This is a genomic window from Pseudoalteromonas sp. MSK9-3 (genome assembly GCF_003590335.1).
Classification (GTDB): Bacteria; Pseudomonadota; Gammaproteobacteria; order Enterobacterales; family Alteromonadaceae; genus Pseudoalteromonas.
The window spans coordinates 1-45,287 of sequence record NZ_MIET01000017.1 but is presented as its reverse complement, the minus strand read 5'-3'; the positions used below and the strand labels follow the sequence as shown (position 1 = coordinate 45,287).

41 protein-coding genes and 1 tRNA gene are annotated in these 45,287 nt (G+C 42.3%); 12 read left to right on the top strand and 30 right to left on the bottom strand.

The window, feature by feature from the left end; translation table 11 throughout:
* The 5 genes from BGP78_RS06765 to BGP78_RS06745 all read right to left on the bottom strand — a co-directional run.
* A partial coding sequence (locus tag BGP78_RS06765; RefSeq protein WP_259386210.1) for a GTP-binding protein occupies positions 1-270 on the bottom strand: 270 nt, incomplete at its 3' end.
* 59 nt (positions 271-329) lie between these two features.
* On the bottom strand, positions 330-2,444 hold the full coding sequence (fusA, locus tag BGP78_RS06760; protein ID WP_119860684.1) for an elongation factor G: 2,115 nt from the start codon (positions 2,442-2,444) through the stop codon (positions 330-332).
* A gap of 27 nt (positions 2,445-2,471) precedes the next feature.
* Positions 2,472-2,942, bottom strand: coding sequence for a 30S ribosomal protein S7 (rpsG, locus tag BGP78_RS06755; RefSeq protein ID WP_010367661.1), 471 nt, complete (start codon positions 2,940-2,942; stop codon positions 2,472-2,474).
* Between the two features lie 103 nt (positions 2,943-3,045).
* Positions 3,046-3,420 carry a 30S ribosomal protein S12 gene (gene rpsL / locus BGP78_RS06750; RefSeq protein ID WP_010367657.1) on the bottom strand — a complete coding sequence of 125 codons (375 nt, stop codon included), beginning with the start codon at positions 3,418-3,420 and terminating at the stop codon, positions 3,046-3,048.
* A 308-nt stretch (positions 3,421-3,728) separates the two neighbouring features.
* Positions 3,729-4,367 (bottom strand): NAD(P)-dependent oxidoreductase, encoded by a 639-nt coding sequence (locus BGP78_RS06745; protein WP_119860683.1) that lies wholly within the window; start codon positions 4,365-4,367, stop codon positions 3,729-3,731.
* Between the two features lie 960 nt (positions 4,368-5,327).
* Between BGP78_RS06745 and BGP78_RS06740 the strand changes: the two genes are divergently transcribed.
* Positions 5,328-6,248: a LysR family transcriptional regulator gene (locus BGP78_RS06740; RefSeq protein ID WP_119860682.1), complete on the top strand. Its 921-nt coding sequence runs from the start codon at positions 5,328-5,330 to the stop codon at positions 6,246-6,248.
* Positions 6,249-6,299: 51 nt separating this feature from the next.
* Here the strand turns inward: BGP78_RS06740 and hpaB are convergent, their stop codons facing one another.
* The 12 genes from hpaB to BGP78_RS06685 form a co-directional block, all read right to left on the bottom strand.
* On the bottom strand, positions 6,300-7,895 hold the full coding sequence (hpaB, locus tag BGP78_RS06735) for a 4-hydroxyphenylacetate 3-monooxygenase, oxygenase component (RefSeq protein ID WP_220475513.1): 1,596 nt from the start codon (positions 7,893-7,895) through the stop codon (positions 6,300-6,302).
* Between the two features lie 65 nt (positions 7,896-7,960).
* Complete coding sequence (locus tag BGP78_RS06730) at positions 7,961-9,457, bottom strand: aldehyde dehydrogenase family protein (protein WP_119860681.1); 1,497 nt, start codon at positions 9,455-9,457, stop codon at positions 7,961-7,963.
* 3 nt (positions 9,458-9,460) lie between these two features.
* Positions 9,461-10,060, bottom strand: a complete 600-nt coding sequence (locus tag BGP78_RS06725) for a hypothetical protein (protein ID WP_119860680.1) — start codon at positions 10,058-10,060, stop codon at positions 9,461-9,463.
* Positions 10,061-10,097: 37 nt separating this feature from the next.
* A complete protein-coding gene (locus BGP78_RS06720) occupies positions 10,098-11,123 on the bottom strand; it encodes a 3-oxoacyl-ACP synthase III family protein (RefSeq protein WP_182912238.1) in 1,026 nt (341 codons plus the stop codon).
* Complete coding sequence (locus BGP78_RS22860) at positions 11,104-11,229, bottom strand: hypothetical protein (protein WP_259386208.1); 126 nt, start codon at positions 11,227-11,229, stop codon at positions 11,104-11,106. Before BGP78_RS22860 ends, BGP78_RS06720 begins: the two co-directional genes overlap by 20 nt.
* A gap of 22 nt (positions 11,230-11,251) precedes the next feature.
* Positions 11,252-11,497, bottom strand: a complete 246-nt coding sequence (locus BGP78_RS06715) for an acyl carrier protein (RefSeq protein WP_119860678.1) — start codon at positions 11,495-11,497, stop codon at positions 11,252-11,254.
* Positions 11,498-11,512: 15 nt separating this feature from the next.
* Positions 11,513-12,871, bottom strand: coding sequence for a class I adenylate-forming enzyme family protein (locus tag BGP78_RS06710; RefSeq protein WP_119860677.1), 1,359 nt, complete (start codon positions 12,869-12,871; stop codon positions 11,513-11,515).
* 14 nt (positions 12,872-12,885) lie between these two features.
* Complete coding sequence (locus BGP78_RS06705; RefSeq protein WP_119860676.1) at positions 12,886-13,179, bottom strand: hypothetical protein; 294 nt, start codon at positions 13,177-13,179, stop codon at positions 12,886-12,888.
* Positions 13,169-13,930, bottom strand: coding sequence for an SDR family oxidoreductase (locus BGP78_RS06700; RefSeq protein ID WP_119860675.1), 762 nt, complete (start codon positions 13,928-13,930; stop codon positions 13,169-13,171). Before BGP78_RS06700 ends, BGP78_RS06705 begins: the two co-directional genes overlap by 11 nt.
* 18 nt (positions 13,931-13,948) lie before the next feature.
* Positions 13,949-14,719 carry an SDR family NAD(P)-dependent oxidoreductase gene (locus BGP78_RS06695; protein ID WP_119860674.1) on the bottom strand — a complete coding sequence of 257 codons (771 nt, stop codon included), beginning with the start codon at positions 14,717-14,719 and terminating at the stop codon, positions 13,949-13,951.
* A 2-nt stretch (positions 14,720-14,721) separates the two neighbouring features.
* Complete coding sequence (locus BGP78_RS06690) at positions 14,722-15,894, bottom strand: NADH:flavin oxidoreductase (protein ID WP_119860673.1); 1,173 nt, start codon at positions 15,892-15,894, stop codon at positions 14,722-14,724.
* Positions 15,895-15,896: 2 nt separating this feature from the next.
* Positions 15,897-16,955: an AfsA-related hotdog domain-containing protein gene (locus BGP78_RS06685; protein ID WP_119860672.1), complete on the bottom strand. Its 1,059-nt coding sequence runs from the start codon at positions 16,953-16,955 to the stop codon at positions 15,897-15,899.
* 420 nt (positions 16,956-17,375) lie between these two features.
* Here BGP78_RS06685 and BGP78_RS06680 point away from each other — a divergent pair, with 420 nt between their 5' ends.
* The 4 genes from BGP78_RS06680 to BGP78_RS06665 all read left to right on the top strand — a co-directional run bounded on the left by BGP78_RS06680 (position 17,376) and on the right by BGP78_RS06665 (position 21,549).
* Entirely contained in the window at positions 17,376-19,082 is a 1,707-nt protein-coding gene (locus BGP78_RS06680) for an alpha-keto acid decarboxylase family protein (RefSeq protein WP_119860671.1), read from the top strand.
* Between the two features lie 77 nt (positions 19,083-19,159).
* Complete coding sequence (locus tag BGP78_RS06675; RefSeq protein ID WP_119860670.1) at positions 19,160-20,350, top strand: hypothetical protein; 1,191 nt, start codon at positions 19,160-19,162, stop codon at positions 20,348-20,350.
* A gap of 106 nt (positions 20,351-20,456) precedes the next feature.
* On the top strand, positions 20,457-21,014 hold the full coding sequence (locus tag BGP78_RS06670) for an NAD(P)H-dependent oxidoreductase (RefSeq protein WP_119860669.1): 558 nt from the start codon (positions 20,457-20,459) through the stop codon (positions 21,012-21,014).
* Positions 21,015-21,057: 43 nt separating this feature from the next.
* Complete coding sequence (locus BGP78_RS06665) at positions 21,058-21,549, top strand: nuclear transport factor 2 family protein (RefSeq protein ID WP_182912237.1); 492 nt, start codon at positions 21,058-21,060, stop codon at positions 21,547-21,549.
* A gap of 82 nt (positions 21,550-21,631) precedes the next feature.
* Here the strand turns inward: BGP78_RS06665 and rpoC are convergent, their stop codons facing one another.
* From rpoC to deoC, 10 genes are all read right to left on the bottom strand, one after another.
* A complete protein-coding gene (gene rpoC / locus BGP78_RS06660; protein WP_119860667.1) occupies positions 21,632-25,813 on the bottom strand; it encodes a DNA-directed RNA polymerase subunit beta' in 4,182 nt (1,393 codons plus the stop codon).
* Between the two features lie 116 nt (positions 25,814-25,929).
* The gene (gene rpoB, locus BGP78_RS06655) at positions 25,930-29,955 is read right to left on the bottom strand and encodes a DNA-directed RNA polymerase subunit beta (protein WP_119860666.1); all 4,026 of its coding nucleotides are present in this window, start codon (positions 29,953-29,955) and stop codon (positions 25,930-25,932) included.
* A 263-nt stretch (positions 29,956-30,218) separates the two neighbouring features.
* Complete coding sequence (gene rplL / locus BGP78_RS06650) at positions 30,219-30,581, bottom strand: 50S ribosomal protein L7/L12 (protein ID WP_119860665.1); 363 nt, start codon at positions 30,579-30,581, stop codon at positions 30,219-30,221.
* A gap of 71 nt (positions 30,582-30,652) precedes the next feature.
* Positions 30,653-31,147, bottom strand: a complete 495-nt coding sequence (rplJ, locus tag BGP78_RS06645; protein WP_010367644.1) for a 50S ribosomal protein L10 — start codon at positions 31,145-31,147, stop codon at positions 30,653-30,655.
* Between the two features lie 339 nt (positions 31,148-31,486).
* Positions 31,487-32,188 carry a 50S ribosomal protein L1 gene (rplA, locus tag BGP78_RS06640; RefSeq protein ID WP_010367642.1) on the bottom strand — a complete coding sequence of 234 codons (702 nt, stop codon included), beginning with the start codon at positions 32,186-32,188 and terminating at the stop codon, positions 31,487-31,489.
* A gap of 4 nt (positions 32,189-32,192) precedes the next feature.
* Complete coding sequence (rplK, locus tag BGP78_RS06635) at positions 32,193-32,621, bottom strand: 50S ribosomal protein L11 (RefSeq protein WP_010367640.1); 429 nt, start codon at positions 32,619-32,621, stop codon at positions 32,193-32,195.
* Between the two features lie 184 nt (positions 32,622-32,805).
* Positions 32,806-33,363, bottom strand: a complete 558-nt coding sequence (gene nusG, locus BGP78_RS06630) for a transcription termination/antitermination protein NusG (protein ID WP_010367637.1) — start codon at positions 33,361-33,363, stop codon at positions 32,806-32,808.
* Positions 33,364-33,367: 4 nt separating this feature from the next.
* Complete coding sequence (gene secE / locus BGP78_RS06625; RefSeq protein ID WP_010367635.1) at positions 33,368-33,745, bottom strand: preprotein translocase subunit SecE; 378 nt, start codon at positions 33,743-33,745, stop codon at positions 33,368-33,370.
* Between the two features lie 137 nt (positions 33,746-33,882).
* Positions 33,883-33,959 (bottom strand) — tRNA-Trp (locus BGP78_RS06620).
* A 123-nt stretch (positions 33,960-34,082) separates the two neighbouring features.
* Positions 34,083-34,835, bottom strand: a complete 753-nt coding sequence (gene deoC, locus BGP78_RS06615; RefSeq protein ID WP_119860664.1) for a deoxyribose-phosphate aldolase — start codon at positions 34,833-34,835, stop codon at positions 34,083-34,085.
* Between the two features lie 347 nt (positions 34,836-35,182).
* Between deoC and cysG the strand changes: the two genes are divergently transcribed.
* From cysG to cysQ, 6 genes are read left to right on the top strand one after another with little or no spacing between them, the layout of a single operon-like run.
* The gene (gene cysG / locus BGP78_RS06610; RefSeq protein WP_119860663.1) at positions 35,183-36,604 is read left to right on the top strand and encodes a siroheme synthase CysG; all 1,422 of its coding nucleotides are present in this window, start codon (positions 35,183-35,185) and stop codon (positions 36,602-36,604) included.
* 48 nt (positions 36,605-36,652) lie between these two features.
* Entirely contained in the window at positions 36,653-37,552 is a 900-nt protein-coding gene (gene cysD / locus BGP78_RS06605; protein WP_010367630.1) for a sulfate adenylyltransferase subunit CysD, read from the top strand.
* The gene (gene cysN, locus BGP78_RS06600; RefSeq protein WP_119860662.1) at positions 37,553-38,968 is read left to right on the top strand and encodes a sulfate adenylyltransferase subunit CysN; all 1,416 of its coding nucleotides are present in this window, start codon (positions 37,553-37,555) and stop codon (positions 38,966-38,968) included.
* 33 nt (positions 38,969-39,001) lie between these two features.
* Entirely contained in the window at positions 39,002-40,726 is a 1,725-nt protein-coding gene (locus tag BGP78_RS06595) for an SLC13 family permease (RefSeq protein WP_119860661.1), read from the top strand.
* Between the two features lie 12 nt (positions 40,727-40,738).
* On the top strand, positions 40,739-41,335 hold the full coding sequence (cysC, locus tag BGP78_RS06590) for an adenylyl-sulfate kinase (RefSeq protein WP_119860660.1): 597 nt from the start codon (positions 40,739-40,741) through the stop codon (positions 41,333-41,335).
* 3 nt (positions 41,336-41,338) lie between these two features.
* The gene (gene cysQ, locus BGP78_RS06585; RefSeq protein WP_119860659.1) at positions 41,339-42,109 is read left to right on the top strand and encodes a 3'(2'),5'-bisphosphate nucleotidase CysQ; all 771 of its coding nucleotides are present in this window, start codon (positions 41,339-41,341) and stop codon (positions 42,107-42,109) included.
* A gap of 66 nt (positions 42,110-42,175) precedes the next feature.
* On the opposite strand, the gene BGP78_RS06580 is transcribed toward cysQ, so the two are convergent.
* Complete coding sequence (locus tag BGP78_RS06580) at positions 42,176-43,504, bottom strand: hypothetical protein (protein ID WP_119860658.1); 1,329 nt, start codon at positions 43,502-43,504, stop codon at positions 42,176-42,178.
* 87 nt (positions 43,505-43,591) lie between these two features.
* Positions 43,592-44,419 (bottom strand): arylamine N-acetyltransferase, encoded by an 828-nt coding sequence (locus BGP78_RS06575; protein ID WP_119860657.1) that lies wholly within the window; start codon positions 44,417-44,419, stop codon positions 43,592-43,594.
* A gap of 156 nt (positions 44,420-44,575) precedes the next feature.
* Here BGP78_RS06575 and BGP78_RS06570 point away from each other — a divergent pair, with 156 nt between their 5' ends.
* Positions 44,576-44,749, top strand: coding sequence for a DUF6435 family protein (locus tag BGP78_RS06570; RefSeq protein WP_119860656.1), 174 nt, complete (start codon positions 44,576-44,578; stop codon positions 44,747-44,749).
* 73 nt (positions 44,750-44,822) lie between these two features.
* Here the strand turns inward: BGP78_RS06570 and BGP78_RS06565 are convergent.
* Positions 44,823-45,287 (bottom strand): EF-Tu/IF-2/RF-3 family GTPase (locus BGP78_RS06565; RefSeq protein ID WP_259386201.1); only part of this gene is annotated, 465 nt, incomplete at its 5' end.

Sequence of the window (45,287 nt, the reverse complement as noted above, 5' to 3'; positions counted from 1 at the left end):
TTTAACATAATCCGCGTGTCCTGGACAATCTACGTGTGCGTAGTGACGAGTCGGTGTATCGTACTCAACGTGAGACGTTGAAATTGTGATACCACGCTCACGCTCTTCTGGAGCGTTATCGATTGCTGCGAAGTCTTTTGCTTCACCACCGTATACTTTTGCATGTACGTTAGTGATTGCTGCAGTTAGGGTTGTTTTACCGTGGTCAACGTGGCCGATTGTACCAACGTTTACGTGCGGTTTTACGCGTTCAAACTTTTCTTTTGCCATCTTAAAAATTCCTATAAAGAAATTAAAGTCCAGCCCTTAGAGACCGGACCGAACTAAAATTACTTAACAGCGCGAGCTGCAATTATTGTTTCTGCTACATTTTTTCCGGCTTCAGCATACTTGGAAAATTCCATTGAGTATGAAGCACGGCCTTGTGTAGCGGAGCGAAGATCGGTCGCATAACCAAACATTTCAGAAAGCGGGACTTGTGCATTAACTTGCTTTAAGCCACCAAATGCTTCTTCCATGCCTTCAATTATGCCACGACGACGATTTAAGTCACCTACTACATCACCCATGTTTGTATCAGGGGTGATAACCTCAACCTTCATCACAGGTTCCATAATAACAGGATTCGCTTCAAGCGCCCCGTTTTTAAAACCTATTGATCCGGCAATTTTAAACGCCATTTCGTTTGAGTCTACATCATGAAATGAGCCATCAAATAATGTCGCTTTAACACCCAACAACGGATAACCGGCAAGGACACCTTGACGCATCTGTTCTTGAATGCCTTTATCAACCGCTGGAATATATTCTTTTGGTACTGAGCCACCTACGATTTCATTGACGAATTCATAAGTTGGTGCCTCATCATCAGAAATATCCATTGGTTCAAGCTTGAGCTTAACGTGACCATATTGACCGCGACCACCAGATTGACGTACGAATTTACCTTCCGCTTCTACCGAGCTACAAATTGTCTCTCGGTATGCCACTTGAGGTTTACCAACGTTACATTGAACGTTGAATTCACGTTTCATACGTTCAACTATGATATCAAGGTGAAGTTCACCCATACCAGAGATGATCGTTTGGCCTGATTCCTCGTTCGTTTCAACACGGAACGATGGATCTTCTGCCGCTAATTTATTTAGCGCGAGACCCATTTTGTCTTGGTCAGCCACCGTTCTTGGCTCAACCGCGACTGAAATTACTGGCTCAGGAAATTCCATGCGCTCTAAAGTAATAACAGCTTCTTGTGAACATATTGTGTCACCCGTAGTGACATCTTTCAGACCAATCGCCGCCGCGATGTCGCCAGCGCGTACTTCTTTGATCTCTTCACGAGAATTAGCGTGCATTTGAACTATACGGCCCAAACGCTCTTTTTTGCCTTTAATTGGGTTGTAAACCGCGTCACCCTGTTTAATAGTACCAGAGTAAACACGGAAAAAGGTTAAAGTACCAACAAATGGGTCAGTGGCAATTTTAAATGCCAACGCCGAGAACGGCGCACTGTCATCTGCGGCACGGGTGTCTTCAGACTCATCTTCCAACACACCTTGAATTTCTTTAACCTCTGTAGGTGACGGCATGAATTCAACAACAGCGTCAAGCACAGCTTGAACACCTTTGTTCTTGAATGCACTACCGCATGTCATTGGCACAATTTCACTGGCCAATGTACGTTGACGAAGTGCAGATTTAATCTCTTCTTCAGTCAACTCACCGTCTTCTAGATATTTGTCCATTAGCTCTTCAGTAGCCTCAGCAGCACTCTCAACCATGTGAGCGCGCCATTCTTCGGCTAAATCCTGAAGGTCTGCTGGGATCTCTTCATATGTAAACGTCATACCCTGGTCTTCTTGATTCCAGTTTATGGCTTTCATTTTTATGAGATCAATAACGCCTTTAAATTCGTCTTCAGCACCAATTGGTAACTGAATAGGCACAGGTGTCGCGCCAAGGCGCGTTTCAACCTGCTCCACGACAGCTAAAAAGTCAGCACCAGTGCGATCCATTTTATTTACGAAGACCATGCGAGGTACTTCGTATTTGTTCGCCTGACGCCAAACAGTTTCTGTCTGTGGCTGCACACCTGATGAAGCACATAACACCACAACCGCACCATCAAGTACGCGTAAAGAACGCTCTACTTCAATGGTGAAGTCTACGTGTCCTGGCGTATCAATAATATTGATACGATGGTCGTCAAATTGACTTTCCATGCCTTTCCAGAAACACGTGGTCGCAGCAGAAGTAATGGTAATACCACGCTCCTGCTCTTGCTCCATCCAGTCCATAGTTGCAGCACCATCATGAACTTCACCGATCTTATGAGACAGACCTGTGTAGAACAGAACTCGTTCTGTTGTGGTGGTTTTCCCTGCATCTACGTGAGCACAAATACCGATGTTGCGGTAGCGCTCAATAGGAGTTGTACGTGCCATATTATCCTCTTAAAGGGTCTTAGCAGATTACCAACGGTAATGAGCGAATGCTTTGTTCGCTTCAGCCATACGGTGAACGTCTTCACGTTTCTTAACCGCAGTGCCTTTGTTATCAGCAGCGTCAACGATTTCTTGAGCCAAACGAAGGCCCATAGACTTCTCGCCACGCTTACGTGCAGCGTCAACTAACCAACGCATACCTAATGCGTTACGACGAACTGGACGTACTTCAACTGGTACTTGGTATGTAGAACCACCAACACGGCGAGATTTAACCTCTACCGTTGGACGTACATTTTCAAGTGCAGACTCAAAGATTTCAAGGTGCGACTTACCTGATTTCTCAGCAGCCACGTTTAACGCACCGTATACGATTTTTTCAGCAGTAGATTTCTTGCCGTCTAACATTACTACGTTAACGAATTTAGCAAGAAGTTCCGATCCGAACTTAGGATCTGGAAGAATTTTACGTTGACCTATTACGCGTCTTCTAGGCATTTTATATCTCCGGTATCTTCAGGTTCGTTATTTAAAACGATTCCCCAAAACAAATTATTTAAAAATTAAAACTTAAGTGCTTGGCCTTACTAACGGAGAACCATTAGCCCTTAGGGCGTTTTGCACCGTATTTAGAACGAGCCTGTCTACGGTCGTTTACGCCTGCACAGTCAAGTGCACCACGTACTGTGTGGAAACGCACACCTGGTAAATCTTTAACACGACCACCACGGATTAGGATTACACTGTGCTCTTGAAGGTTGTGACCTTCACCACCGATGTATGATGTAACTTCGAAACCGTTAGTTAAACGTACACGCGCTACTTTACGTAATGCTGAGTTTGGTTTCTTAGGTGTAGTTGTATATACGCGAGTACATACACCACGCTTTTGCGGACAAGCTTTAAGCGCGGCTGAGTTACTTTTAGTAACTTTGCTACGACGTGGCTTACGCACTAGCTGGTTAATAGTTGCCATTAAATAGCTCCTGATTAGTTAAAATTACTGCTGAAAAATAAAAAAATCTGGCCCAATTTTTCATTCTAAGCTTTGAACGAATAAATGGGTGGCCGAATTTTAATGAGCAAAGATTAACCTGTCAATAAAAACCACTCTAAAAGGGCTAATTTAGTGCATAGAACACGCATTTTGTACAAAATTAGATAGGGATAGTCAGATAAGTAGAAGCAAGATGACAAACAAGGCCACATCAAAGTGGCCTAATGGAAGGTATTATATAATAAAAATACTTTCGTGAGTGCGCTAAAATTAAGCTGATGTATCAATTAGTATGCAACCCCAATACGTTGCTTTGGTTGTAGGTTTTTCTCTAAAATATCTAATAGGGCCCATGCGTAGTCCGAATCAGATATTTTACTATCACCATTTTCATCCGTTAGCAGAGCATCTTGGCCAATACGATATTTTTGAGTCTGTTCACCAGGAAATATAATTGCTGCGGGCGAAACAAAAGTCCAATTTAAATCACTGCTTGTATTTTGAAACACATCCAACGCATCTGACATACCCAATGCTTCTTCTTTATATTCAGCAGGGAAGTCAGGCACAGTGACCAATTTGACTCCCGGAGCTACTTCTAAACTTCCTGCGCCACCAACCCATATGAGTTTAGAAACCTCTGTGCTGGGCAATTCATTTAAATAGCGCTGTGCGGCTTTAGCAAAAATAGTATGGTCTCCATTGCTACGGCCAGATACAGAAGAAATAACGACATCGGCACCAGAGACCGCATCAGCTAACGAGTTGGTTTGATCAGTCACATCAAACGACCTCACGTCAACATCTGTATCTTTGATTTTTGCTGGATCTCTTACTAATGCGATGATCTTATGTCCACGTCTCTTTGCTTCTTGTAATATTTCATTACCTAACCAACCTGCCGCACCTACAATTGCAATATTCATTTATTACCACCTTTATTTATAATATTAAAAACATGACATAGTGTAATTTTTATATACGTAGCAATAAATGAGACAATGAGATACACATTACATCTTATTTCGATACAATACCCCGAAATTGAAAATCATATTAACGTGGTGAATATGAACACAACAAGATAAAAACAACCACAGCAAAGTTAATAACACTCTAACCTTCCCAATTCTTATTTTATTTATTTTGAATGACACATTTACTGCTTAAATTATAAATTAGCGAAAAGCACGCACCTTATTTGTACTTCGTTTATCTTATCACTCACATCTCCACCTTTTTAGATCAGTTTTATCTGGATCATATGTGATAGCCTTTCTTGTATATAACTCAGCCGCTCATTGATGAACTCACTCAGCACAGGCTTCACACCATAGAAACCTGCAGCCCGCACCTGATGACACTACAAAAAATAAAAATTATAAAATTAAATCGTAGCGTTAACAGAACGCTTTTCTAGCGACACCGAACAATTCATAACAACAGGATCATACAACATAGATTCATAATTGATATCTGGGTCAACAACGTAAAGCTCAATAATTAAACGCAAAAAACGGCACAATCATTTTTGACTTTCTTAGTTTTCATATATTAAAAATAACAATAATGTAATAACTCAAATTAAACCAATCTAAAAAGTTTAATAAAAACCAAAAACACAAGCAACATTTGCATGTTATAATATAAAAAATAAAAAACCATAAAAACACTGATTAAAAAAGAAAAAACACACAAACCTCATTTAATTTAAAACTAATTTAATGCCCATAGTAATTTCAAAATAACTCCCATTTCCCTCCAACCATAAACAATCTAAATAATTGGTCGTATTTTTACATATTCAATGGCATTTTGATTGAATCAATAATTAGGAGACCGTATTATAGCCGAGCCATGAAAATAATTATAATTTGGGAAAGAGTGTGGATAAGTTTATAGCCATTAAAAGCTTTGTCGAAGTCACAAAGCAAAATAGCTTTACCGAAGCGGCAAAGCAATTGCAAATAGGTCGTTTACAAGTGTCTAGGCATGTTCAAGAACTTGAATCATGGCTCCACCAGCGACTGCTGCACAGAACTACACGGCAAGTCAGTTTAACGCCAGCAGGGCAAACGGCGTTAAGGTACTTTGAACGTATTATGGACGAGTTCAATGCATTACAGTCTCAAGCTCAAGCGCAATCAACCCAGCTTTACGGTGAATTGCGCATTGCCTCTCCTATTGGCTTTGCCAACCAATCTCTACTACCCATCGTAGAAGGGTTTACTCACGAGCACCCTGAAGTATCTATCAACATCCTTGCTTCCGATAAAATGACTGATTTAGTTGCGGACAGGGTAGATATAGCTTTACGCTTCACTGAACTACCTGACGAGAACCTCATCGCTCGTAAACTATTGCAATTAGGCGCACTCTTATGCGCATCCCCTCGCTACCTTGAAAAACACGGTAACCCAACACACCCCAAAGAGCTCATCAAGCACAACTGCCTTATTCATATGGATAGTGTAGATTGGCAATTTCAAGCGAATGAAGAAAACTTCACGGTAAAAGTCAGTGGAAATGTTAAAGCTAATTCAGTGGAAATACTCTTGAATTCAGCACTGCATGACCATGGCATAGTAAAAGCTCCATATGATATTGCAGCGCCTTATATTGAAAGTGGTCAATTGATCCCTGTATTGAGTAGTTACACAAATTGGCATTTTTCACTGTGGGCTGTATACCTGTCACGCAGTTATCAGACACCTCGAGTGCGAAGGTTTATCGACTTTCTTGTTCAAACTCTACAAGAGCAAGATAAACATTCAAATCTTAGCGCTATTTTGAGTAAAGCAGGGTAAAAGCCTGTCGTAATAAGGCATAAAATATGCCTTATTACATTGTTTCTCGGCTTAAGCGACTGCATCGACTGTAGTGGCTTCACCGATTTCATTGACTTTAGAAGAAGGCGTTATGGGATTTAAATGAGACGCCTTATCTGTCCAGCCATCAACATCATAATCAGCCAAACAATCCGTGACCAAATCAATCATGCGCTCCATACTTCCTGAACGCTGGGCATGGCCCAAGCATTGCATTTTAACTTCTTCTGCACTGCCTGCATAATTCAATTCATATAACGCATGACGGCCACCAAACTCGCTACCAACAGCATCCCACATCAGCTTGAGTATTTTGATCCGTTCTGTTGATTCAATTCCATTTGAGCCTCGTACGTACTTTTCAAGATAGCTATTAATGTAATCATTTTTTATATCTTGGCTGCCAGACGGCAAATAAATCAGTCCACTCGCAACAGACGTTTTGACAATTTTTAGCAGATCATTGTAAGCCTGTGGCGCGAAAACACGATAAGTGTGTATCGCCTCTGCGTTAGGTAACACACTGTCATTGTACCATGATTCAGGACAAGCATACATAGCACGAATACAGGACCATATCATATTACGCCAGCCAACCACTTGTCCCATTTCTGCTTTGACTCCCCGAAACTCTAACGTCCCGGTGCACTCTAACGACTTATGAAGCAATCCTGTTAGGAAGTCTAATTTAACACCTAAACGAATGGCTCCCTGCATCGGAAATAGCTGACCAAACCCACCTTCAACAAACCAACGTTTACATCTCAGAGGATCCTGATTTATGAGGATGTTTTCTCTAGGAATAAACACGTCGTCAAGAATGAGTATCGCATCATTTTCATCAAAACGACTCGATAGAGGGTAATCAAATGGACCACCTGAATGAGTCGTCATTTGCTCGTATGAACCTCGACATATCAATTTCATACCTGGTGCGTTCATATCACAGATAAACATCAAAGCCATATGTGGGTTTTCACCCATCACTTGAGCAGAACCCTGACCGATAAAAGTGTAATGGGTTAGCGCTGAATTGGTCGCAACCACTTTGGCACCGCTGACATAGATTCCATCCTTTGTTTCACGGTTCACTTTAATATAAACATCTTCGACTTCACTAACCGGTTTATGTCTATCTATAGGCGGGTTAACAATGGCATGATTTAAATATAAACAAGACTCCTGAATACGCTTATACCAAGTACGAGCATTGTTTTCATATTCACCATAAAAACTCGGGTTTATGCCAAGTACGTTACCAAACGCAGCTTTATAATCTGGAGTCCTTCCCATCCAACCATAAGTTAGCTTTGCCCACTGCTCTATTGCACCTTGTTGCTCCTTTAACTCTTGAGCTGACTTAGCATAACGGAAGAACTTATGTGTGTAACCTCCATTACCTGTATCTGTTTCCCAACATAGAGTATCTTTGTATGCAGGATCATGTAGAGCATCGTATAGCTTTGCCATAGAAGCTGCAGAGTTTCGAAAAGCGGGATGTGTTGTGACATCCTCCACTCGCTCACCATTAATGTAAATTTCTCTATTGTCACGTAAACTTTCTAAATACTCTTCACCTGTTAAAGGTCTCGCTTGATTCTTTTTAAAGTCTTCAGGTTTCATCATTTTATTCATTCCTTTAATCCTTGTAACATCGCACTTGCAGTGCTGTGGGCACGTATAAGTTCACATTAATATCTAATACACAGAGATTTAGTTTCGCTAAAAGCATCCAGCCAATTCACGCCAAAGTCTCTGCCACTCCCAGATAACTTGATGCCACCAAATGGCATATTGGGATCAATAAAAGCATGGCTATTCACCCAGACGGTGCCCGCTTTCAATGCATTGGAATATGTCATAGCTTTATCTAGTTTATTGGTCCATACACTGGCACATAATCCGTAATCACTATCATTTGCCAATTGGAGCGCTTCATTTTCATCCGATACTCGTGTGAGATTAATGACCGGACCAAATACCTCTTTTTGAGTCAATGGCTCACTATGTTCAGGGTTAATGATTAAGGTTGGTGAAACATAAAACCCGTCCTGTGGAGTCTGTTGGCCAGTGATAATTTCAACTCCTTGATCTCGTATTTGAGTCAAGTGCGATTCCACCGCTCTCTGCTGCGCATAAGTGCTCAATGGGTTTATTTGTGCTTGTGGGTCAAACCCTGAGCCAATGTGCATAGACTTAATTGCTTCTTCAAACTGCGATGCGACACTATCGAATAAAGGTGCCTCAACATAAATACGAGAACTTGCCGCACATACTTGGCCTTGATTTAAGAAACTCGATGCCAGTAACCCTTCAACAGCCACGTTTGGGTCAATATCTTTTAGTACTATAGCCGGGTTATTCCCTCCTAATTCCAACGCCACCTCTTTTAAATCAGCAGCCGCACTTACAGCTACCTTTTTGCCAATATCTGTAGAGCCTGTAAAACTAACCTTGTTTACCAGGGGGTGAGATATCAACCATTGCCCACACCCACTTCCCTGACCAGTGACAACATTGAATACCCCATCAGGCACACCTGCTAAGGTGGCTAACTCAGCTAACCTAAGCATGGTAATAGGCGTTGTCTCAGACGGTTTAATTACCACCGAGCATCCTGCTGCAAGGGCTGGAAGTATTTTCCATACTCCAATAAGTAATGGAAAGTTACATGGTACAACACCCACAACAACACCAATTGGCTCTTTTGTTGTCCACGCTTTGTACTGCGCGCCTTCTGGAAATGGAATAGACACATCTAGCGTGTGGCCATTGTGCTTTGTCACTAACCCTGCCGTATACCTCATCCACTGAACTGCGCAATTTACTTCCAGCGCTTTTGCCATGCCTAATGACTTACCCTGCTCTAGAGTCAAAAGCTGTGCAAGCTCATCCGCATGCGCCTCTACGAGATCTGCAAATTTAAGTAAAATCCGTTCTTTTTGGACTGGCAGCATCTGAACCCAAAATTTTTGCACAAAGCTTTGCCAGGCACTCGATACCGCTCGGTCTACTTGTGCCTTCGTCGCATCGGCACATGTCGCTATAACACGACCATCTGCAGGGTTGTATATGTTCAGTGTCTGCTCTGTACCAGACTCAACCTCTTGCCCATCAATATATAAACCATGAGGCTTTTTTAAGAATTCTAAAACAGGTGCCAATACTGGCTCTTGATAACTCGACATCATTTATCCTTGAGTAAAATGGCTGCTCTTATCGAGCATTTTTTGTATACCTTTCAAGGTACGCTTACGGATGAACCCACTTGCTAATCTAATAAATAGCCAGTAAAACGTTAGGGTTAATCTTGCTTTTTTTGAAGGGCAAGAAATACAGGTATCTGTCACTAAAATATATTGACCATTTCCCTGCTCTTCGACATAAAAACGCAGCTCTAATTTGGCATATGAAGGATCATCAAAGACTTCAAATTCTTCTTTATTTGGGACCTCAACAAGCCCCATATCTAACTGCCAAAACCGGCCAATTAGACCCATTGAAAGTAAGTTTTCATCCTCAAAAAGTGGCGTGAAACTATTAAAATCGAATGGGTCTAACTCTTTGTTTTTTCTGGCACCAATTATCCGCTCGGGGATCCTCCTAGCCGACATCAATGCATGTATGTAAGGATCTTGATGCATATCAAACTCCTTTGCCGCACGGATCAGTGCTGTAGGAGTAGCGCTTATCGGTTGCGAGCGATGGCATTCATAAAAGTCAAAATGTGCAAGACATGTTGGCTTTCGAATCTTCGCCTTAAATGTTCGTCTACGAGTAATACCAAACATGTCATCACACTCCTTAGCTTAACTGTATAGCCGCCAACTAGGCGGTTGACTTTGCTTCACTTTCTAATGCAATCACAGGAGGAATACGTAATGTATTACTCAAATCAACAACCACAGCTCCCCACGACAAACCGACACCAAAACCACATAAAATGGCATTTTTGGCATGCTCTGTTCCCACCCGTTCATTACGTGACAACACAATAGGAATAGAACTTGAGCTAGTATTACCAATGCCATTAATATCAATTGGTACTTGCGACTCTTCTAGTTTTAACATTCGCCGTAAATAATTAAGCATAAATGCATTAGCTTGGTGAAAAACCAACATATCTAGGGAGTCTGTTGTTATCTCAACATCCGACATAATAGACCTAACCAATGCAGGTACGCGTGCCAGAGCAAAGTTCATTACCTCAGCTCCATCCATATGTAAATCATGCACCTGGACGCCCATATCGGTATATGACAACCGTGTTCCAAGTGTATCGCTACCTTGTCCATTACTTGCGATCATAAATGACATGCTACAGACATCTTCGGTCAACAGCGAAGCCGTAGCCCCATCGCCGAATAACATGGCAACATGCCTATCTTTTTCATCCAGTAATTTACTGGTTACATCACCGGTGCACACAATGACGTTCTTGTAACCTCCACTGGTAATAAGCGCACACGCTTGGATTAACGCAGTGATATAGCCCGCACAGCCTGCACTGAGATCAAAAATAGAACAGCCTTCATTAAGCCCTAGCTTTTGATGCAACTGATACCCAACACCAGGACTCCAGCTATCAGGAGATTGACTCACCGTAATAAGTGCATCAATATCTTTTGCTTTTATATCTTGAGAATCAAATAAGCTCTCACAAGCAGAATGCATCAGTTGAGACGTTTTAAAATCCTTGACCACACGTTTAGAATGAATCCCTGTGTTCATACAAATACGTTGTACTTCTTGTTCACCGTACATCTTTGCAAACTCAGACTGGTCAACAATATGCTCTGGTAATGCGCTGCTCACAGCATGAATACCGACATGATTAAACGTGCGCAACTGCATTATCACCTCCTTGGTTATTGGTAATGAGTGCATAGCTATCATGCACACTCTGTACTATTTTCCTATCTAGCACGAAGTCCAACACTATTGACTCTTGATAGTTCATTAATCGCTCCCCCCATAAATCACTATGCTGTTTCAGCAGATGATTTCTCCGCAATCAAGTCGAATATCTCTTGTACTGAAGTTAACTTCTGCATTTCTTGTTGTGTAGATTTCGCGCCTGTTAAATTGATGATCATAGCGATGACCGACACATGGGCCAAAGAATCCCAGTTACCGTCGTCTTCAAGAACCAGTGAAGGGGTTAATTGCTCTGTAGAAACTGATAAAATATCAGCTAATTCAGTTTTAATTTCTTGTAAATTATTCATTTAATTATTCCTTTATTATATATGTGCAATTTTTTCTGGTGATTTGGCTTTCTTAAACCTTTCAGTCACTAAAGGGCTGTCACTAATCGTGATCAGACGAGGAATTTGCTCGGCACTTAAGTGACCTTTCAAACAGCCAAATACTCGCTGCTTAACTTCATCTACTACTTCTGGCTCATGTAAATAGCAACATGCCGCTACGATCTGCCCCAGAATTGGATTAGTTTCTCCATACACAGACACATCAGCAATATTGTCAATTTCTAGCATTTTTTTCTCTACTAGACTTGGGATCACGCTTTTGCCACCAACATTAATAATATCGCTGCGCCTTCCTGTAATTTTTAAAAAACCATCTTTAAGTTCTGCGGTATCCTGAGTAATCAGATATCCGTCATTCGTGAATTCGGCCTCTTGATTTATATATCCTTGCATCAAGGTTGGGCCTTGGATATGTAAGATCCCATCCACAACACGCAGTTTGTACTCAGGGTCCACTTTGACCCCAGTTTGGTCTGGGTGATCAGGATCTCCCATTAAAAGGCCAAACTCTGACATGCCATAAGTATGACAAAACGACACAGAACCAAATGCTTTTTGCAATCGAGTTAAAAGCGTTTGTGACATTGGCTCAGAGCCAAAATCAATATGCTGTAAGGAAGAAAAATCACGCGCTTTAAACGAGTCTGTATTTACTACCAAATTAAGCATAGTGGGTGATAAATGTAGCGTTTCGACTTGAAAGCGTTCGATACAGCGGCACACTTCACGGGGTGTCCGCTCTTTAGGTAGTACTAAAGTACCTTGTGTGCTTAAGGCATGTAATACCGTGACAATACCTCCCATATGATCAAACAATAAAAAAGCCAACAACTTGCCACAAGATCTCGTATTACCGTATTTCGCTAACAAGGGGTTTAGCGCATGTAATACCCCTTTTGGCTCACCAGCCGTTCCTGAAGAAAAAATCACAATACCAGGCTCGGCTTTACCTAAAAGTGAATGTACGATTTCAGGTTGCCTCTGATTGAACTGACATTCCACTTTGAAATGTGTCCCATCTGAAAACGGGGCTAACGCAAGCTTTGCACCTGTTACTTTGGCTAATTTCTCAAGTGATTCAGGGCTTTTATTCTTATGCAAAGCCACGATGTTATTGTTTTGCCATAGCGCAATCAATAGAGCTAAACTTTCATGCCCATAGTCTGCGCATAACAGTACTACCGAATTTTCAATACCATCTTTATTTAGCAAATTGCGTTGTATATTTACCCTTTTTACCAGCTCAGAGTAACTCCAAGTCAGATCATCTGACACAATTGCGGGAGCATTACCCGCCTTTACAAATTTTTCTATCAACGTCTGAATATTCATATTCAACTATCCTTTTACAGTTGAGACACTCTAGTCTCTATGTAAGAAATTAATGTTCCGATGGTTGAGAATGGCTGGCTTCCTTCGGGCAAATCGCTGATATCTGCTAACATAATGTCTTTCCCAAGAATTCCCTTTATACGACTCTCGATATCAACAATGATTGATACCAACGTAATTGAATCCATCGCGCTTTGCTCTGAGAACAGCGGTGTACTTCTCCCGCGTGATGTATCAATAGGTACTGCCAATAATGCATCTTGTCCGCGAATCGCGGTCTCTACTACAACATCTAAATTAACTGACATTTGCCACCTCCGTTTTTAATTTCAGTAAATCCCTAATGTCCGCAAAAACACCCGTTTTCAGTCCATATCCAGCCACATTATTTATGATGTCGTAAACATCATCAGCACGTTGAGATGGTGATACCATATAGCCATCACTGAGCGCACGCTGTTGTAATGCATGCAATGCTGGAAAATCTTTGGTTCGTTCACTAAAACTAACTTGGCGAGACAAACTACTATTGACATTGCACATACCCATCACTGCAAAAAATACATCGGGATGTTCCTGAGCATATACTCCTGCCAATGCCTTTAACGCTGCTTTAGACATACTGTATGAGAGCGTCCCTTCACGGAATCTAACCCCAGCCATAGAAGCAGAAAAAACAAACTGTGCAGGCTTATGCTGAGCGCCTAAAAAGCAATCCATTAGTGCTTTATTTGCCATAACATTGACTGCATATACTTGCTCTAATTCGTCACAATTGAAATCGACTCCTAGCTTAGGTACATCTCCTGAAATACCTGCGTTCAAAAAAACCAGCTCTGCACCTTGAGTCAACAAGACAGCAAACTGTTCTGTAAAAATATCAATCGTCTTGTGGTAGTGTGTTAAGTCAAAATTTTTAAAATGAAAATGTGCTTCATTGAGCAAAGAATGAGGCGTGCGCCTAGATACACCATATACTTCGTAACCCAAAGACAAATATTTCCACGCTAAAGCTTCACCAATCCCGCTGCTCACGCCAGTAACAAATACTCTTTTCATGACCTTCCCTTTTTATGATCAATCAAACTTACCGGCAGAATAACCGCCATCAACAGGAACAATTGAACCAGTGATATAAGAAGACTCATCACTCAACAACCAAGTCACCGCAGATGCCACTTCATCAGCATGGGCAAATCGCTTCATTGCTGTCACTTTAAACTTATGCTTGGTTCCTTCCGGGTTTGCTTTAAGTCGTTCTTCTGTATTCATACCTCCCAAAGTTGGCCCTGGGCATACCGCATTCACGCGGATCTGTTTTCTATTTTCTGTTTCTTGTGCACATTCAATAGCAGCCACTTGAGTCAGCGTATTCAATGCCGCTTTACTCGTAGAGTAAACGCTCTGCTGTGGCACTCCCATCAAGCCTGCACATGAAGAAGTATTAACAATCGCTCCACCATCTTGTGCCATCAATTTCATTTCGTGTGACATGCAAAGCAATGGCCCAAGCAAGTTGATCTCTAACACGCGTTTCCATTCGGCGTAGTCCAAGTCGATAATTTCTGAGCGTGGTGTAGTCACGCCTGCGTTATTTACGGCTAAATCTAATTTGCCGTGCTCTTGTTTAATTATGCTGAATAAGTTTTCCACTGCGCCAAGATCAGTTGCATCACACATTACAAAGCGTCCGTTATCACCGAGCTCTTTTGCAGCTTGTTCACCGTCCTCCACATTTCGGCCCGTGATGTAACAAACCGCACCTTGTGCTGTAATATGCTTTGCAATAGTGAGTCCCAATCCACGGGTACCACCAACGACTAAAGCGATTTTACCTAAAAACTTCATGCCTAATTTTCCTTATAATATTGTTGTAACTGAGCGGGACGTCGATAAGCTGGATTCACACAGCAGTACACACGTTCAGCTCGAGGTTCTCTCTTATCTCTAAAACACAATGCATCCCACTGGCAGCGATGAACCAAGTCATGTTTACCTGATAGCTCTTTTTTGATCAGCGCATTATCTGCAAGCACAGCCCGTGCAAACCCGACAAAGTCTGCATCGCCACTGTCAATAATCGCCTCAGCTGTATCTAAACTGTCAACTGAACCAGTAAAGCCTACAGGTAAGCGGGTATATCTCTTAAGGTGACGGCTCGCATCTCGAGTCAGCTGTAAAATTTCTTGCGGATGGGAAAAACACTGCTTAAATGTTTCGCTGACACCGACGGAACACGCTATGGATGAAGCCCCTGCCTCTTCTATCGCAGCTGCTACTTCACCAAGCAAATGGGCTTGCTGACCTTGTTCACCAAAACCATCATCCACACCCAGTCGAATAGTCAACGCCACCTCATCGCCTACCGCAGTTTTGATCTCTCTTATAATAGTGAGTAAGAATTTGACGCGAGCGAGCGCACTACCGCCCCACTCATCTTTTCGTTGATTGGTTCTTGGCGATAAGAAACTACTGATCAAATATCCGTTGGATGCTTGCAATTGAAGTAGCTTCGCCCCAGCTTTTTTTGCCAAAATAGCTGAACGCTTAAATTGCTCTACACATGCGTAAATTTGCGCTTCATCCATCGCAACAGTTTGAGCATATGGAAACTTTTTCAGCGTCGCACTCGATGCTATTCCGCTAGGGCTCAATAATGTAGGATTATCATCGCTTGGAGCGCCTTGCGGTCCATAATGCTGCAACTGTGCTCCTAATAAAAAGTTGTGTTTATTTGCAAACTCAAAGATAGGCTTCAATGCATCAGCATGCGCTTGCGTTGTCAGCTTGAGCCCAGCTCCATTATATTTAGAGCCACTATCAACAGACGCATTCCCCATAAACCCAAACCCGCATCCACCTAAAATAAGCGACTGATAAAGTTCAAAAAAAGAGGGCAATGGTTTGCCTTGGTTATCACACAAATCAAATCCCATTGGTGCGAAGTACAGCCTATTTTTAGCTTTTAACTTTGCAGTAAAATCTAGTGACTTCGTTGCAGCAGAATACATCACCCGGCTCATAATTAAGCATGCTCCAATAAAGCGACTTCTGGAGAGTGAATGAACGCACGCTTGATTATCTCTAGTAATGCATGTTCTTCTGAAGAAGGCAGTTCATCAAACGTAACCTGGTAACCTTGTTGTACTTTACAACATGAGGTCACAGCTGCCTGAAAAGACATCTTGGCAGTTAGAGATACTTTAAAAACTGTCAAATTGTCAAAATCAACTGCCGTATCAATTGAAAAAACGGCGCCATCTGTGGACACTTGCTCAAGTTTTACCGTAGTAGATTCACTCCCTTGCAATAATTCAGCAGTTAAATCTTGACGGATCAGCGGTGCAAACCACTCGCCATGAGGCACATCAATGTTTCGAATATTTTTGAAGGTACCGAGCTTGATCACGGCACCTTTCGAATCAATTACCGCCAATAACTTATTACATTGATAAAAAGAAACACGGTAATGGATATGTTTCGGCTTGTTTGCTTTTTGGTGATCGGCAAGATCATCGACTACTAACTCAATTGGGTACATTAGCTCTGCATAAGCAAAAAACTTTGAATTCATGCTATCCAAAGTCAGAGTAATTTCCCCACATTGGTGCTCTGTATGTGTATATAAATGATAATAAACAGCTTGCCTAGCCACCTCCATAAACATCACTCCAGGAACGTGTTCATGAAATTTTCTATAAAAATAATAATGCTTTGCATCATTTATCATCACAAGAGATGTTGCACAATTAACAATATTAGGAAATACCGTATTAGCTTGGTCTTTTTCAGTTATTTGAAAAGGTATTCCACGACTATCAACCCAATCTTGATTTCCATCATAATCAGTAACACTTTTTAAAACACCTTCAGGACAAAGTGAAAACAAACCACCATTATAATTATAAACACCGCCACCCTGCTCAATGTAAAACCCTCTAAAATAATCATCAAGCATATTATACTGAAGATCTGAAATGCTATTTAATATTGCATTTCTAGGGTTACAAATAAGAACATCATCACTAGAACCTTTGTGAAGTAATCCTGGTTCAATAGCTATAAAATTATCATTTAAAGACATAACAATCCTTTCAAAAATATAAATACCTGCATTGGGTACCAATTTAAATTCTAAAAATCATAATAAACAAAAAACAACAAAACACTGAATTTATTATGTTTTAACAACATCATCAAAAGCTTTATTCTAGATTACAAAAGTGATTGAAAACTTCAATAGATCATTGTTTCAATTTCAGAACTTAACAGTAACTTATTTTGGTACAAAACCCATCTTGATAAAGAAAACCATTATAGATAACCTATTTGCAAGCTATAAAACAAGAGAGAAAAACCCGAAATTTAATTAATATATACTTACAAAAAAAAGGCAAGCAACAAAACAAAAATAAAGTTATGCAAAAGGAATTAATGTAGTTTCCCTACACCCATAACTAAATAAAACCTCAATCATTAATAAAACTTTTATTTAGGAGAAGGAATGAGAATCACAATTGGAGAATATATTCTTCAGCATTTTTATTTGCTTGGTACAAATAGTATTTTTGGTGTTCCAGGTGACTATAACCTGTCTTTCTTAGAAATTATTGAAGATAAGAACGACATGACATTTATCAATAATTGCAATGAACTCAATGCATCATATGCAGCTGATGGTTTTGCTCGAAGCAATGGACTTGGTGGACTTGTTGTAACATATGGCGTTGGAGACTTAGCGGCCCTATCTGGCGTTGCCGGCGCATATGCCGAGTCTGTACCTGTAGTCTGCATATCTGGAACACCTCCTTTAAGTTCGATGAATAATAACGCTTTACTCCATCACACACTTGCTGATGGAAACTTCGAAAATATTATGAACTGTTTTAAGGAGTTTACAGTCGCACAAGCAGTGATCACTCCCACTAACGCAAGTTTCGAAATACCTAGGCTTTTTGCTACTTGCGTAAAAGAGAAAAAGCCCGTTTACTTGCAATTACCGTCAGATATTTGTGATATAGAAATTGAAGTATCACTGCCAATTACCCTTAACACTCATGTATCGAGTGACAAGGAAAATTTTAATTTAGCAGCTAACTTACTTGTTTCAAAAGTTAAATCTGCGCAACACCCGGTGATCATCATTGACCAAATGGTAGAACGTTTTGGTTTAGAGAAGCAGGTGCAAGCACTATCTGAGCAATACTCAATCCCTTTTGCAAATATGCCTACCGCAAAGTGTGCGCTGTCCGAAAATACCAAAGGCTGGCTAGGTACGTATGTAGGGGACCTTTCAAGGCCTGAATTACTCGCGTTGGTGGACAAATCAGATTGCATTATTACGATTGGCGTACGTCTCGTTGACTCAACAACAGCCTACTTCTCACACAAATTAAACCAAGATGTGTGTATTGAACTGCAGCCATATTCAATTATGATTGGCAATAATACTTTCAATGGTATTAACTGTTCAGAGCTATTAGAGCACCTTTCTAGACCAACCTATAGTGACGACGCTGCATCCGCCCATAAATCTGAACTAGTTAGGCTAAGTGATAATCACCGAGAGTTACCAGCTGAAACCCAAAGTAAACTAACACATGAACAGCTATGGCAGCGTGTAGCACACTTAATTAAGGCCGATGACATCATTGCAGCCGAAAATGGTACCGCTGGCGCCGCTGTAAGTGGTATCAGAATGCCTGACGGTGTAAAGCTACTAAACCAACCAATTTGGGGCTCTATTGGATATACGCTCCCTGCACTATTAGGTAGTATGGCCGCTAAGCCAGATTCAAGACACATGCTGTTTATTGGGGATGGATCTATTCAACTTGTAGCGCAAGAACTGTCAACTATGCTCCGCTTAGAGCAAAAACCAATCATCTTTGTTGTGAATAATGATGGTTACACCATTGAACGTTATATTTTAGGAGAAGATTCTTCTTATAATGACATTGCGCAATGGGACTATGTCAACCTCCCCAAAGTGTTTGCACCCAAAGCAAAGTGCATACAGCACAAAGTACAAACAGTAGAACAGCTAGAGCAGGCGTTAGCTGATATTGACAATAACAGGGATCACTTAATTTTCATTGAGCTTGTTGTAGATCGTATGGATGCCCCCCCGGTGCTGAAAACTTTTTGCCATCGCGTCAATCAATTCAACTTCGGCATGAAAAACATCATGCTTAAAGACGAAGTTGCCTAATAAATAAAATCAATAACGTATACAAAACTTAGTGTGTATTCATAACTAAATCAATAATAAGTGTGAGAATAGCAAGTATGAATAAATTAATAAAACACGTTAACAGCTCAGCACAGCTACTGCTCTTGCTTGGAGGGATCGGAGCAATAGCCTCAGCAGCGGCCAATGGTGAACATTTAATAGAGAGTCAAGATCTCAAAATTACAAAATGGAACCCAGAGAAACCTTGGCGTGAACTTCATGATCCAAGAACTGCGCTCAATGACCCAGACCATTATGCATGGCAGCTTTTTGTATCCCTGAACTGGCCTGCCAATGAAAAGCGATGTAAGCCTAATAAAAAGAAATGGCTAGGGGAAGAGGGCCCTGTTGTTTGGGAAGTATGGAGAGAGAAAACTCAGACATTTTTGGCGGATGCGCAAACACCAAAATCTTGGAAACTAGGCTGTGATCAAGGCAATGTGATCGCCTTACCATCAGGGGTTTACAGTATAGAAGAAGATGAAGGCGTCTATGTTAACCGTACTCAATACAACTACACGCGAGACAACAAACTCTATAGCCTCGACCAACAGGAGCGACTCGTTGCAAATGGCGTTGAAGATCTCAGTTTTCCGCTGGGCTCTAAAAGCGTTAAATCATCGTGGGTTGTGATTAATGAAATTGATAAGCCAAGGTATCACTGGCATGAAGCAATCAGAAATGGCGAAACCGTAATTTACGGGCTTACCGCACTTCATATAGTGTCAAAAGAAAATCCCACATGGTTTTGGTCAACCTTTGAGCATGTCGATAATGAATCTCGCTGGTCACAAGTCTACCCAGAAGCATTTTTAGGTTGGCAGGTACCTTCAAAAGATAGTGCGGCATGCCCTAGCTATAACCTGTCTTGTAATGAAATCCCTGTGGGCTACGAGTTAGAAGGAACTAAGTGGAAATACTTTAGACTACGGGGAACACAGACTGGTTTCGTTGACACACGAGGCAGACCAACTCTTTTGACCAATTCGCGTATTGAATACAAATTTGACCAACAAACCATGTCTTGTATTAGCTGTCATGCTGCAGCTACCAAAGGGTTGACTGGTCCGCCAATGCCAGTCTTAGGAGGTCCTGGCACGGTCAATGAACAAAACCTATTCCACGGTTACACCGGCACACTAGATCCTGCGATATTTGAGGACTCCAATGGTGAGCTCATCCCATATTTAGGGTTGGATTATGTTTGGATGCTACGTAATGCGAAGCGAGAATCTGATCAACCTTAACCAGATATAGAGCACACATATTAATATCCGGCTGCCACCATATTGCAGTCCTGTTCACACTATGCGCGCCCTATGATCAGATAATAATTGAAGGAATACTCCAACTATGAAAAACGTACTAATAATTGTAGCTAACCCAAAATTGGCCAGCTTATCTTTCGGTATCGCAAAAAAATACCAATCGCTTTGCCAAGATAAGGGGTACAAAGTAGAGCTAATCGACCTGTATAGAGAAGAGCATCAGCAACCTTTCTTTACATTTGAAAAGTACTCAAAAGTCGAAAAAACACCTGCAATGTCTTACTTCCAAGAAAAAATCAACAACGCTGATGAAATTGTATTTGTCTTTCCCTTTTGGTGGGGATCAATGCCAGCTATTTTAAAAAATTTCATCGACTGGAACTTCGCAGTCAACTTTGCCTTTAAATATACCAATCGAGCACCCATTGGTTTGCTTAAAGGCAAAGACGTTAAAGTATTTACAACCAATGGTGGACCATATTTTCACTACTGGATCACGGGTGGTTATAGACGCTTAAAGCGTATGTTGCTAAAGCAAGTGATCGGTTTTTGCGGTATGCACTTAAAGGAATTTAACGTGATCGCTAGCGTAGATTCTCGCGAGTTTAACGCCCATAAAGCGTTGGAAAAAATCACACTTTAAACAGCTCATGCTCAATTGAGCGAATTTTTAATTAAGGAAAATGATGAAAATAGCTAACCCACTTAAACATATCACCCTTTCATGTGCACTTGGCTTGAGTACAATAAGCCTACCAACAATCGCAGAAGAGAATACTTATATTCAAAGCACGACAGCTCGCAATGAGGCGTTGGTTGTGGAATTTGTGAATAAAACTTTCAATGAACGAGCGGATATTGAGGAAACAGCAAAACGATATTTAGCGCGTAACTTTATTCAACACAACCCAAATATTCCAACTGGAAGGGCTGCACTAGTAGAACTATTACAAAGCTGGCTTCCCTATGTGCCAGGTCAAGTTGCAGAAATCAAACGCGTTATTTCTTCTGACGATCTAGTGGTACTACATGTACATTATTACGACAAGAACAGTGGTGAGCTGGGTAACGCTGCTGTTGATATTTTCCGAGTCAACAAACGCGGTAAAATTGCTGAGCACTGGGATGTGATCCAACCCATACCAGCTGAATCTGCCAATAACAACGGCATGTTTTAATCACGATACTATTTCAACTTCTCTGAGATCAAAAATGCCACTCAATCGAGTGGCATTTTTTTGGTTTATAAATAACTAAATGTTATTCATTACCACCTAACAAGTCCGCATTAAGTGCATCTGTTAGTGCTTGAGTTGCCTCTTCTGCACTTACAGTTTGCTCTTCTACAGGCTGTTCAGCTTGCTTACGACGTGCCATACGCTCTTGGTGATAAGAGAAACCCGTACCCGCTGGGATCAAACGACCCACGATTACGTTTTCTTTCAGACCACGAAGTTCATCGCTCTTACCATTTACAGCAGCTTCAGTTAGGACACGTGTTGTCTCCTGGAACGAGGCAGCTGAAATGAACGACTCAGTCGCAAGTGATGCTTTAGTAATACCCATAAGTTGTATTTCAAACTTGGCTGGGATCTTACCTTGCTTTTCAAGTTCACGGTTCGAGATATTCACTCGTGCCACTTCAACTTGCTCACCGGCTAAGAACTCCGTATCACCACCGTGTAGGATGATACACTTACGTAGCATCTGACGGATGATTGTTTCGATGTGCTTATCGTTAATCTTTACACCCTGTAAACGGTATACTTCTTGTACTTCGTTTACGATGTAGTTAGACACATCAGTCACACCACGTAGACGTAAGATATCGTGCGGAGACTCAGGACCATCGGCGATAACTTCACCTTTAGACACTGATTCCCCTTCGAACACGTTAAGTTGACGCCATTTCGGGATCATCTCTTCGTAATGATCGCCTTCGTCTGGTGTAATAACTAAACGTTTCTTACCTTTGGTCTCTTTACCGAAGCTAATAGTACCTGTGATCTCAGCAAGAATTGCTGGCTCTTTAGGCTTACGTGCTTCAAATAAGTCCGCAACGCGCGGTAGACCACCGGTGATATCTCGAGTTTTTGAACCTTCTTGTGGGATACGCGCTAACGCTTGACCCGGTGCAGCAGTTGCACCATCAGAAATTTCAATTGTCGTGAATGATGGTAGACGAATTTCTTGTAGGCCACGCTCTTGGCTTTCAACAATAAGTTTAGGCTCTTTAGCGTTAACCTTAGAAAGATCTTTAACAACAACACGTGTTAAACCAGTCAGGTCATCCGTTTGGGCTTCTGTATTGCTATCATCAATGTCTGAGAAAGACACTTTTGATTCATGCTCAAGAATGATTGGGTGACTATGCGGGTCCCATGTTGCTACAACATCGTTACCTTGAACTTCAGCACCGTCTTGGATTGTTAATACCGCACCGTAAGGTACTTTATAACGCTCTTTCTCACGGCCATGCTCATCAATAACAGTAATTTCTGTTGAACGTGAAGTAATAACGATTTTGCCATCAGTATTAAGTACATACTTAGCATTATGTAGCTTCATGCTACCGTTATTTTTAACTTGTACGCTGTTCTCTGCTGATGCTCTTGATGCCGCACCACCGATGTGGAATGTACGCATCGTAAGCTGTGTACCTGGCTCACCGATTGACTGAGCAGCGATAACACCCACTGACTCACCCGCATTGATGATGTGTCCACGTGCAAGGTCACGACCGTAACACTTAGCACATACACCAAAGTCGTTATCACAAGTGATAACAGAACGTACGCGTACTTCGTCAACTGAGTGCTCTTCTAGAAGGTCACACAGCTTTTCGTCAAGCATGATGTTACGCTCAACCAATACTTCGTCAGTACCAGGCTTAACAACATCTTCAGCAACTACACGACCTAATACACGTTCGCGTAGTGGTTCAACAACATCACCACCTTCGATAAGTGGTTTCATTGTTAGACCGTCTAATGTGCCACAGTCGTCATCATTGATAACCAAATCTTGTGCAACATCTACTAAACGACGAGTTAGGTAACCCGAGTTCGCTGTCTTAAGTGCTGTATCGGCTAGACCTTTACGCGCACCGTGCGTTGAGATGAAGTACTGTAGTACGTTTAGGCCTTCACGGAAGTTCGCTGTGATCGGAGTCTCGATGATTGAACCATCTGGACGTGCCATTAGACCACGCATACCCGCTAACTGACGGATCTGAGCGGCACTACCACGAGCACCAGAGTCTGCCATCATAAACACTGAGTTAAATGACGGTTGCTCTTCTTCTTCACCTTTGGCATTGATAACGGTGTCTTTCGACAAGTTCGCCATCATTTCACGTGATAAGTTTTCGTTAACACGTGACCAGATATCGATTACTTTGTTATATTTCTCACCCGCAGTTACAAGACCTGACTGGAACTGTTGGTTGATTTCATTTACTTCTGCCTCAGCATTTTCAATGATTTCACCTTTAACTGGTGGAATAACCAAGTCATTAATACCGATAGAAACACCAGACTTCATCGCATAATGGAAACCGGTATACATTACTTGGTCAGCAAAGATTACCGTATCTTTTAGACCTAAACGGCGATAACACTCGTTTAGAAGATTTGAAATCTGCTTTTTACCTAATGCTTTGTTGATAAGCTCAAACGGTAAGCCTTCAGGTAATACCAAAGAAAGTATTGCACGGCCCACTGTCGTATCAATGATTTCTGTTACTTCAGAACGCTCGCCAGTTTCTTCATCAATGCGTGTTTCAGTAATACGTACTTTTACACGAGCATGAAGTTCAGCAGTACCTGTACGGTATGCTTTTTCTGCTTCTTTCTGATCTTTAAAGACAATGCCTTCACCTTTACCATTGATGCGATCACGCGTCATGTAGTAAAGACCCAATACAACGTCCTGTGAAGGTACGATGATTGGTTCACCGTTCGCTGGAGATAAGATGTTGTTTGTAGACATCATCAGCGCACGGGCTTCAATTTGAGCTTCGATTGTCAACGGTACGTGTACCGCCATTTGGTCACCATCGAAGTCGGCGTTATAGGCCGCACATACTAATGGGTGTAAATGGATTGCTTTACCTTCGATTAGTACCGGCTCAAAAGCCTGGATACCAAGACGGTGAAGTGTTGGTGCACGGTTAAGTAATACTGGGTGTTCACGGATCACTTCATCAAGTACATCCCAAACCTCAGGTACTTCACGCTCAACCATCTTCTTCGCAGCTTTGATAGTCGTAGCCATGCCGCGACGCTCAAGTTTACCGTAGATAAATGGCTTGAATAGCTCTAATGCCATCTTCTTTGGAAGACCACACTGATGAAGTTTAAGCGTAGGACCTACTGTGATTACAGAACGGCCTGAGTAATCTACGCGCTTACCTAGTAAGTTTTGACGGAAACGACCTTGCTTACCTTTGATCATATCTGCAAGCGACTTAAGTGGACGCTTGTTAGAACCGGTAATTGCACGACCACGACGACCATTATCAAGTAGCGCATCAACCGCTTCTTGTAACATACGCTTTTCGTTACGTACGATAATGTCTGGTGCCGCTAAGTCTAGAAGACGCTTCAAACGGTTATTACGGTTAATAACACGACGGTATAAGTCATTCAGATCAGACGTCGCAAAACGTCCGCCATCTAGTGGAACTAGTGGACGAAGATCTGGTGGAAGAACCGGAAGCACGCTCATGATCATCCACTCAGGGTTGTTGCCTGATTGGTGGAAAGATTCCATAAGCTTAAGGCGCTTAGTGATTTTCTTACGCTTAGTCTCAGAGTTAATTGTTGGTAACTCTTCACGCATTTCTGCGATTAACTGACCAAGGTCAAGTTCACGAAGTAAGTCTAGTACTGCTTCAGCACCCATCTTAGCTTCGAACTCATCACCGTGCTCTTCTAATGCATCTAGGTATTCTTCTTCACCTAGTAGCTGACTACGCTCAAGCGTCGTCATACCAGGTTCAGTTACCACGAATGATTCGAAATAAAGTACACGCTCAATATCACGTAACGTCATGTCTAGCATTAAGCCAATACGAGACGGAAGTGATTTAAGGAACCAGATGTGAGCCACTGGGCTCGCTAGTTCAATGTGACCCATACGGTCACGGCGTACTTTGGTTAGCGTTACTTCAACGCCACATTTTTCACAGATCACACCACGGTGTTTTAAGCGCTTATATTTACCACATAAACACTCATAATCTTTCACTGGGCCGAAAATACGGGCACAGAATAAGCCATCACGCTCAGGCTTGAAAGTACGGTAGTTGATTGTCTCAGGTTTCTTTACTTCGCCGTAAGACCATGAACGAACCATGTCTGGTGAAGCAAGACCAATTCGAATCGCATCGAATTCTTCGGTCTTATTTTGTTGCTTCAGAAACTTAAGTAAGTCTTTCACCTTAGCTCTCCTGTCGGAGGTTAATCTTGAGGGCAAGCATTGCTCACCCCTACATTCTTTTAATCCGGTTACTCAATTAAGAGTCACTGCCGCACCTTAATGATGCGGCAATCGGATTAGTGTTCTTCCAACTCGATGTTGATACCGAGTGAGCGGATCTCTTTGAGCAATACGTTGAATGACTCTGGCATACCCGGTTCCATTTTATGGTTACCGTCAACGATGTTTTTATACATCTTAGTACGACCGTTTACGTCATCCGACTTAACTGTCAACATTTCCTGAAGTGTATAGGCAGCACCGTATGCTTCTAATGCCCATACCTCCATCTCACCGAATCGCTGTCCACCGAACTGAGCTTTACCACCTAGTGGCTGCTGAGTTACTAAGCTGTAAGAACCAGTTGAACGCGCATGCATCTTGTCATCAACCAAGTGGTTAAGTTTCAACATGTACATGTAACCTACGGTTACTTGACGTTCAAATGCATCACCAGTACGGCCATCATAAAGCGTAACCTGACCGCTTGATGGGTATCCACCTAGCTCAAGTAGCTCTTTAATTTCGCTTTCCTTTGCACCATCAAATGCAGGTGTTGCAATTGGTAAACCACCTTTAAGGTTTACAGCTAAGCGTTGGACTTCATCATCAGAGAAGCTAGCAATATCTACCTTCTGACGACAATCACCGACTTCGTATGCTTTTTTGATGAATTCGCGCAATTCGTGAATTTCACGCTGCTCTTTCATCATTTCTTCAAGACGCTCACCGATACCACGCGCAGCAAGACCCATATGCGTTTCAAGGATCTGACCGATGTTCATTCGCGATGGTACACCCAGTGGGTTCAACACGATGTCTACGGTACGACCTTTTTCATCATAAGGCATGTCTTCAACAGGTACGATAGTTGAGATAACACCTTTGTTACCGTGACGACCAGCCATTTTATCACCAGGCTGAATACGACGTTTAACGGCAAGGTAAACCTTAACAATTTTAAGTACGCCAGGCTGTAAATCATCACCTTGTGTGATCTTGCGACGCTTGTTCTCAAACTTTTTGTCGTACTCGGCTTTAAGCTCATCGTACTGTGCAGCTAGCTGCTCTAGTTCAGACTGTTGACCTTCGTCAGCAAGGCTTTGCGTTAGCAACTTCTCAGTGCTTAGCTCAGCAATTTTGTCTTCACTGAAACCAGCTTGAACAAGTAAATTACGTGCACGGTTTAGTACACCACCTTCAAGGATCTTGAACTCTTCGTTGAAGTCTTTTTTCGCTTCACGAAGCTGCATGTCTTCAACTTCAAGTGCACGCTTATCTTTTTCAACGCCATCACGTGTAAATACTTGTACGTCGATGACGGTACCAGTTACAGAGTTTGGTACACGTAGAGAGCTGTCTTTTACGTCAGACGCTTTCTCACCAAAGATGGCACGCAGTAGCTTCTCTTCCGGTGTAAGTTGTGTTTCACCTTTAGGAGTTACTTTACCAACTAAGATGTCGCCGCCTTTAACTTCAGCACCGATATATACAACACCTGATTCATCAAGCTTACCTAACGCAGATTCACCTACGTTCGGAATATCTGCAGTGATTTCTTCTGGACCTAACTTAGTATCACGGGCAATACACTGTAGCTCTTGAATGTGAATTGTCGTTAGACGATCTTCTTCAACAACGCGCTCAGATAATAGAATCGAGTCTTCGAAGTTGTAACCATTCCAAGGCATGAATGCCACACGTAAGTTTTGACCTAGTGCTAAATCACCTAAATCTGTTGATGGACCATCTGCAAGTACATCACCACGTACAACCGGCTCACCAACCATACAAGTTGGTTTTTGGTTAATACAGGTATTTTGGTTTGAACGTGTGTATTTCGTTAAGTTATAGATGTCGATACCGGCTTCACCAGGTACACGCTCTTCTTCATTAACGTTTACAACGATACGGCTTGCATCAGCGTATTTCACTACACCGCCACGTTTTGCAACGATGGTTACACCTGAGTCTTTCGCAAGTGTAAGTTCAATACCAGTACCTACTAGCGGCTTATCAGCTTTCAACGTCGGAACTGCTTGACGTTGCATGTTTGAACCCATCAATGCACGGTTAGCATCATCGTGTTCAAGGAATGGGATAAGCGCGGCTGCTACAGAGATAACCTGCTGTGGAGATACGTCCATATATTGAATGTCAGCGCGGCCCATAAAGGTTGATTCACCTTTGTGACGACACGGGATCTGCTCATCAATAAATTCGTTATTTTCGTCTAAGTTTGAGTTCGCCTGTGCGATTACAAACTGACCTTCCTCAATAGCAGAAAGGTAATCAACTTCATCTGTTACAACGCTGTCGACAACTTTACGGTAAGGTGTTTCTAAGAAACCGTAATCATTTGTACGTGCATACGTTGATAATGAGTTGATTAGACCGATGTTCGGGCCTTCTGGCGTTTCGATTGGACAAACACGACCATAGTGCGTTACGTGTACATCTCGTACTTCGAAGCCAGCACGTTCACGTGTCAAACCACCCGGACCTAATGCAGAAATACGACGCTTGTGCGTTACTTCTGAAAGCGGGTTGTTTTGGTCCATAAACTGAGAAAGCTGTGAAGAACCGAAGAACTCTTTAACTGCCGCAGAAATAGGCTTAGCGTTAATGAGGTCTTGAGGCATAATTGCATCAAGGTCACCAAGGCTTAAGCGCTCACGTACAGCACGTTCAACGCGCACAAGACCAACACGGAATTGGTTTTCAGCCATTTCGCCAACAGAACGAATACGACGGTTACCAAGGTGGTCGATATCATCTACTTCACCTTTACCATTTCTGATGTCGATTAATACCTTCATCACAGAAACAATATCAGTTTTGTTTAATGTACCCGGGCCTGTATCTGTATCGTAACCTACACGGCTGTTAAACTTCATACGACCAACAGTCGATAAGTCATAACGCTCTTCAGAGAAGAATAGGTTATCGAATAATGCTTCAGCAGCATCTTTCGTTGGCGGCTCACCTGGGCGCATCATACGGTAGATTTCTACCAATGCTTCTAGGCGGTTGCTTGTAGAATCAATGCGAACAGTATCAGAAATGTACGCACCGCTGTCTACATCGTTGATGTACAGGGTATCGATCTTAGTGTGGCCGGCTTTTACAAGCTCTGCCATCAACTCAAGAGATAACTCAGCATTTGCCTCAACAATTACTTCGCCTGTTGATGTATCAACGTAGTTTTTAGCAACCACACGACCTATGATGTACTCATGCGGTACTTCAAGGTGTTTGATTTCTTTCTTTTCAAGTGTTTTGATGTGGCGTGCTGTAACACGACGGCCCGCTTCAACTAACACTTCGCCTTCATCATCTTTAATATCAAAAGCCGCTGTTTCACCACGAAGACGTGATGGTACTAGCTCCATTAATACTTTGCCGTTAGACACTTCGAATGCAGTCGTCTCGAAGAACATATCTAAGATTTCTTCAGTCGTGTATTCAAGTGCACGTAAGATGATTGACGCAGGTAATTTACGGCGACGGTCAATACGTACGTAAAGATTATCTTTTACGTCGAATTCAAAGTCTAACCATGAACCACGGTAAGGAATAACACGTGCATTATAAAGCACTTTACCAGACGAGTGTGACTTACCACGGTCGTTATCAAAGAATACACCAGGTGAACGGTGTAGCTGAGAAACGATTACACGCTCAGTACCATTGATAACAAAAGTACCGGTATCTGTCATGAGCGGGATTTCGCCCATATACACTTCTTGCTCTTTAATGTCTTTTACTGTGCCTGGCGCTTCTTTATCCATTAGCACAAGACGAAGTTTTACGCGAAGTGGAGCAGAAAAAGTCACACCGCGAATTTGACATTCTTTTACATCGAATACTGGCTCACCAATACGATAACTTACGTACTGTAGCTCAGAATTTCCCGAATAGCTTTTGATTGGGAAAACAGAACGAAATGCTGCTTCCAAACCATGATCACCATCGGCGTCCGGATTCAAGAACTTTTTGAACGATTCTAACTGCGTAGACAGTAAGAAAGGTATGTCCAAAACTTGTGGACGTTTACCAAAATCCTTACGGATACGTTTCTTTTCAGAATAAGAGTAAGCCATGGGGTTCCTCAGCTTGCTGATCTTTGACCCAACCTGTTCTTGTATGAACAGACTTAACTGGCATCTAAGCCAGGATAACAACATCTAATTGTCACTCTATAAATCGACGTTATTGACAAAAATATAAACTATTGAAAACAATGAAAAAATATAGAGGTTTTGCACTCAGCGAATATTTCACGCTATAGCGCAAAAGGGCCGGTGATTAAAAAATCACCAGCCCTTGCCTGATTTCTCAGACAGCGAACCTAGCAAAAGCTAGATTACTTGATCTCAACTTCAGCACCAGCTGCTTCAAGATCAGTTTTAAGTGCTTCAGCTTCTTCTTTAGAAACAGCTTCTTTCACTGGAGTTGGAGCAGCTTCAACAAGAGCTTTAGCTTCTTTAAGGCCTAGACCAGTTGCGCCACGTACTGCTTTGATAGAAGCAACTTTGTTAGCGCCAGCAGCTTTAAGAATAACGTCAAATTCAGTTTTCTCTTCAGCAGCTTCAGCAGCAGGACCAGCAACAACAGCAGCTGCTGCAGTTACACCGAACTTCTCTTCCATTGCTTCTACTAGTTCAACAACGTCCATTACTGACATTTCAGCAATTGCGTCAAGGATTTGGTCTTTAGTTACAGACATTTCAAATTTCCTAATTATTTACGAACCCATGTGGTTCAAAAAAATTTATTAAAGAAAGGAGCGGGCTTAAATTAAGCAGCTTGCTCAGCTTTCTGTACACGTACTGCTTCAATTGTTTTACACAATTTGCCAGCAGACGCTTCTTTCATAGCGCTCATTAAGCGTGCAACAGCTTCGTCGTATGTAGGTAGCTTAGCAAGCATATCTACGTCTACAACTTTACCTTCGAATGCAGCAGTCTTAAGCTCAAATTCTTCGTTCTTTTTCGCGAAATCAGCAAAGATACGCGCAGCAGCACCTGGGTGCTCTGAAGAGAAAGCGATAAGGCTTGGACCAACTAGTGATTCGTTTAGGCATTCGTAATCAGTGCCTTCAACAGCACGTTTAGCTAGCGTGTTACGGACAACCTTCATCCATACACCAGCTTCACGAGCTTCTTTACGAAGAGCAGTGATTGCACCTACTGTTACACCACGAGAATCAGCAACAACTGCTGATAGAGCACCTTTGGCAGCTTCGTTGACTTCAGCAACAATTGCTTTTTTGTCTTGAAGATTTAAAGCCATGGGTGTTACTCCTGGTTTATTGAAAAACATAATGTTTTTCAGTTCTACTCTACCCTGCAACTTTCGTTAGCAGAGATGCTTTTTACGGCGAGAGCCAGAAGATTAGGAAAAATCTAGCTGGGATTCACACCGTCTACGTAGGAATACTATTAAGACCCGAAAGCCTCCTACGGTCTTGGACGGAAGCACAATTTATCGCCTTGCAATAAAGCTTAACGAAATTATATGCTTCAACCCGAATTCTTTTATTGTTGATATTTTCACACGTGAATTTATCAACAAAATGGCGCGAAATTATAGTACAAATTTTACGCCATGTAAATGCTATTCTCTAAAAACTTATACTACTGTATTTAAAGTAGCTTGATCTAGAGCAACACCAGCACCCATAGTTGTAGAGATAGTTACCTTCTTAAGGTAAGCACCTTTTGCTTGTGAAGGCTTAGCCTTCTTAAGCGCTACAAGTAGAGATTCAAGGTTTTCTTGTAACTGAACAGCTGTGAAATCCACTTTACCGATAGTAGTGTGGATGATGCCGTTCTTGTCATTACGGTAGCGAACCTGACCAGCTTTAGCATTTTTAACTGCTTCTGCAACGTTAGGTGTTACAGTACCAGTTTTAGGGTTAGGCATAAGACCACGTGGACCTAGGATCTGACCTAGTTGACCAACAACGCGCATTGCATCTGGAGAAGCAACAACAACGTCAAAGTTCATTTCGCCTTTTTTAACTTGCTCAGCAAGTTCTTCCATGCCCACTAAATCAGCACCAGCTTCTTTAGCAGCATCAGCGTTTGCACCCTGAGTGAATACAGCAACGCGCACTTCACGACCAGTACCGTGTGGTAGTACCGTAGCACCACGAACGTTTTGATCAGATTTACGTGCATCGATACCAAGGTTAACAGCAACGTCAACACTTTCAACGAACTTAGCTGTCGCTAGCTCTTTAAGAAGCGCAACTGCTTCGTTGATTTCGTAATCTTTAGTTACTTCCACTTTCTCGCGGATAGTACGCATACGTTTAGTAAGTTTAGCCATTATATTATCCCTCTACATCCAAGCCCATCGCACGCGCAGAACCTGCGATAGTGCGAACCGCTGCGTCTAAATCTGCAGCTGTAAGGTCAGGACGTTTAGTCTCAACAATCTCTTCAAGTTGAGCACGTGTAACAGTACCCACTTTCTCAGTGTTAGGACGGCCTGAACCAGACTTGATGCCAGCCGCTTTCTTAAGAAGGTAAGAAGCAGGTGGAGTTTTCATGTCGAACGTGAAAGAACGATCATTGTAAACTGAAATTACTACAGGAACAGGTGCGCCTTTTTCAATTGACTCTGTACGTGCGTTGAACGCTTTACAGAATTCCATGATGTTTACACCGTGTTGACCTAGTGCAGGACCTACTGGAGGACTTGGATTAGCCATACCAGCAGCAACTTGTAGCTTGATTAGAGCTTCAACTTTTTTAGCCATGATAATACCTCATTAGGTGGGTCTTAGCCTTGTGCGCGCGAGGACGCGTACTCAAGCGGCTTCCCAAATTAATAAAAAACTTTTTGCCCGCAACTTCCACACAGAGGTAAAAGCCCGAATACAAAAAGGCCGCTGATTATAAGTTAACCAGCGGCCTTTTTCAAGTAAGGTGATTAAAAATACCTTACTTATCTTTTTCTACTTGTCCAAAGTCTAAATCAACTGGTGTTGAACGACCAAAGATCAGAACAGACACTTTTACGCGGCTCTTCTCATAATCCACTTCTTCAACCACACCACTGAAGTCTGCAAATGGGCCATCGGTTACACGAACCACTTCACCCACTTCAAACAACGTTGCTGGTTTTGGCGCTTCAGCATTTTCTTGTAAGCGGTTAAGAATGCGGTCTGCTTCTTTTTTGCTTATTGGTGCTGGGCGGTCTGATGTACCGCCAATAAAGCCCATCACACGAGGCGTACTGTTCACTAAGTGCCAGCTCGCATCGTTCATATCCATTTCTACAAGTACATAACCTGGGAAGAATTTACGTTCAGACTTACGCTTTTGACCAGCGCGCATCTCGACAACTTCTTCTGTTGGAACCAGTACTTCACCGAAGCTTTCTTCTAAACCTTCGATTTTAATATGCTCATTAATGGTTTGAGCTACGCGTTTTTCATATCCTGAAAACGCCTGAATTACGTACCAACGTAATTTCTTTTCTTTGTTCTCATCCGACATGGGATCAGATCTCCAATCCAGTTAAAAAGCCAACAACTCGGAATAACAGGCCATCTAGACCCCAAAGGATCAGCGCCATTATCACAGTCGCAATCATAACAATAAATGTTGTATGAGTCGTTTCTTGACGCGTTGGCCAAACAACCTTACGAACTTCAATGCGTGCTTCTTTTGCAAACGCAATGAAGGTGTTTCCTTTACCCGTAGTAGCAGCAATACCCAATGCAGCGGCAACTGCAACTACAACACCAACTGCACGTACTAACACTGACATATCAGCGTATAAGTAGTTCCCTACTACCGCACCAGTCAGTAATGAGATTGCAACTAGCCATTTAACCATGTCCATCGAGTTTGACGGCGTTTCAACATTCGTGCTCATAATAAATTTACCTTAAATACAGACACAACAACCCTGCACCAAGGCAGGGTTAATCCATTAAATCCAAATGTATAAATAAGCGCTAATATGTAAGAAACCAACACCTTATTTTAGATTTGGACTCATCAATATATGAATGGCAGGGGCGGCAGGACTCGAACCCGCAACCATCGGTTTTGGAGACCGCTGTTCTACCAATTGGAACTACGCCCCTGCAAAGTGGACGCCCATTATACTGACGAACAAATTGAAAACAAGAGTAAAAGATATGCAAAAGCAAAATTCATTGCACTAACTTTCTCTCATTGTCTATATTTCCAACAAAACAGCTCTTTTTCTATGATTTTCTGTCGATATGTAAAACACGATACACATCCTCTAACAAACTTGATGCTCCCAATCTAAAATTCTGGCTGCTGACCCATCCTGGCCCCATAATTTCCTCTGCAAGCGCAATATATTGCTGAGCAACAGCAACCGTCTTCACCCCGCCGGCAGCTTTAAACCCCGCCTCCTTGTTCGTTTTTTTGATGGTTTCAAGGATCACCTTGGTTGCGTCAAGCGTTGCGTTTATCGGCACTTTGCCTGTACTTGTTTTCACAAAATCCGCACCGGCAAGGACAGCAATTTCGGTGGCTTGCTCAATGAGGTGAGAAGATTGCAATTGGCCACTTTCGATAATGACTTTTAGCACCGCCTTATCTCTACATAGCTCTTTACTAGAATGTACATATTGCCAGGGTGTATCCGGGTCGCCAGCCAATAATTGTTTGTAAGGCAGGACTAAATCTATTTCATCTGCGCCTTCATTTAAGGCGTATTCTGTCGCCCTTAAAACAGACTCAATAGATTGCTCTCCTTCTGGAAAATTTGTCACCGTAGCCACTTTAACATGTTGTAAATTTCGGGCTGACAACTGCTCTTTACTATGCGCAATAAATTGCGGAAACACACAGACAGCAGCCGGCGGAACATAACGCTCATCAATACTCATAATTAATGCCGTGATCTGTTCAGTCGAATCATCATCGTTTAACGAGGTTAAATCCATTACAGCAAGCACCTGCTGAGCCATTGCATATTCTGTCATCATTCAAGTCCATTCATCATTGTCTCAAAGCTAGTAAAATGCATTACACGCTCTCACCACAGGACATTTGTCCGCAATCAGTAAAGTTTAAAAGCGCCCATGAATAGCATCGCCATGCATAACTCATAACCAAACACTATAAGGCACTATTTGCAGTAGTAAATTGATGTATAGCCTTGTAAATTAAGCCTTAGGTCTAAATTACCAACCCTATATAACTTTTAGTTATAACAATTTAATTTAAATTCTTTTTTCATATGCTAGCCCCACTATATTCTGCATACCTGCTAGCAACCAACAGCCGTTATGTTGGCCGAAGCATCACGTATTACTAAGGGGTTTCCATCGTGCAATATTTACCAATATTTACCAAGCTTGATAACAAACCGGTGCTCGTCGTCGGGGGTGGTGAAGTTGCTCTGAGAAAATGCCGTGCTTTTTTAAAAGCCAGAGCATCAGTCACTCTGGTTGCACCTGATTTTTGTGATGAACTACTCGAACATGCAAGCAATCAAGAAGTTGCCTTAATTGAAGCTTATTTTGACGAATCTCACTTAGACGGCAAAATGCTGGTCATCGCTGCAACGGATAATGAATCTGTGAACAACACCGTGTTCGAATTAGCCAATAAGCGAAATATCTTTGTTAACGTGGTGGACGACCAACCAAAATGTACGTTTATATTCCCCTCTATTGTTGATAGAGATCCAATTACCATTGCTATTTCCAGTGCCGGCACCGCACCGGTTTTAGCCAGACGCTTACGCGAAAAACTCGAAACCCTTATTCCTCAGCATATTGGTCCATTGGCAACATTGGTCGGCAGCTTTAGAGACAATGTCAAAGCTCGCTTTAAACATTTTGCTGATAGACGTCAATTTTGGGAAGGTGTGTTTGATTCAAGTGTCGTAAGCAAAGTACAAGTTGGGGATACTCAAGGCGCAACAGCGCAATTACACGACATGCTTGATGCCAAAGCAGAGCCTGAAGGGGAAGTGTACATTGTTGGCGCAGGCCCTGGTGATCCAGAATTACTGACTTTAAAAGCATTGCAACTAATGCAGCAGGCAGATGTTGTTGTTTACGACTACTTAGTGTCTGACGAAATCATGGATTTAGTGCGTCGAGATGCCGATTTAATTTGTGTTGGGAAGCGCTTAGGTAATCACAGCGTCAAACAAGAAGACACCAATCAACTGTTGGTCGACTTAGCACGGCAAGGTAAAAAAGTGTGTCGTATCAAAGGTGGTGACCCTTTTATTTACGGTCGAGGTGGTGAAGAAGTACAGGTACTCGCACAGCACGATGTCCGCTATCAAATTGTTCCAGGGATCACTGCAGCAGCAGGCTGTAGCGCCTATGCAGGTATTCCACTGACACATCGAGACCACGCTCAAGCAATTCAGTTTGTTACTGGTCACTGTAAAAAAGACGGACAAGAGCTTGATTGGGCCTCTTTAGCAAAACCGAACCAAACTTTGGCCATTTATATGGGCGTGCTCAAATCGCCGCATATTCAAGCGCAGCTCATTAAGCATGGCCGTGATGCCAGCACCCCAGTAGCCATTATTGAAAATGGCACAAGAAAAGAACAACGAGTTGTGCGCACACACCTTGGTGACTTAGCTCAGCAAATTGAGCAACATCACATTGTATCACCGGCTCTATTGATCATCGGTGAAGTCGCAGCATTACATGAACAGCTCGCATGGTTTGGCAGCTCAGCGCAAATAAGTAGCTTTGCACAGCCTTTAACTGATGTGGCATAAGCACATTTTTATAACGATTTTTTATTATTTTTAAGTAGGACGACGACAATGGCTTTAACACACCTTCAGCAACTTGAAGCTGAAAGTATAAAGATTATTCGCGAAGTCGCCGCTGAGTTTGAAAACCCAGTGATGCTTTACTCAATAGGTAAGGACTCTTCGGTACTTTTGCATTTAGCGCGTAAAGCGTTTTACCCAGCTAAAATTCCATTCCCACTATTACATGTGGATACGAATTGGAAGTTCCGTGAGATGATTGAGTTTCGTGATCGTCTTGCAAAAGAATATGGCTTCGATCTATTGATCCATAAAAACCCGGAAGGGATTGAAATGGGCATGGGCCCTTTTACTCATGGTTCAGCGAAACATACTGACGTTATGAAGACGCAAGGTTTAAAGCAAGCCCTAGATAAATACGGCTTTGACGCTGCATTTGGTGGTGCCCGCCGTGACGAAGAAAAGTCTCGTGCTAAAGAACGCGTTTACTCATTCCGCGACAAGCACCATCGTTGGGATCCAAAAAACCAACGTCCAGAGCTTTGGAATACCTATAACAGCCAAGTTAACCCTGGCGAAAGTATTCGTGTATTCCCCCTGTCTAACTGGACTGAACTTGATATTTGGCAATACATCTATCAAGAAAACATCGACATGGTTCCTCTATACCTTGCCAAAGAACGCCCTGTGGTTGAGCGTGATGGGACACTTATCATGGTCGATGATGAACGTATGCCACTGGAAGAAGGTGAAGTACCACAAATGAAGTCTGTGCGTTTCCGTACACTAGGGTGCTATCCACTCACCGGTGCGGTTGAATCTACGGCCAGTACGCTAACAGAAATTATCGAAGAAATGCTACTGTCTACATCATCTGAACGTGAAGGCCGTGTCATTGACCATGACTCATCAGGGTCAATGGAGAAGAAAAAACGTGAGGGGTATTTCTAAATGACGACTGCAAATGAAGTAAAAGAACTCGGTATTGACGCTTACCTAGCACGCCAACAAGATAAAAGTTTACTGCGCATGATGACTTGTGGCAGCGTAGACGATGGCAAATCAACATTAATAGGTCGCCTACTCCATGACAGCCACCAAATTTATGAAGATCAGCTTGCTGCACTACATAAAGACAATGAGAAAGTCGGTAATGCGGGTGAAGACCTAGATTTAGCGTTATTGGTTGATGGATTACAAGCTGAACGTGAGCAAGGTATCACCATTGACGTAGCGTATCGTTACTTCTCAACGACCAAGCGCAAATTTATCATTGCCGATACTCCGGGACATGAGCAGTACACCCGTAATATGGTAACGGGTGCGTCTACCAGCGACTTGGCAATTATTTTGGTTGATGCCCGCTACGGTGTGCAAATTCAAACTAAACGCCATAGTTTTATCTGTGATTCACTGGGCATTACGCAATTTGTGGTTGCCATCAATAAAATGGATATTTGTGACTTTGACGAAGCCGTTTTTGAGCGCATCAAAGCACAATATTTAAAGTTTGCTGAACAGTTAAATGTGACGGATATTAAATTCGTTCCGATGTCGGCACTCAAAGGTGACAACGTTGTAACTCGCTCAGAGCACACACCTTATTATACTGACAAGCCACTGTTAGAGTTACTCGAAGACTCACCTGCAGCCGCTGCAAACAACGACTTTGAAGCGCGCTTCCCAGTCCAATATGTTGTTCGCCCTAATCTTGATTTTAGAGGCTTCCAGGGTACGTTAACCTCAGGTACATTAGAAGCCGGTCAAGCGGTAAAAGTATTACCTTCTGGTAAGCAATCGACAATTAAAGAGCTCGTTACATTTGACGGCAACTTAAATAAAGCAGAAGCAGGCCAAGCCTTTACGATCACCTTAAATGATGAAGTCGATATTAGCCGTGGTGATGTCATTGTTGCGGCAGATGCAAGTGCGGCTGCAACGAACCAAATACAGGCAAAGTTAGTGTGGATGCACGAAGCGCCACTCGTACTGGGTAAAAGCTATAACTTTAAGCTCGGCAGCAAAAATACTGCTGCAATCGTCAAGAAAATTGATTACACCATTGATGTGAATACATTAGAGCATGGCTCAGCTGATAGTTTGCAGCTCAACGAAATTGCCGTTGTGACATTAGAGCTAACTGAAAGTATTGTGGCTGATAGCTATCGCAACAACCGTGATACCGGCTCATTTATCTTAATTGATAGATTATCAAACCTAACCGTGGGTGCAGGTATGATAGAAGCGCTATTGAGCGAACAGACGGCAAATCAGTCACAATTCAGTGAATTTGAAGTTGAATTTAATAGTCTTGTTCGTAAGCACTTCCCACACTGGCAAGCACTCGACATTTCTAAGTTAAAATAATGTCGCTATACCTGTTATTAGGAGCATTCTAGGATGTACGAACAAATCATTTTAACAGGTATAATGCTGACTTTAGTTGGGTGCTTATTTGGCACTCAACTAAAACCCGCATGGTTATTTGTGGGCGCTATTGGCACCAGCTATCTAACAGGCTTAATTGACCTTGAAAATATGCTGGTGAACTATGCAAATCCCTCTCTAATAACACTGATCTTATTGATCCTTGTGTCAGTCGCGATTGAAAAAACCACCTTAGTGCAAAAGTTGGCGCAGTCGTTAGCGAAAGGCAGCCTAACAAAATCAGTGATGAAGCTTGGACTATCTACTGCTTTTTTATCATCTTTTACTAACAATACCGCCGTTGTTGCGTCTTTAATTTCCGCAATCAAAGACAGCCCTACGCATTCGCCGTCCAAGCTCTTATTGCCATTATCTTATACCGCAATATTAGGTGGCACACTTACGCTCATCGGTACATCGACCAACCTCATCGTCAATGGCTTTGCCGTGGATGCAGGTATGCAACCACTCGGTTTTTTTGATTTTACCCTGGTTGGCTTGGGGGCGTTATTCGTTGGCTTATTAACCATTATGGTGATGCTTAAATATTTACCAGACAATGGTAAATCAGACCAAGAGGTGGTGCCTTTTTATCTTGAAGGCAAAATCCAAGCGCACTCTAAATTGGTGGGACGAACTGTCGAAGAAAATGGCTTACGAGATCTTAAAGACCTTTTCTTAGCCGAAATTATTCGGGGAGAACGCCGTATTTGTGCGGTCACCCCACAACAAGAAATCCTCGCTGGTGATGTATTACTGTTCGTCGGCGACATCAAATCTGTACCACTATTAACACGTTTTGATGGCTTGAAAATCGTCCATGATAAACACGAAAAAGACGTTGAACATTTAGTCGAAGTGGTCATTAGTCAGTCATCTAAATATATTGGTAAAACAGTTAAAGAAGTGCGCTTTAGAGAACAGTTTCATGCTGCTGTTATTGCTATACGCCGCGGCCACGACCGCCTGCAAGGCGGCCTAGGGCAAGTTCAATTACAAGCGGGAGACTCCCTGATATTGGCACCGGGTAGCCAATTTTACGAGCTACCAAATTTAAAGCGTGAATTTGTTTATATCTCAGGGTTAGACTTACAAACTCATCTTAAGCCCCAACAATCTAATATTGTTCTTATGAGCTTTGTGGGCATACTAGGCCTAAGTATTTTAGACATAGTCCCGCTAGTAAAAGGCCTATTAGTACTGCTAGTCACACTCGTATTTATGGGCACGATTAAAGTCGGTGAGCTCAAACGTCGCTTCCCTATTGAACTCATTGCCATTGTAGGAAGTGCCATTGGTCTAGCAAAGTTGATGATCGGCACGGGCCTCGCAGCTCAAATCTCTGATGCACTCTTTTTCTTATTAGGTGATTTTGGGCCATATGGCGCCTTTATCGCTATATTTGTGATGACCGTAGTGTTCACTGAGCTTATTACTAACAATGCTGCCGCAGCTTTATCATTTCCCGTTGCTTATGCACTCGCCGCAGGGTTTGGGGTAAATCCTTTGCCTTTTGTCATGGCCGTCGCATTTGGCGCATCAGCCAGTTTTATATCGCCATTTGGTTATCAAACAAACCTAATGGTATACAGCGCAGGTAACTATCGTATTAAAGATTATGTCGCGATGGGCTTACCGCTCTCAATTATTTATTCAATTACGGTTCTGACTCTGATACCTATGGTCTTCCCGTTTTAGTAGGCACATATAATGGACGAAAATGTAGTTTGGCATAACTATGCCGTTGATAAAGACAAACGTAACGAACACAAAGGCCACAAGCCCTGCGTATTATGGTTTACCGGCTTTTCTGGTTCAGGTAAAAGTACGGTTGCAGGCGCGTTAGAAAGCGCGCTACATCAGCAAGGTGTACACACCTATTTACTTGATGGCGATAATGTCCGTCACGGTCTATGTAAAGATTTGGGGTTCAGTGACGCTGACCGCGTTGAGAATATTCGTCGCGTGGGTGAACTCAGTAAATTGATGGCTGATGCTGGCTTAGTGGTACTCACCGCTTTTATTTCCCCTTTCCAAGCGGAACGAGACATGGTGCGTGATTTACTTGATGACGGTGAGTTTATCGAAGTGTTTTTAGATACCCCACTTGATATCTGTGAGCAACGAGATCCAAAAGGGTTATACAAAAAGGCGCGAGCAGGCGAAATCAAACACTTTACCGGTATTGATTCAGATTATCAGATCCCAACTCAGCCCGAGATCGTATTAGATACTAGTAAAAATTCGCTAGACCAATCGGTCACACAACTGGTAGCGTATTTAAAAGAAAAAAACATCATAGGATAAATCATGAATCAAACGGATCTGCTCGAAGAAGTTCTGCACCTTAGCCGTCAAGCTGGAGAGGCCATCATGCCTATCTACGCGAAAGACTTTGCAGTCGAGTACAAAGCAGATGAGAGCCCAGTAACAGACGCAGACATAGCCGCACACAAGGTTATTGTTGCCGGCTTACAAGCTCTGACGCCCAAAACCCCCATTCTCAGCGAGGAGAGTGCACATATTCCTTGGGCGACTCGTCAAACATGGGATGAATACTGGTTGGTTGATCCGATTGATGGCACCAAAGAGTTCATTAAGAAAAATGGTGAGTTCACCGTTAATATTGCGTTGATAAAGGCAGGTAAACCAATATTAGGCGTGGTACATGCGCCAGCACTTAATGTGAGCTATTTAGCGGCAGATGCCATCGGGGCATTTCGTGAGTGTGGTGAAGCACGCATAGAGCTTAAAGTGACGCAAAAAACCAACACAGGTAAAATTAATGTGGTGGGATCTCGTTCACACCCTTCACCAGATCTGGCGGCCTATTTAGAACAATTTGATGATGTAGAAATGGTACCTAAGGGCAGCTCTTTAAAACTGTGTTTAGTTGCAGAAGGCAGTGCCGATATTTATCCACGTTTAGGGCCAACGTCTGAATGGGATACAGGAGCGGGTCATGCGGTGGCCGAAATTGCAGGGGCTACGGTTACTAAAGTCGACGGCAGCCCATTGACTTACAATCAAAAAGACAGCTATTTAAACCCCTACTTTATTGTCTCTAGATTGGTAGATTAACCACTTTTACAAACATCCTAAAATAACAAGGCACCCGCATGGTGCCTTTTTGTTATACGCATCGCGCTATAAAGAATACAACGATTGCATCGCTTTATAATCTACACCAAACTCCTGCCTGAACCAATGATTGACAAAATCTTCATTCGGGTTAATTTTGCCACATCGCAGCGCATTTTCAGCCACTGACTCAGCGGCAGAATGCTGACAATATTGTAATTTCCAAAGTGCATTCAGATCCGATATGTACTGGCCTTGTAACGGCCTTAATTGTGCCTTTAATAACTCGGTTAAGTTCAAGAAATTGGCAGGTAACGGCTTTATTTGTGCTTCTTTGTAATTCGCGGTATGACTCTTTGTCGAGTTGACTTCGCTGCTGGAGTGTTGATGGCTCACCATTTGTCCTGCCATCATGCCTTTGTAGCCCAGCCGTACCGTGTAATACTCTTGATATTCATTTATCGGATAGATGTAGACACGTTCGATATCAACATCAATCCGTTTTTCACTGTCTTGCGGGTCGACTCGTGACTCTGTCACCGTGTAGCGCTTTTCTTGCTGCGTATGCCTGACTTGACGGTCATAAGTAATATCGGTGCTAAATTGAAAACGCGCACTCTGCTTTGCTTGTGAGGTATACCATAAGCTTTTTTGAAACGCATTGCGCATATCAATGAGGGTGTTTTCCACTAAATAACGCTGCGCCGTACTCTCGAACGAGCCTAAATTAAGCTGCGTATCAAAACGCACCCTGTTAAAACGGCTTTGATCATAATTGTCTAGCTTAAGTGACACTGGTTGTTGCCATGCTAAACAGTATTTATGTACAAATTGACGTAAATAAAAGCGCTGACCATGAACATGCTCAGCAAGCGACAAACAGCGTGATTTACCATCTTGATTTAACTGCGCTTTATACTGCGTGAGTTCATCGCTCATTTGTGCATTGTTTAGCAAGTAGGCATATTGACTTTCGAACCATCGAAACCGATCTGGTTGCTGGCTATTGGCCAAGCTCTCAGCTTCTTTGCGCAGCCACCTATTCATATGACCCAATTCTTCATTTTGAGTTGCAGCTTGGGCTCCAAATGACTCTAAGCTCCATTTAGATTGATTGCGTAAGATAGTTTCTAACTTCTGTGCTGCACCAGTAAAATTTCCGGCTAAACGCAGCATTCTTACCTCAATTAAGCCACGATCAACGATTTTATTTCGTGCTACCGCTAAACCTTGTTGCGCTTTAATGTCTTCAGCATCTTCAGCCAATGCTTGTTCATAAAGCGCAGCCGCTTGTTGATATAAGCCTTGCTGATATAACTTGTCACCTTTTTCAACTAAGCTAGTACATGCCGATAAGCTAAGTGCCAAAGCTAATATATATAACGGTTTACGCATATTTCTCAACCATCCTTTTTGGTTTCATATCACCGAATTTATATGCCAAGACTCTACCTTAGTTCTCGTGCAAAATCTATCCATATACTAGCGCTGTTGATTTGCTCTTTCATACACCTTAGCAAAGATTTTCTCAATCACAGGCATACTCACTTGTAGCCTAAAGTGCTCTTGTAATAAACCTTGTAACTGCTGAGTTCCGGTAATATCACACTGGGTATGTTCACCGGTATGCTCATTCCAAAATAAATAGTGTAAGTTGCGGATCAAATGACGCTGCCCACTTTCAATCCGTGATACCACCAAGTTATTCACAAACCCCGCTTCTGGGTGTTGATGGCTGTAAAAATGCGCCACATCACAATCCCCTTCATAGACTATACCTAAATCGACTTCATACAAATCACTATGCTCTGGCGCACGTATACTCACTTTAACGGCTTGAGCTTTACGCTCAATAAGGTACTCATTCCCCCCTTGCTCTACACTATGATTACTGTCAATTTTTAGTGGAAGAATCGGCGTTTTTACACCAAAGCCAACATCAACAAGATACTCGCAGCCCGCTAGTGTGAGTAATGTCACACGATGCGTCCTTGGGTTGGTATCAAGACCATTGAGCATCACGCGCGCCAATACAGGGCGCACTTCAAAACCAAGGTGCGCCAGTGCCATACAGGCAATTTTATTATGCTCAAAACAATAGCCCCCTTCGCGGTTGGTGATCACCCGGTTAAACACATCGGCTTCTTGAAGCGATAAAAACTCACCATATAATGCGTTAATACTGCTAAAACTAAATTCTGCAAGGTGTCGTGCCTGTAGCTGAGATACTAGCTCTAAACCACCCAGTTTGCCTGGTAGCCCAAGCTGAGAAAGGTACGCTTCAATATGGTTGCTATGTAATGTTGTCATGTAAAGCCCTAAATAATCTTAGTAAGTGCAGCCAAGATAAAACCTCAAGTGTGATTTAGGTCAATAACTTTCAGTGTTAATTTACCCATAAATATAAACAGATCGTTCATCACCCAATAAACGTACAATAAAGTAATTATCATTTGGAAAAACACCATGTTTGGCATTTTTAAAAAAGACCCACAGAAAAAGTTACGTAAGCAATATGATGCAAAACTAGAGGAGGCTATGCACGCTCAGCGCAGAGGGGATATCAAAGGCTATGCCTTATTAACCGCAGAAGCTGAAAGCATCTGGGCTGAAATACTTCAGTTACAAAAAAGTGATTAAATCGCAGGCATAAAAAAACCCAAGCCTAAGCTTGGGTTTCTTATTAATGCTTATGCATTAACTATGGTCGATATTACTCAACGATAGTTGCAACAACACCAGCACCAACTGTACGACCACCTTCACGGATAGCGAAGCGTAAGCCTTCGTCCATCGCGATTGGTACGATCAAATCTACAGTCATCTTGATGTTATCACCAGGCATTACCATTTCTACGCCTTCTGGTAACTCAACGTTACCTGTTACGTCAGTTGTACGGAAGTAGAACTGTGGACGGTAACCTTTGAAGAATGGAGTATGACGACCACCTTCATCTTTCGAAAGTACGTATACTTCTGAAGTGAACTTCGTGTGTGGAGTGATTGAACCAGGCTTCGCTAGTACTTGACCACGTTCAACGTCTTCACGCTTAGTACCACGTAGAAGTGCACCGATGTTCTCACCCGCACGACCTTCGTCTAGCAGCTTACGGAACATCTCAACACCCGTACAAGTTGTCTTCGTAGTTTCTTTCATACCTACGATTTCAACTTCGTC

Bases quoted from the DNA above. Each gene is read 5' to 3' on its own strand.
- fusA (WP_119860684.1), bottom strand. From the start codon at position 2,444: ATGGCACGTACAACTCCTATTGAGCGCTACCGCAACATCGGTATTTGT.
- rpsG (WP_010367661.1), bottom strand. From the start codon at position 2,942: ATGCCTAGAAGACGCGTAATAGGTCAACGTAAAATTCTTCCAGATCCT.
- rpsL (WP_010367657.1), bottom strand. From the start codon at position 3,420: ATGGCAACTATTAACCAGCTAGTGCGTAAGCCACGTCGTAGCAAAGTT.
- BGP78_RS06745 (WP_119860683.1), bottom strand. From the start codon at position 4,367: ATGAATATTGCAATTGTAGGTGCGGCAGGTTGGTTAGGTAATGAAATA.
- hpaB (WP_220475513.1), bottom strand. From the start codon at position 7,895: ATGATGAAACCTGAAGACTTTAAAAAGAATCAAGCGAGACCTTTAACA.
- BGP78_RS06730 (WP_119860681.1), bottom strand. From the start codon at position 9,457: ATGTCGAGTTATCAAGAGCCAGTATTGGCACCTGTTTTAGAATTCTTA.
- BGP78_RS06725 (WP_119860680.1), bottom strand. From the start codon at position 10,060: ATGTTTGGTATTACTCGTAGACGAACATTTAAGGCGAAGATTCGAAAG.
- BGP78_RS06720 (WP_182912238.1), bottom strand. From the start codon at position 11,123: ATGCAGTTGCGCACGTTTAATCATGTCGGTATTCATGCTGTGAGCAGC.
- BGP78_RS22860 (WP_259386208.1), bottom strand. From the start codon at position 11,229: ATGAACTATCAAGAGTCAATAGTGTTGGACTTCGTGCTAGATAGGAAA.
- BGP78_RS06715 (WP_119860678.1), bottom strand. From the start codon at position 11,497: ATGAATAATTTACAAGAAATTAAAACTGAATTAGCTGATATTTTATCA.
- BGP78_RS06710 (WP_119860677.1), bottom strand. From the start codon at position 12,871: ATGAATATTCAGACGTTGATAGAAAAATTTGTAAAGGCGGGTAATGCT.
- BGP78_RS06705 (WP_119860676.1), bottom strand. From the start codon at position 13,179: ATGTCAGTTAATTTAGATGTTGTAGTAGAGACCGCGATTCGCGGACAA.
- BGP78_RS06700 (WP_119860675.1), bottom strand. From the start codon at position 13,930: ATGAAAAGAGTATTTGTTACTGGCGTGAGCAGCGGGATTGGTGAAGCT.
- BGP78_RS06695 (WP_119860674.1), bottom strand. From the start codon at position 14,719: ATGAAGTTTTTAGGTAAAATCGCTTTAGTCGTTGGTGGTACCCGTGGA.
- BGP78_RS06690 (WP_119860673.1), bottom strand. From the start codon at position 15,894: ATGAGCCGGGTGATGTATTCTGCTGCAACGAAGTCACTAGATTTTACT.
- BGP78_RS06685 (WP_119860672.1), bottom strand. From the start codon at position 16,955: ATGTCTTTAAATGATAATTTTATAGCTATTGAACCAGGATTACTTCAC.
- BGP78_RS06680 (WP_119860671.1), top strand. From the start codon at position 17,376: ATGAGAATCACAATTGGAGAATATATTCTTCAGCATTTTTATTTGCTT.
- BGP78_RS06675 (WP_119860670.1), top strand. From the start codon at position 19,160: ATGAATAAATTAATAAAACACGTTAACAGCTCAGCACAGCTACTGCTC.
- BGP78_RS06670 (WP_119860669.1), top strand. From the start codon at position 20,457: ATGAAAAACGTACTAATAATTGTAGCTAACCCAAAATTGGCCAGCTTA.
- BGP78_RS06665 (WP_182912237.1), top strand. From the start codon at position 21,058: ATGAAAATAGCTAACCCACTTAAACATATCACCCTTTCATGTGCACTT.
- rpoB (WP_119860666.1), bottom strand. From the start codon at position 29,955: ATGGCTTACTCTTATTCTGAAAAGAAACGTATCCGTAAGGATTTTGGT.
- rplL (WP_119860665.1), bottom strand. From the start codon at position 30,581: ATGTCTGTAACTAAAGACCAAATCCTTGACGCAATTGCTGAAATGTCA.
- rplJ (WP_010367644.1), bottom strand. From the start codon at position 31,147: ATGGCTTTAAATCTTCAAGACAAAAAAGCAATTGTTGCTGAAGTCAAC.
- rplA (WP_010367642.1), bottom strand. From the start codon at position 32,188: ATGGCTAAACTTACTAAACGTATGCGTACTATCCGCGAGAAAGTGGAA.
- rplK (WP_010367640.1), bottom strand. From the start codon at position 32,621: ATGGCTAAAAAAGTTGAAGCTCTAATCAAGCTACAAGTTGCTGCTGGT.
- nusG (WP_010367637.1), bottom strand. From the start codon at position 33,363: ATGTCGGATGAGAACAAAGAAAAGAAATTACGTTGGTACGTAATTCAG.
- secE (WP_010367635.1), bottom strand. From the start codon at position 33,745: ATGAGCACGAATGTTGAAACGCCGTCAAACTCGATGGACATGGTTAAA.
- deoC (WP_119860664.1), bottom strand. From the start codon at position 34,835: ATGACAGAATATGCAATGGCTCAGCAGGTGCTTGCTGTAATGGATTTA.
- cysD (WP_010367630.1), top strand. From the start codon at position 36,653: ATGGCTTTAACACACCTTCAGCAACTTGAAGCTGAAAGTATAAAGATT.
- cysN (WP_119860662.1), top strand. From the start codon at position 37,553: ATGACGACTGCAAATGAAGTAAAAGAACTCGGTATTGACGCTTACCTA.
- BGP78_RS06595 (WP_119860661.1), top strand. From the start codon at position 39,002: ATGTACGAACAAATCATTTTAACAGGTATAATGCTGACTTTAGTTGGG.
- cysC (WP_119860660.1), top strand. From the start codon at position 40,739: ATGGACGAAAATGTAGTTTGGCATAACTATGCCGTTGATAAAGACAAA.
- cysQ (WP_119860659.1), top strand. From the start codon at position 41,339: ATGAATCAAACGGATCTGCTCGAAGAAGTTCTGCACCTTAGCCGTCAA.
- BGP78_RS06580 (WP_119860658.1), bottom strand. From the start codon at position 43,504: ATGCGTAAACCGTTATATATATTAGCTTTGGCACTTAGCTTATCGGCA.
- BGP78_RS06575 (WP_119860657.1), bottom strand. From the start codon at position 44,419: ATGACAACATTACATAGCAACCATATTGAAGCGTACCTTTCTCAGCTT.
- BGP78_RS06570 (WP_119860656.1), top strand. From the start codon at position 44,576: ATGTTTGGCATTTTTAAAAAAGACCCACAGAAAAAGTTACGTAAGCAA.